This window comes from Enterobacter sp. Ap-867 (assembly GCF_011752855.1).
In the GTDB taxonomy this organism is placed as follows: Bacteria; Pseudomonadota; Gammaproteobacteria; order Enterobacterales; family Enterobacteriaceae; genus Cedecea.
The window spans coordinates 1-57310 of record NZ_VWWS01000011.1 but is presented as its reverse complement, the minus strand read 5'-3'; the positions used below and the strand labels follow the sequence as shown (position 1 = coordinate 57310).

Genomic DNA, 57310 nt, shown 5'->3' with positions numbered 1-57310 from the left:
GTGCCCTGACGCCACTTCCTGCTGGTAAAAATGGTCAAAATCTTCGACATAGTCACTAAAGTTGACGACGTGGCCACGGTGGGTGTCCGACAGCATGCGTCCTGAACGCCCCTGCCCGCGGTGGTCGATGATCAATACATCAAACCCGCTGTGGAACAGGTCATACGCCAGCTCAGCATATTTCACGTAGCTTTCTATTCTACCAGGGCAGACCACAATCACGCGATCGTGCTGCGGTGAACAGAAGCGAACGTAGCGAACCGGCACGTCGTCCACGCCGGTAAATTCGCGCTCTTCCCGCTTGCGCCAGAAGTCCGTCAGTGGGCCCGTGGCAAAAGCAGCAAATGCGCCTTCGCGTTCTAACCATCCATTTTTATGCTGAGACATAGGGGTCGGCATCAGGTATCTGTGGTTTTTTTTTGGCCCGTGGCACGCTTATCAACAATAGCGTATTGTGGCATAAAAGCGCGCGTTCAGGGAGTTTCGCATGACCTTCGAGTGGTGGTTTACCTATCTGCTAACCACAATAATTCTTAGCCTTTCCCCCGGCTCCGGTGCCATCAATACCATGACTACCGCTATCAGCCACGGCTATCGCGGTGCGGCAGCGTCAATTACCGGACTGCAAACCGGGCTGGCGCTGCATATTGTGCTGGTCGGCGTTGGGCTTGGGGCCCTGTTTTCACGCTCGCTGCTGGCCTTTGAAGTGCTGAAGTGGGCGGGCGTTGCCTATCTTATCTGGCTGGGCATCCAGCAATGGAGAGCCGCTGGTGCACTGGACTTAAACACGCTGGCCACCACGCAACCGCGCAGCAAACTGTTCAAGCGAGCGGTGTTTGTTAACCTGACCAACCCGAAGAGCATCGTGTTTCTGGCCGCTCTGTTCCCGCAGTTTATCGTCCCGCATCAGCCCCAGGCGATGCAGTACGTTGTGCTCGGTGTTACCACAGTCGTCGTCGATATTATTGTGATGATTGGCTATGCGACCCTGGCCAAACGGATTGCCGCCTGGATTAAAGGGCCGCGCCAGATGAAAGCCCTGAACCGGGTCTTTGGCTCGCTGTTTATGCTGGTTGGCGCACTGCTTGCGGGAGCGCGCCAGGCCTGATTATCGGGAGATGATCAGGTGAATACCAAACCCGGTGAACAGAGCGCCAGCCATACCGTCTATCCATTTGGCGAGGCGCTGATAGCCGCGACGCATTTTTGGTAAGGCGAACAGGCTCGCCACGATAGTGAACCAGGCGAAGGTTTCAATCGCGATCAGCACAAACAGGCCCCAGCGCTCGGCGCTGCCCACGTTGTCGCCAACAAAAAGCGAGAACACGCTGCCGAAGTAGATAATCGCTTTCGGGTTAGCCAGGTTCGTCAGCAGCCCTTTCACAAAGCTCTTCCCACCGCTCGCCAGCTCGACTTTTGGCGCCTCTTCGCTTTTAACTTCTTTCTTGAATGCGCCGCGCAGCATCTGATAGCCCATCCAGCAAAGATACAGCCCGCCGCCGACCATGATGATGTTATGCAGCCAGGCCATTTTTTCGAGGATAAGATGCAGGCCTAGCAGCGCCACGCCTGCCCAAACCATGACGCCAGCGGTGATCCCCAGCACACCCATCATCGCCTCTTTGCGAGAGCGGCTTACGGCAGTCTGGGAAACAAAGAAAAAGTCAGGCCCCGGGCTCATCAGGGCAACGATGTGCACCAGCGCCACGGTCAGAAATAGCATTAACATAGGGAATAGCTCGCGTGCAGATAATTCGAAGAGTCATTATCCTGCCACTTTTCTTCGCGGCAGGCTACTCTTCATCCACGCCGTCAACGTGGTCGCGGATAAGCGTCATAAACGGGCGGCCAAAGCGCTCAAGTTTGCGCGTCCCCACCCCGTTAATGCCCAGCATCTCGCCGGGCGACAGCGGCATCTGTTCCGCCATTTCAATCAGCGTCGCATCGTTGAATACCACATAAGGCGGGATGTTTTCTTCATCCGCGATGGATTTGCGCAGTTTTCTGAGTTTGGCGAACAGCTTGCGATCGTAATTACCGCCAAAGACTTTCTGACTGGCGCGCGGCTTGATGGCGACAACACGGGGCACCGCCAGCATCAGCGGCTCTTCACCACGCAGGTAAGGACGTGCCGCTTCCGTGAGCTGCAGCGCTGAGTGCGCGGCGATATTTTGCGTCACCACGCCGAGGTGAATGAGCTGGCGGATCACGCTGACCCAGTGCTCCGTCGTGTGCTCGCGGCCCTCGCCGTAAATTTTCAGTTTGTCGTGGCCGAGATCGCGAATTCGCTGGTTGTTGGCCCCCCGTAGAACCTCAACCACGTAGCCCATCCCAAAGCGCTGGCCGACGCGGTAAATGCAGGACAGCGCTTTTTGCGCGTCCATCAGACCGTCATAGCGACGAGGCGGGTCGAGGCAGATATCACAGTTGCCGCAGGACTGCTGGCGGCCTTCGCCGAAGTAGTTCAGCAGCACGAGACGGCGGCAGGTTTGCGCTTCGGCAAACGCACCCATGGCGTTGAGCTTATGGCGCTCGATATCCTGCAGCTGTCCCGGTGCTTTTTCTTCAAGGCATTTACGCAGCCAGGCCATATCCGCCGGATCGTAAAACAGCATCGCTTCCGCAGGCAGGCCATCGCGCCCGGCGCGGCCCGTTTCCTGATAGTAAGATTCAATGTTGCGGGGGATATCGAAGTGGGCGACAAAACGCACGTTCGGCTTGTTGATGCCCATGCCAAAAGCGACGGTCGCGACCACGATTTGCAGATCGTCACGCTGGAATTTCTCCTGCACGTCACCGCGCACCTGATGCTCCAGGCCCGCGTGATAAGCGCCGGCGCTGATGCCTTTGCTTTGCAGTCGGGCGGCAATGTCTTCCACTTTCGCCCGGCTGTTGCAGTAAATAATCCCGGACTTACCGCGCTGTTCCTGAATATAGCGGGTGAGCTGATCGAGCGGCTTAAACTTCTCCATCAGCATGTAGCGAATGTTCGGCCGGTCGAAGCTGCTGATTTGGATAAACGGATCGTGGAGTCCCAACAGGCGCACGATATCGAGCCTGGTGGTGTCGTCCGCCGTGGCCGTTAATGCAACAAAGGGGACGGCAGGCAATCTTTCGCGAAGCTGACCAAGGGCGGCATATTCCGGGCGGAAGTCGTGTCCCCACTGCGAAATACAGTGGGCTTCGTCCACCGCCACCATCGAAAGCTGCCAGTTGCTGAGATGGTCAATAAAATTGTCCATCATCAGGCGTTCAGGGGCGATATACAGCAGACGAATTTGCCCGGTACGGCAGCCGGTCATCACCTCCAGCTGCTGTTCACGGGTTTGGGTCGAGTTAAGACAGGCCGCCGCCACGCCGTTCGCCAGCAGCTGATCGACCTGGTCTTTCATCAGGGAAATCAGCGGGGAAACCACCACGGTCAGACCGCCAAATACCAGGGCAGGAATCTGATAGCACAGGGATTTACCACCGCCGGTTGGCATCACTACCAGGCAGTCACGCCCCTCCAGCACCGTGTCGATGATGGTTTCCTGACCCGGACGGAACTGTTGGTACCCAAAGGTATCCTGCAGAACCTGTCTCGCCAGCGACGCCTGATTGATTACTTCCGCCTGTGCCACGCTATCCCCACTACCTAAAATTCAGGCGCCATTTTCAGCGCCTGGAAGAGAAACTGCAATGCTTTAGAAAAGATCGTTTAGCATAACGCCTACGCCAACCCGTGTCTGGTTAAAGTTGTAATCGATGAGCGATTCACCGTAGCCGCTATAGACCTGGGTATAGAAGCGAACGTTTTTCGAGATCGGGTAACTCACGCCAAATTCTGCCCCGCCGTAGCCACTATTCCAGTTGTATTGCCCCTTCACGCTGAAAATCGCATCGCCCAGCGCATAGCCCACCTTAAGCTGGTAGTAACCCATGTATTTGGTGATGTCCGGGTTGTCCTCTACGCTCCCCACTACGTACCAGGGTTTGACTTCCACCTGCCAGTCGCCGTGTTGTGCCATCAGGCGGGTGTACAGGCGGTTCCAGCCGCGCGAGGTTGGGTCAGAACGACCGTTTGAATCGTGGTTATAGCCAAACTCGACGTCCCGCAATGTCCAGCCTGCAAACGTTGCCTCCGTTGCGAAACCGAGGAATAGCTGAGGCTCATAGTTGGTTTCACGAAACGGGGAGGATTCATTGCGGTTGGAAAGCTGCCACCAGGATTTCTGGGTATAGGAGGCGGCCAGCACTGAATTATCCCCCAGAATTCCGCGCCAAAGCGGGAAGGCCAGGCTGAGCTGGAACTTCACCTCGTCTTTGCGCGCATTGCTGGCCCAGTCATAAGAGCTAATTGCCTCTTTGTTCATATCGCTGGTCCAGGTGTACAGCAGGTAATTCGTGTCGTACGGGTACAACGTGAAAGGGTTGTCGTGTTCCTGCAGCAGATTGGCAATGATGCTACCTCGCACCGCGGGCTTGTCGTGAATCTTATCGATGGTGGTTTCTTGTGCGAAGGCGGTCAAGGGCAGCATCGCGGCTACTCCCCACCCCAAAGGTTTCAGCATTAGTCCCGTTCTCCATAACAAAAAGTGTCTAAATATTTATTGCCAAACATTTTACCGCAGGATGGGCCAAAGCACGTCTCTACGGTTCTGAAAGTGGAAAGCAACAATTGAGAAGCATAAACTACACACTTTGTTAACTTATTCGTTATTTGTTCGAGGAATGAACGATGTCTTCCCCCGTATTGACCACAGAAGCCGCCCTCAAGCTGGTGGGCGAAATCTTCGTGTATCACATGCCGTTTAACCGCGCGCTTGGCCTGGAGCTGGAGCGCTACGAAAAAGCGTTCGCCCAGTTGAGCTTTAATAATCAGCCGATGATGGTGGGCAACTGGGCACAAAGCATCTTGCACGGCGGCGTTATTGCCTCCGCGCTGGACGTGGCGGCTGGCCTGGTCTGCGTAGGCAGTACGCTGACTCGCCACGACACCATCACCGAAGACGAGCTTCGTCAACGTCTGTCCAAAATGGGCACCATCGATTTGCGCGTGGATTATCTGCGTCCGGGCCGCGGAGAGCGCTTCACGGCCAGCAGCAGCCTGTTGCGCGCCGGTAACAAAGTTGCGGTAGCGCGAGTAGAGCTGCATAACCAGGACCAACTGCACATTGCCAGCGCAACGGCTACCTACATGGTAGGGTAAGGATGTAAACCCTGTTATTATTTGCTCACTATTTTTTTGCTGAGTTTTCTTCATGGATCCGAAACAGACACGTCAGGGGATCTTGCTTGCCCTGACGGCCTACTTTATCTGGGGCATCGCGCCGGTATATTTCAAACTGATTCACTACGTACCGGCGACAGAAATTTTGACCCACCGCGTTATCTGGTCATTCTTCTTTATGCTGGCGCTGATCACTGTCTGCCGCCAGTGGCCGCAGGTGAAACGCTCCTGCCAGAACCGTAAAAAGATCCTCGCGCTGGCGTTAAGCGCCGTGTTGATTGGCGGTAACTGGCTGCTTTATATCTGGGCAGTGAATAATCAGCACATGCTGGAAGCCAGCCTGGGTTACTTTATTAATCCACTGGTGAACGTGCTGCTGGGGATGCTCTTTTTGGGTGAACGCTTCCGGCGGATGCAGTGGGTCGCTGTCTTGCTGGCCTTCTGTGGCGTGCTGGTTCAGCTCTGGACTTTCGGTTCGCTGCCGATCATCGGCCTGGGTCTGGCCTTCAGCTTCGCTTTCTATGGCCTGATCCGCAAAAAGATTGCCGTAGATGCACAAACCGGGATGCTGTTTGAAACGCTGTGGCTGCTGCCGATCGCGGGCATTTACCTGTTTGGCATCGCCGACAGTGCCACCAGCCATATGGGGATGAACCCGTGGACGCTGAATCTGATGCTTATTGCCGCCGGGGTGATCACCACGGTGCCGCTGCTTTGCTTTACTGCCGCCGCGACCCGCTTACGCCTTTCCACGCTGGGCTTCTTCCAGTATCTGGGGCCGACGCTGATGTTCCTGCTGGCAGTGACGTTCTACGGCGAAGTGGTAACTGAAGATAAGCTGATTACTTTTGGCTTTATCTGGGCGGCGCTGGCGCTGTTTATTGCCGATGCGATTTATACCCAGCGGCGTCTGCGTAAGGTATAAAATACGCTAACCGTTATAGGTTCAATTTTTTAGTAATGTGCCTGTGAAGCAGCAGGCACAAATCAATATACGGAGTAGTGACGTAGAAGCATTCATGTTAATGTAAAAAATCAATGGATTAATAATATTTAAGGACAATGGATGTTTTCATCATCGAGTGATTTTTATATATTCCTTGCAGTTATAGCAATTATCTATACAACTCCTTTTATTTATACACCAATCACTATTTACGGCGCATTTAAGAAAAAAGAACAAATTACATTCATCAAAATAATATTATCTGCCAATGTTTTAATAATAGTTAACATACTCTATTATTTTTTCTCACCAAATAGTTTGCCCTATAGCTCCCATACGATTTTTTTTATCACCATGAGTCTGATAACTTTCCTTCCAGCCTCTTTGTCATTGTTAATTAACCTACCCAAAAAAGTTGACATTTATACGTACATAATACTGTTCAGCTTATCACTTTGTGTATATAATTTTTATTGCTTTTCAGAAAAATTAAAGCAAGATCACCGCGCAATGATTTTTTCTGCGTTGGAACAAGGGAATATAAAAAAACTTCAGCAAGTATTTAATGATGAATGCTCAAATAATAGTATCACTTTTGATTATCTATACGAAATGGCTGAGGTTGAAACTTATCCTGCAAAATCGTTTACCTTTATGCTGGACTGTATGGCTGGAAGCACCGAGACGAAACATGTCCCATTTCAGTTTATAATCTTTTACAAAAACGCATTACTTCGTGAAAATACAAACACAGCACTATTAAACCTACTCTACGCTGATTATTATCATAAACTCAATGAAAGTGATAAAAATAATCTTGTAGAAGAAATCACTTCCGAAATAAACAACCGCTATTCAGCTAAAAATACATGGTTCGTAGAGCGCTTTAACTTCCTTATCAAAAAACATCCAGAATTAACTAACTACATAAAAATAGATGAGCAAGATATCATAAACGCAATAGATTACGGCAATATAACCTTTATTAATTACGCCCTCCCATATCATTCTACTAAAAATGAAAATCTGCTTTTGGCAACAAGTGTCTTAAGCCATGCAGATGAAAAAATCATGAAAAAGATTGAGGAAAATAAAAACTTTCTAAATATCGAGCTGTTGAGCTCAGATCATCACGTTTGGAGGAACAGTAAAATAGATCTATTAAGCTATATATTCAGATATGGCTCAGAAAATTTAATCATTTGGTTACTCGCCCGAGGGATGGACGACACGGCCACATTTGATTATCAGGAGAGTTATGTCAACTCTACTAATGATCAAAAGGAATACTCCTGTAGAAATTACCTGATGGATCACATTCGTGACAATCCCGAAATAAGTCATGAAAATAAATGGTCAATTCGCACAGTACTAGAGCTGAGAAGCAACTGCCCCTCAAGATAATCGCAGAGACAAGATAATAAATGCTATCGACAGATGCGGCCTTCAGGACGAAAGCCGCAACCGGTTTAAAGCCAGTTCTTACGCTTAAAATAGAGATAGGGCGCTAAGCCCGCGAGCATCATAAAGATGATCGCGCCGGGGTAACCAAAGCTCCACTTCAGCTCAGGCATAAACTCGAAGTTCATCCCGTAGCTGGACGCCACCAGCGTTGGCGGCAGGAAAACAACCGAAACCACAGAGAAGATTTTGATGATGCGGTTCTGCTCGATGTTGATGAAGCCCATCGCCGCCTGCATCAGGAAGTTAACCTTCTGGAACAGGGATTCGTTATGCGGCAGCAGGGATTCGATATCTCGCAGGATTTCGCGAGCCTGCTCCAGCTGGCTGCCCGGCAAACGTGCCTTACGCACCAGGAAATTCAGCGCGCGCTGGGTATCCATCAGGCACAAACGAACCTTCCAGCCGATATCTTCCAGCTCCGCCAGCGTCGAAAGCGCGGCGTCGTATTCATCGCCCTGATGCCCTTCCATGATCACACGGCTAAGCTGCTCCAGGTCGCTATAAATGTTTTCGATTTCATCCGCCAGCTGTTCGATTTTGGTTTCAAACAGATCCAACAGCAGCTCCCACGCATTGCCGTCCACCATGGACTGATTGCGGGCGCGCATGCGGTACAGGCGAAACGCAGGTAGCTCACGTTCACGCAGCGTGTACAAGCGGCCTTCACGAATGGTAAAAGCGACCGTGCTGTTACCGGCGTGGTCATCGGCATCTTCAAAGAAGAAAAAGGAGTGGATGTGAAGGCCGTCTTCGTCCTCAAAAAAACGCGCGGACGCTTCGATGTCTTCCAGCTCTGGTCGGGTTGCCAGGCTTTGACCAAGTTCCGTTTGCACTCGCTCTCGCTCGCTCTCTTCCGGCTCGACGAGATCGACCCATACCGAATTGGCAAGGGTATCCGTCTCGTCCAGCTCAATGCGGGCAAGGCGATTATTTTCCAGTTGAAATGCGCTCAGCATGACCGGGACTCCCAATGCAAAAAAAGATCAGGGACAATTCGGTTGACACACAGACAGAAACAATAGAGGTTTCAGACCATTAAACAGTCTGACTCAAGGGGCGACGGAATGAAAATACACGAGGTCGCTGACAACCACGAAGGCTATCAGCATCAGAGGATAGCCTTAGAAGTTGTACCTGGATGACAGGTTATTGAGCCAGCATCTACTGGGTGTGTCCAAGGCGAGTGTCCTCTTAGCGTATTCGTGCGCGCATGTTACGCCACCACTAATATGGCGTCAACACGCAACGGGACACGGCTGAACAAGTTCATGCCAGTGACATATTAAGGGTAGCCCACGCACTAAAAATTGTAATTAGTTTCTGTAGGTTACACGGTTTCCAGGCGCGCATAAGCGGCAACTAACCACTTGATTCCCTGCCCCTGGAATGCCACCTGCAGGCGGCTGTGCTCCCCGCTGCCTTCCAGGTTCACAATGGTCCCTTCGCCAAACTTAGGATGACGCACGCGCTGTCCCAGGCTAAAGCCAGAATCGTTCTGGGCGAGAGGAGTCCCCATCCGCTGATGGCTGACCGGACGGCTGATACTTGCGCGCAGGCGAACTTCTTCCACGCAGTTTTCGGGCAGCTCGCCGATAAAGCGAGACGGACGATGGTAGGCTTCTTTCCCATACAGGCGACGCGTTTCCGCATAGGTCAGCGTCAGCTTTTGCATTGCGCGGGTTACGCCCACGTAGGCCAGACGGCGCTCTTCTTCCAGGCGCCCACCCTCGTCGAGGGACATCTGGCTCGGGAACATGCCTTCCTCCATCCCCACGATAAACACCTGTGGGAACTCCAGTCCTTTGGCCGAGTGCAGCGTCATGAGTTGCACGGCATCCTGCCAGGTATCTGCCTGGCCTTCCCCCGCTTCCAGCGCGGCATGGGAGAGAAACGCCTGCAGCGGCATCAGATCTTCGTCTTCGTCGTTGTAGCTGAACTGGCGCGTGGCCGTCACCAGCTCTTCTAAGTTCTCAATTCGGGTCTGGCCTTTCTCGCCTTTCTCCTGCTCATACATGATGAACAGGCCTGAATCTTTAATTACCCGGTCGGTCTGGACGTGCAACGGCATATCCGCAGTTTCATGGGCGAGCGCGTCAATCAGCTCCATAAAGCGCTGCAGCGCGGAGGCCGCACGACCAGCCAGCGCTTTTTCCTGCAGCAGCATGCGGCAAGATTGCCACAGCGTTAGCTGCTGGTCGCGCGCGGTCTGGCGCACGACGTCGAGCGTGCGGTCGCCGATCCCTCGGGTTGGCGTATTCACCACGCGTTCAAAGGCCGCATCGTCGTTGCGGTTGGCCATCAGACGTAGATAGGAGAGCGCGTCTTTGATTTCCTGCCGTTCGAAGAAGCGCATCCCGCCGTAAATACGGTACGGCATACTGCCCTGCAGCAGCGCCTCTTCCAGCACGCGCGACTGGGCGTTGCTGCGGTACAGAATGGCACATTGCTCCAGCGCACCGCCGTTTTCCTGCCAGGTTTTAATGCGGTTAACCACGAAACGGGCTTCGTCCAGTTCGTTGAAAGCGCAATAGATTGAGATAGGTTCGCCGTCGCTGCCGTCGGTCCAGAGCTCTTTACCAAGGCGGCCAGAGTTATTGGCAATCAGGGCGTTGGCCGCGTTCAGAATGTTGTTCGTCGAGCGGTAGTTTTGCTCCAGACGAATCGTTTGTGCCCCCGGGAAGTCATTCAGGAAGCGCTGGATATTTTCAACCTGCGCCCCGCGCCAGCCGTAGATCGACTGGTCATCATCGCCGACGATCATCACTTTGCCGGTGTCCCCGGCCAGCAGGCGGATCCACGCATACTGAATGCTGTTGGTGTCCTGGAATTCGTCCACCAGGATATTGGTGAAACGCTCGCGATAGTGGTTCAGGATATGTGGTTTGTTCAGCCACAGTTCGTGGGCGCGCAGCAACAGCTCAGCAAAATCCACCAACCCGGCGCGATCGCAGGCTTCCTGATAGGCCTGGTATACCTTCTGCCAGGTTTGCTCCACCGGGTTACCGTAGCTTTCAACGTGATGCGGACGCAGGCCCTCGTCTTTTTTGCCGTTGATGTACCACATTGCCTGGCGCGGCGGCCACTGCTTCTCGTCCAGGTTCATCGCTTTAATCAGACGCTTCAGCAGGCGAAGCTGATCTTCGCTGTCGAGGATTTGGAAGTCTTGCGGCAGGTTGGCGTCCATATGGTGCGCGCGCAGCAGACGGTGTGCCAGACCGTGGAAGGTACCCACCCACATGCCGCCCTGGCTGGTGCCCATCAGTTGGCCGATACGGTGGCGCATTTCCGCCGCCGCTTTGTTGGTAAAGGTCACCGCCATGATGGAGTACGGCGAGCAGTTTTCGACCGTCATCAACCACGCAATGCGGTGCACAAGCACGCGCGTCTTACCACTGCCCGCCCCGGCCAGCACCAGCATATTGCTGCGCGTGGCGGCAACCGCTTCGCGCTGTTTGTCGTTGAGGCTGTCGAGCAGGTAAGAAACGTCCATTGGCACCGCCGAAAAAGAGAAAGAGTTGGCCCAGCCAACTACTGGAAATTTGTACAGAGTTGCTGCTGATTATATCAGCGCGGTGAGGGATGCCAACCGCGAAATCTCCAGATGCGGCAACAAACGGCTGTCATCTATCCGCATCAGGTCGCCTTCGCGCAGGTTAATCCAGCAGGCCTGCATTCCGCAGCGCACGGCACCGGCCACATCGGTGGTCAGGTCATCGCCGACATGCAGAATTTGCTCGAGCGGCACACCTAAACGTTGCGCAGCAGTGTGATACATATCGCTGAAAGGTTTAGCTCGCCCGTCCGGCCCGGCACGCAGAATGAATTCGAAGTAGTTATCCAGTCCGAACAGGTGTGGCTCTGCGTTACCGTTAGTGATCGCCACCAGCGGCCATTTTTTAGCAAGCTTTGCCAGCGTGTCGTGCGTTTCCTGTGGGATGTCGATGCGGCTACGCCATTTTGCGAAGTTCTCCATGGCGGCACCGGCACCGGTAAAGGCCTCTTCCGCACTAAGTCCGGCATCCAGCATCATTTGCTCGACGGCACGGCGACGCCATTCGGTGACATCATGATAAATGTCCGGCTCTTTCACGCGAAGCGCTTCACGGCTGCGGTGAAAATCCAGGGCGGAAAACGCGCTGAGCTTTGGGTGATAATTCTGCACAAAGGCCAGCGACTCCTGAGTGGTGCGCAGGATCACCGGATGGTTATCATAAAGCGTATCGTCGAGATCGAACGTCAGAGCAGCAATTTGCCCGAGCGGGCGGTAAAAATGCATTACGATTTCCCCCGTTTGGCGCGTGGATGCGCGGCATCATACACCGAGGCTAAATGTTGAAAGTCGAGATGGGTATAGATTTGCGTAGTGGACAGGTTAGCGTGCCCAAGCAGTTCCTGAACGGCGCGCAAATCGCCGCTGGATTCCAGCATGTGGGTGGCAAACGAGTGACGCAGTTTATGGGGATGCACATGGCTGCTTAGCCCCTGCTTGATACCCCATTCGCCAAACCGCTTTTGCACATTGCGGGCGGATATTCGCTTTCCCGTCTTCGCCAGAAATAACGCATCGTCGTCCGGGCCAAAAAGTTCGCGCAAATCCAGCCAGTGTTCAACCCAGGTCACTGCGCTCCGGCCAACGGGTACGCGGCGCTCTTTGCTCCCTTTCCCCATCACCCAGACCTCTCCGGTAGAAAGATCTATATGACTGCAATTCATATTCACCAGTTCGGAAAGACGCAGGCCAGCGCCGTACATCACTTCCAGCATTGCCCGATCGCGTACTGCCAGCGGATCGTTCAGATCGATATCCAGCAGATGATTCACATCATCGACTTCAATGTTTTTAGGCAAACGCCGACCGGCTTTTGGCGTGGTGATGCCTTTGGCCGGGTTCGCCTTTAGCTCTCCCTGGCTGACCATCCAGTCGAAAAAGCTGCGTAGTGCCGAAAGTCTTAATGCGAGGCTGGAGGCCTGTAGGCCAGCCCTGCGGCTACGCACGGCCAATGAACGCACGGCTGCGGCATCGCATTGCTGCCAACTGGTGAGCTTCATCTCTTCTGCAATGTGAATAATCGCCGTGAGCTGGCGCTGGTAGTTCAGGAGAGTGAGCGGGCTGAGCTGACGCTCAACCTTGAGGTATCGCAGAAAACCATCAACGTGAGATGTTAATACGGAAGTGGTCATGCCCGTTCAATCCAACGCTCCAGCAAGTCCGGCAGCATCAGCGCCAGCTCGTGCAGCAGCTGAGTGCCCTGCCCCTGTTGATAATGTTGCGGGTCGCGGCTGCTGAACAGCAGAACACCAAGATCGCCCTCGTTGCCCATCAGCGACAGGGCAACGGAACCAATGGCTTTTGCCTGCGGCAAGACCAACAAAAGTTCCGGGCCATTAAGCGGGCCGAGGTAGTGCTGGCTTTCGCCAAGACGCTGAATACGCAGCGGCTCAAAAGCCGGGCGGTTCAGCGCGAGATGCGTGAAGTCTGACGGAGCGCCGATACGCCAGCGGTCAGCAAAAAGCCGGATGTTCGCCCCGGCAAGACCCATGTCCCGCGCCCAGCGATGCAGCCGGTTCAGCATTTCCTGCAGGCTGGAAGCCGAAGCCAGTCGCCCCTGAAGCTTCAGTAGCCGATAGAACAGACCTTCGTTGGCGCTCGCCTGCTCCATCAGCAGCGTCATGTTCTCTTCGAGGTGATTGATGTGGTTACGGCTGCGGGCCATATGCCACTCCACCAGCGAAACGCTGCCGCGCACCGGGTGAGGAACCTGCATGCTCTCCACCTGGTGGGCATTGCGAATAAAGAAATCAGGGTTGCGCTGTAAGTATTCGGCAACCGCGACATCGTTAAGCTCAAGAAGGGCTTCTTGCTGTTCCTCGGCATTCTTCATAGATGTATAAATCCATCATAGACGTGGGCCGCCGGGCCGGTCATGTAAAGCGGTGACCCTGGCCCTTTCCAGGCGATATCAAGACGGCCGCCAGGTAGCTCAACGCGTACCTGCTCCGCCAGTAATCCTTGTTGAATTCCAACCGCCACTGCGCCACAGGCGCCGCTGCCGCAGGCTTGAGTTTCGCCCGCACCGCGTTCATAAACGCGCAGGCGGATGTGTTCGCGGCTCACCACCTGCATGAAGCCGATGTTGGCTCGCTCAGGGAAGCGTTCATGGCTTTCCATCACTGGGCCCAGGCTTTCAACCGCGGCGGTTTCGATGTCATCGACCTGAATGACGCAATGCGGGTTCCCCATTGAAACGACGCCGCACATAATGGTTTGTTCGGCGGCACGCATAATATAGGTCTTTTCTGCTTTGTTTGCCCGGAACGGCACCTGGGACGGTTCGAAGTTAGGCTCGCCCATATTGACGCGAACCATCTCATCTTCCGTCACGCTCAGTACCATTCTGCCATTGGCGGTACTGACGCGAATTTCACGCTTATTGGTCAGCCCTTTCAGGCGCACAAAGCGGGCAAAACAGCGCGCGCCGTTACCACACTGGGAAACTTCACTGCCATCGGCGTTAAAGATCCGGTAATGAAAGTCGAGATCGGGATCGTAGGGAGGCTCAACGATCAGCAACTGATCGAAGCCGACGCCAAGATGACGATCCGCAAGCCGACGGATCAGCTCCGGAGAGAAATAAACATTCTGCGTCACCGCGTCGACGACCATAAAGTCATTACCAAGGCCATGCATTTTAGAGAACTGCATCTTCTGCTCCATTAGCGCGGTTACAAAGCACGATTTAGCTAGTAAACAACCTGAGTCGGCGCATCATCAATGCCGCGACTGTTGCGGACGGGTGCCGTCTGGACAGGTTGCTCTGGGGTTGCGCTGTGCGTTGTCGGCGTCGCTTTTTTATCAGCCGGAGGGAAATAAAGAGGCCCCTTCAGGCCGCAGCCGGTGAGGCTGACGAGCGTCAGTGCCAAAGCTAGAGGGCAGAAAATCTTCTTCATTATCGGGTAGCCTGTGATTCACTATTCTGCCGTCTATCATCGCAGGTGAACCCTGAAAAGCAATACTCTTCATCACCCAGACCGCTGAAAATCACCTGGCAGTAAATCGGGCAAGAAAATAATCGCTGCTACCTGGCCCCTTCTCATCGCTGACGCAGGTTGTCTTTCAAAAGGTGGCACAGATAAAACGGATGAGTATTACGGCCCTGAATGATCCCTGAGCCGCAGTTTCTAATTACCGGCGATGCTCTTATACTGCCCTGAAATCCCAACAGGAAGCAGACATGAACGACAGCGAATTTCACCTTTTAGCCGATAACCTGTGGCGCACAATTGAAGAGCGCCTGGACGACTGGGACGGCGATAGCGATATTGATTGTGAGATCAACGGTGGCGTGCTGACCATCAGCTTTGAAAACGGCAGCAAAATCATTATCAACCGCCAGGAGCCTTTGCATCAGGTGTGGCTGGCCACCAAAAGCGGCGGCTACCATTTCAACCTGAAAGGTGACGAATGGATATGCGATCGTAGCGGCGCAGAGTTTTGGCAGTTGCTGGAAGAAGCGAGCACGCAGCAGGCAGGTGAAGCGGTTAGCTTCCGCTGATTACGGCTGGTACTGCTGCAGCAGCGGCGCTGAGTTGTCGTCCTGATTAACCGGCGCGGCTGTTGTGAGTGACTGGGTGCGGAACGGAATGACCTGCACCCGCCCATCCGTTTTCACAATCTGATAGAACTGCGGCAGGTTGAAGTTGATGAAGCTTGAGCCGTAGGTAAAACGATCGTGGGACGAGGAGTAGAAGCGGCTCACGTCGCGCACCAGCTCTTCTTTGCTGCCTTCGCAATGATGATAAACTTCCGCCCGGTTGCTTTCATCCAGGATATAGATGTTGAAGCCCTGGTCTTCACTGGCTTCTTCAAAGAAGAACTGAATAATCCCTTCACTGGCAAAGCCATCCACGACCGCCGGCAACTGTACCTGGTTAGTGCCAACCTGCACCGACAGGCCATGCAGCTTGTTGTGCGAGATGGCACCATAAAACTCAACGGCGTTTTCCAGTTTTTGTACCGAGACATTCAAACGCTCGAAGAACAGGCCCCATGTCTGCCCGGAGACGCGCAGCGCTTTAAAGCGGCCCGGCTCCTGGCGCGTGCTGGAAAGGCGGAACTCGATGCATTCAGACACCAACTGCTGTACGCGAGTGCGGATCAGGCCACGCAGGTGCTGGCTGTAGCAGAAGACTTCCACGCTATCCGGCGGTGCGGCGTCCTGGTGCATTTTCCCAAGAATGGTTTTCAATGCCTCGATCATCGCCTGCTCGCCGTTAAAGTGCAGGGTACGCACTTCGTTCCACGAGTTGCGATACAGCAGGTCAACGCTGCCAATCAGGCACTGCTGCTGCTCGCCGAAGCTGAACACATCCAGCTTACGGAAATCGAAATGCACAACCTGATTGCGGAAGGCGGCCGTCGGGTCATATTCAAGGTTGACGATAATCGCCAGATGGCGAATCTCGCACGGGCTATACAACGCTTTTGGCGTCGGTGCCGGGAGCCGCAGCGGGAAGTGATGGGAGACATCCGCCACCATCTCCTGCAGCTTCGGTAAATCACAAATACCGTTGCCCTTAATAAACAGGCGGGTACGCGAGGTCAGCAGGCCGTTAAAGTAGGCCCACGCCACCAGCTTATTAAGATAACGGTTATATTCCAGCGGTTGATGGCTGACGATAGAGTCCATGTTCGGCGCACGGTTGTAGAGATACCAGCCAGAGCGGTTCGCACGGCCAAGCGGCACATGGATAAAGGTCAGGTTCGGTTCAGACAGATCGGGGGAAATCTGCGGGTTTACCAGCGTGACTTTGCCCGGCAGCGCTTCAAACGCAGCGTACAGCTTACGCGTTAACACGCCGATGTCCTGCGGACTGGCGGACACACTCAGATTGTTGCGGCGCGCAAAGCGGATCAGATTGCGGTAACTTTGCATCATCGCGTCGAGCAGTTCGTTGTGCGCCTCGCGGACCTGGTCGATTTTCCAGTTTGCACGGTTGTCCAGCATCGCCAGACGCGCTTCGTCCCAGCCCCAGCTCTTCACCAGTTGACTAAGGACTTCGCGGCGCCAGCCAACACAGGCACGCTCACGTGAAAGTTTTTCGCAAACTTTCAGATAGAAACAGCGGCGAACCAGGTCCAGACGCGCATGATCTTCGATTTGCGTCAGGTACTCGGTGACGCGTTCCAGCATCATGCAGTACGGATCGAGGCCAAAGGAGACAATTTCGCCGTCGTGCAGGCGCTGTTTAATGTCTTTTGCCAGCAGGCGCGTGTTCGGATATTCCCAGGAATACGCCTCCAGCAGCAGCGTTTTCAGCACGGCTTTATACGGCGAGTCGATGCTTTTATAGAGCTGCCACAGGCTGGCGCCAAAGTACTCTTCAGCAGACAGTGAACTTAATCCACCGAGATCTAGCCACTCGTTCGGCGTCAGGACACCCTGCGCATAGAGGCTCATCACGTAATCGTCGTAATGCTCTTCTTCATCGCCCGGCACCATGTTCCACAGAATGCGCTTCCCGGCCAGACGTACCGCAGTACGGTAAAATTCGTCCAGCAGCAAGATATGCTGGGTAGAACCGCAGTCTTCGCCGCCCAGGCTGCCGCTTTCGTTGTGGCGGAAGCGGTTTTCATCAATCAGGAAGAAACTGACCTCAACGCCAAGGGAGGCCGCCCAGCTTTCCAGCAGGCTACATTTGCGCTGCAGCAGTTGGCGCTCGTCGTTATCGAGCCAGGCCTGGTGGCAAACCCAGATATCAAGGTCAGAAGAGCAGCTCTGCCCCACGGAGGAGGTGCTGCCCATAGAATAGAGGCCGGTGATCGGCAGTTCGCCCGCTGGCGTCTCCTGAGGCGGCATACCGCGCTGCAGTTCGAGTTCGTCCAGGTAGTGGCGTTGGGTTTCATCAGGCGTGTAGAGGCAAATGCCGCGGGGAACGTTACCGTCGAGGTAACCCGGCATCAGCGGGTGATGATAATGTAATAACGTTGGCAGTAGACTGTAGACCTGTTGGAAGGCAGGCCCCATAGCAGCAAGCGCACGATCTACGCGCAGTTGGTTGATGGCATCCAGTCTCTGTTTAAGTGTCTCAATATAGAGGTACAAGACGTATCGCCTGATGGTTTCAGTATTACGAAAAAACCCGTTTCCTGGTTGTTGTCCCCATTATTATAAACGATCGGGACAGCAATTGCTGGAAACGTGATCAATTTAACACCTTGCCTGTTGACCGTAAAGAAAGATGCGCTACCAAAGTGGTAGATGCCCTGGCCACAGGCTGTTTCTTCCATAATACGAATCACGTCCCTCTGTTGCCGGAAAAACCGCCGAACCTGACAGCCTTCCGCTAAGAGTGGTAGGATGGTCAGTGGACGATAATTACGGTAACAAGCATGTTAGACAATATACTCAGAATTGCCACTCGCCAAAGTCCCCTTGCACTCTGGCAAGCACATTATGTTAAGCAACGTCTTGAAGCTTTTCACCCGCAACTCACCGTTGAACTGGTGCCAATGGTCACCCGTGGCGACGTCCTGCTGGATACACCGCTTGCCAAAGTCGGCGGCAAAGGGCTGTTCGTTAAAGAGCTTGAGCTGGCAATGCTGGACGGGCGCGCGGACATCGCCGTCCATTCCCTGAAAGATGTGCCGGTGGCATTCCCTGAAGGTCTGGGGCTGGTCACCATCTGCGAGCGCGACGATCCCCGCGACGCTTTTGTTTCCAATCATTATCAAACGCTGGATGAGTTGCCTGCCGGCAGCATTGTGGGCACCTCAAGCCTGCGCCGTCAGTGTCAGATAGCCGAGCAGCGTCCAGATCTAGTGATTCGTTCCCTGCGCGGCAATCTTGGCACCCGCCTTGGTAAACTGGATAAAGGCGAATACGATGCCATTATTCTTGCCGTTGCCGGGCTAAACCGCCTTGAGATGCAGGATCGCATTCGCTACGCCTTACCGCCGGAAGTGTCTTTACCCGCGGTCGGCCAGGGCGCCGTCGGCATCGAATGTCGCCTGGACGATGAACGCACCAAAGCACTGCTCGCACCGTTGAATCATCATGAAACCGCCGTTCGCGTGAGCGCCGAACGTGCGATGAATATGCGCCTTGAAGGTGGCTGTCAGGTGCCGATCGGCAGCTATGCAGAGCTGAAAGATAACGAGCTTTGGCTGCGCGCATTAGTTGGCGCGCCGGACGGTTCCATTATGGTTCGTGGTGAACGTCGAGGTAAGCCAGAAGATGCCGTGGCCATGGGTGTTTCACTGGCTGAAGAGCTGTTGAATAACGGCGCAAGGGAAATCCTCGCCGACGTTTATGATGGAGACGCTCCCGCATGACGATCCTCGTCACCCGCCCCTCCCCAGCCGGGGAAGAGTTAGTGAGCCGACTGCGCACACTCGGGCAGGTGGCTTACAGCTTCCCGCTTATCGAGTTCTCGCCCGGCCGGCAACTATCGCTGCTTCCGGCCCAGCTTGCGGCGCTCGCACCAGGCGATCTGGTCTTTGTCCTCTCACAGCACGTCATTGACTATGCCGCCCCACTTTTGCGCCGTAACGGCATCCCGTGGCCGGGCAATCTCAGTTGGTTCGCCATCGGCAGAACGACAGCGCTGGCTTTCCATACCGTCAGCCATATTCCTATTCGTTACCCACAAGATCGGGAAACCAGCGAAATCTTGCTACAATTACCGGAATTACAAAATGTTGCTGGTAAGCGCGCATTGATTTTACGTGGTAATGGCGGGCGTGAACTGTTGGGCGAAACGCTGGAAGCGCGAGGTGCAGAAGTTAGCTTCTGCGAATGCTATCAGCGAAGCGCTATTATTTACGATGGAACAGAAGAAGCCCACCGTTGGCACGCCCGGGGGATCTCAACGCTGGTCGTGACCAGCGGCGAAATGCTACAGCAGCTTTATACGCTTACGCCTGACTGGTATCGCGAGAACTGGTTACTTCGCTGTGAGTTACTTGTTGTCAGCGAGCGTTTGGCAAGCCTTGCCAGGACATTGGGTTGGCAGAATATTCGGGTCGCCGCGAATGCGGACAATGACGCGCTGCTTCGCGCGTTACAACACACCTAACAATAACAGGACGCCACAATGACGGAACAAAATACTTCCTCCGCCATAGTTGAGGAAACCACACCCGCGGCGGAGACGCCATCACACGCCGAGCCCGTGACGAAGAAAAATCGTTCCGGCATTGCCGGTATTGCGCTGGGGGCCATCGCGATTGCCATTGCCCTGGCATTAGGTGGCGGACTTTATAGCTATGGTAAGCATCAGGCGTCCACTCAGACGGCCACCAGCGATGCGCTGGCAAATCAGCTGATTGCCCTGCAAAAACAGCAAGAAGAACAAAAAAGTGAATTTGAAGCGGCGCTAAAACAGCAGACGACCGCACTTAGCGACGCCAACAAACAGCAGGCAGCGCTGACACGTCATCTGGACGAAGTGCAGCAAAAAGTCGCGACTATTTCCGGTAGCGATTCCAAAACCTGGCTGCTGGCACAGGCCGATTTCCTTGTGAAACTGGCCGGCCGCAAGCTGTGGAGCGATCAGGATGTCACCACGGCCGCTGCGCTATTGAAAAGCGCTGACGCCAGCCTGGCAGATATGAACGATCCAAGTTTGATCACCGCTCGCCGCGCACTGACCGACGATATCTCTACGCTGTCTACGGTAACACAGGTCGACTACGACGGAATTATCCTCAAGCTCAATCAGCTCTCTAACGGCCTGGATAATTTGCGTCTGGCCGACAACGACAGCGATGATTCCCCGATGGATTCTGACAGCAGCGAGCTGTCAGGTACGATTACCGAATGGCGCCAAAATCTGGTGAAAAGCTGGCACAGCTTTATGGATAGCTTTATTACTATCCGCCGCCGCGATGAAACCGCGGTTCCGCTCCTGGCGCCGAATCAGGATATCTACCTGCGCGAAAACATCCGCTCCCGCCTGCTAGTCGCCGCGCAGGCGGTGCCACGCCATCAGGAAGACACTTACAAGCAGGCGCTGGATAACGTTTCAACGTGGGTTCGCGCCTACTACGACACCAATGATTCCGCCACCAAAGCGTTCCTTGAAGAGCTTGATGGCCTGAGCCAGCAAAGTATTCATATGGATATTCCGCAAACGCTGCAAAGCCAGGCCCTGCTTGAAAAGCTGATGCAGACTCGGGTTCGCAATTTGCTTGCTCAGCCGGCAAGTCCTGCGGCCAATAATGCGCAGCCAGAAGCGGCCCCCGCTCAGCCGGCACCTGCCGTAAGTCAGGGGGAATAAGTATGATTAAAGTCTTATTGCTCTTCCTGCTGCTGATTGCGGGCATCGTGCTGGGCCCAATGCTGGCAGGCCATCAGGGCTATGTTTTAATCCAGACCGATAACTACAACATTGAAACCAGCGTGACCGGATTAGTCATTATTCTGATCCTGACCATGCTGGTGTTGTTCGCCATCGAATGGGTATTGCGCCGCATTTTCCGTACCGGTGCCCGTACCCGTGGGTGGTTCCTGGGCCGCAAACGCAGCCGCGCCCGCAAACAGACCAAAGCCGCATTGTTGAAACTGGCCGAAGGCGATTATCAGCAGGTTGAGAAGCTGATGAGTAAGAATGCCGATCACGCCGAACAGCCGGTGGTTAACTACTTGCTGGCTGCCGAAGCCGCCCAGCAACGCGGGGATGAAATTCGTGCGAACCAGCATTTAGAGCGCGCCGCCGAACTGGCGGATAGCGATCAGCTCCCGGTCGAAATCACTCGCGTTCGCCTGCAGCTTGCCCGCAATGAAAACCACGCCGCACGCCACGGCATTGATAAGCTTCTGGAAATTGCGCCGCGCCATCCTGAAGTGCTTCGCCTGGCCGAGCAAGCTTACCTGCGAACCGGCGCGTGGAGTTCCCTGCTGGATATTCTGCCGACCATGGAAAAAGTGCAGATTGGGGATGAAGCCCACCGCGATGCGCTGCAACAGCAGGCTTGGATCGGCCTTATGGATCAGGCGATGGCCGGACAGGGTAACGAAGGCCTCAAAACCTGGTGGCGTAATCAAAGCCGTAAAACGCGCCACCAGACCACGCTGCAGGTCGCCATGGCAGAGCATCTTATTGAGTGCGATGATCACGACGCCGCCCAGGAGATCATCCTTGACGGGCTGAAGCGCCAGTATGACGATCGTCTGGTATTGCTGATGCCGCGTCTGAAGTCAGGTAACCCAGAGCAGTTAGAGAAAGCATTGCGCCAGCAGATCAAAACGCAAGGCGATCGCCCTTTACTGCAGAGTACGCTTGGCCAGTTGCTGATGAAACACGGTGAATGGCAGCAGGCATGTGATGCATTCCGTGAGGCCATTAAACAGCGCCCGGATGCCTACGATTACGCCTGGCTGGCAGACTCTCTCGACAAATTACATAAGCCTGAAGAAGCCGCCCTCATGCGTCGTGACGGTCTGTTGCTCACGCTGCAAACTCCCTCTAACAGCTGATCATCAGGGCGGAGCTCTACCGCCCTTTTCTTTTTCCCACGCAAAAAAAAACACCTGCCAAAAGGCAGGTGTTAAAACAGGTCTGTTTGACAACTAAGTGGTGCTTCACTCAACGTTATGTCCAGGGTGTTCGATGAGACCCCATGGGGGCGACATCTGTCGGTGGACGATAAGCACCGTAATCGGCTCTGCGTCATTCCTTGGTTTATGAAGCCGAAGCAAACATAAGAAGTGGAATGAGCATCTACGCAGGTATTATTGCACAATACATGCCAGGTTTGCATGCAGAAACGGACTCAACTACCAAAATTAGTATTTTCATAGTATTAGCACCGCAAAGCTTTCTCCCCCAGGCTTTCCCGCCGGCCTGCACCGGCAGAAATAAATTGTCTCCTCCAGGAGACAAGCCGTGGCTTAAATAAAAAAACCAAATAAAAACATGAGATTAAATGTCTCCATTTGAAGACACAAAATCACCCGATTGTCGCACCCAGGCGACAATTTCAGCGGCAGAATGACAAGGCTGGGTTTGCGACCGCGGGAATTTGCGAGGGGAGACATCCCCTGCGGGCCGCTGCTGAAGCAACGTTGCCTCGCTACGCTCGGCTCAAACCTCCTTCGAAGGTTCTCATCCTCTGTAAGCTTCAGATGCAAAAAGGCCAGCTCGAAAGCTGGCCTTTTCTAAAGTGGTCGGCGAGAGAGGATTATTCCCCTAAGGGCCGTTGCTGAAGCAACGTTGTCTCGCTGCGCTCGGCTCAAACCTCCTTCGAAGGTTCTCATCCTCTGTAAGTTTCAGATGCAAAAAGGCCAGCTCGAAAGCTGGCCTTTTCTAAAGTGGTCGGCGAGAGAGGATTATTCCCCTAAGGGCCGTTGCTGAAGCAACGTTGTCTCGCTGCGCTCGGCTCAAACCTCCTTCGAAGGTTCTCATCCTCTGTAAGTTTCAGATGCAAAAAGGCCAGCTCGAAAGCTGGCCTTTTCTAAAGTGGTCGGCGAGAGAGGATTCGAACCTCCGACCCACTGGTCCCAAACCAGTTGCGCTACCAAGCTGCGCTACTCGCCGAAATACTGCTTTTACTGCTGCTTTCAACACATCAAAAGCTTATTAGGGCTCCGGGCTGAAAGCAAAAACCCTTCTTTAGAAGGGCTTTTAAAATTTGGTCGGCGAGAGAGGATTCGAACCTCCGACCCACTGGTCCCAAACCAGTTGCGCTACCAAGCTGCGCTACTCGCCGAAATACTGCTTATACTGCTGATTAATTTAGGTGTGGTGCGAAGAGAGGGACTTGAACCCTCACGTCCGTAAGAACACTAACACCTGAAGCTAGCGCGTCTACCAATTCCGCCACCTTCGCATACATCTAAATTAATGGGGTGGCTAATGGGACTCGAACCCACGACAACTGGAATCACAATCCAGGGCTCTACCAACTGAGCTATAGCCACCACTGTAAAACTTTCACGCGGTACATGATACCACCGCAGCTCTAGCGCCATTATGATAAATGGTGCGCCCGACAGGATTCGAACCTGAGACCTCTGCCTCCGGAGGGCAGCGCTCTATCCAGCTGAGCTACGGGCGCGTAGCGCCGTTGCGGGGTCGGATAATACGGGCTTCGTGCTCAGCTGTCTAGTGCTTATTTCAATAAAATACTCGCAAAACTGCGCGTTTGGTTATGCTTTGTGCATCCTGATGCTTATCCGTTCAGTTTTTCACTAACGGCATGCTTATTCAGGCCAAACACCTTATAAACCAACGTCACCGCAGCCAGGAAAACAACGCCGACCGTCAGCGACATTCGCGTATCTTCATTCAAGCCCATCCCCACAAGCACACACGCCAGGAACGCCATGGTCAGGTAGTTAGCCCACGGGAATAAAATAGATCGGAACGGGTGGCTGGCAATGGCTTCCCGGTGCGCCTTACGGAAGCGAATCTGGCTAATCAGGATCACAAACCACGGCACCATGCCCGGTAATACGCTGGCGCTGTAGACATAAACGAAAACGCGCTGCGGATTTGGAATGATGTAATTCAGACAAGAACCGAGCAGCAGAATACCGATAGAAACAGCTACCCCAACGACAGGCACGCCGCTACGGGAAACTTTCGCCATTTTGGCCGGGAGCTGGCGGTTTTTCGCCAGGGCATACAGCATACGCCCACAGCTGTACATACCGCTGTTACAGCCAGACAATGCCGCCGTCAAAACAACAAAGTTAATAATCCCTGCCGCCGCGGTGATGCCTATTTTCGCGAAGGTCAGTACAAACGGGCTACCTGTAGTGCCGATTTGGTTCCATGGGAAAATAGTGACGATAACGAAAATCGCGCCCACATAGAAAATCAGAATACGCCACAGCACTTTCCCTACGGCACTGCGTAAGGTGACCTGCGGGTTCTTAGCTTCGCCGGCGGTAATACCAATTAACTCCACGCCCTGATAGGAAGCCACAACAATACACAACGCGGTCAGGAATCCTTTCCAGCCGCCAGCAAAGAAGCCGCCGTGCTCTGTAAGGTTGCTAAAGCCAGTCGCCTGACCATGATTTCCAAAACCGAAAAAGATAACGCCCAGGCCAACGACAATCATCACGATGATGGTTGTCACTTTAATCATTGCAAACCAGAACTCGATTTCCCCGTAAAGGCGCACTGCCGCAAGGTTTGCCAGCGCCACAAGCCCTACGGCAAAAATGGCGGGCAGCCACTGAGGAAGATCCGGGAACCAGTATTGGACGTAGACGCCAATCGCTGTAATTTCGGAGATGCCAACCGCCATCCACATAAACCAGTAAGACCAGGCCGTCAGATAGCCGAAAAAGGGGCTCATATAGCGGTGCGCATAGACGGCAAACGACCCGGCTACGGGTTCAAGGAACAACATTTCTCCCATTGAACGCATAATAAAGAACACGAACAGGCCCGCAATAATGTACGCCAGCAGTACCGACGGTCCGGCCCATTTGAGGGTACTGGCGGCGCCCATAAACAGGCCAACACCAATGGTCCCTCCCAGGGCGATAAGTTCGATGTGTCGAGCTTCCAGCCCGCGCTGCAGCTCTGCTTTTTTCTCTGCCATAAATCCTCTGTATTGTGTTTGCTTTACTCCGGTTTTTACCGGTTATTGTGTTTGGTTGTTGCCAGGGTCAATAACAGGCCATGCAGCGTCGGCAAGAGATTTGCTGGCGCAACATCACTACGGCACTGCATCGAGTTGGCGCAATGGTTCCGTATTTTTTACAAAATTACAAATAACTGCGTAACAAACTGGAATAAGTCTGGTTGAAAATCGTGCAGAGAAAGCAAAACGCGCCCGGATGAGCGCGTTGAAAGGTTTAAAGCTTACCGGTCAGATGCCAGCGCTGATAGCGCAGCAGTCTGAGTTGTCTTTTGATTCTGGTTGGCTGGGATAACAGCCGGTATAACCACTCCAGCCCGAATTTTTGCCAAACCTTAGGCGCCCGCTTTACTCGCCCGGTAAATACGTCATATGTACCACCGACGCCCATATAAAGCGCATGGGGATGGACCTTCCGACACGCCTGCATCAGGATCTCCTGACGTGGCGAGCCCATCGCGACGGTAACAAGCTCAGCCCCACTGTCACGAATGCGCTCAAACAAGGCTGGCCGCTGCGCATCGGTAAAATAACCGTCCTGGCTGCCGACAATATTGACCTGCCAAAGCTGCCGTAGCTTAGCTTCGGTCTGCGCAAGAACGTCGGGCTGGCCGCCCACCAAAAATACCGGGGTCCCTTCCTGACCCGCCCGTACCATCAAGGCTTCCCACAGATCGGCCCCCGCTACGCGATTAACCACAGCTTCAGGGTATTTTTTCCGGATGGAGCGAACGACGCTGATGCCGTCGGCGTATTTGTATTCCGCTGCCGCAATCAGACCGCGAGTTTGCTCATCGTCTTCTGCCGTCAGCACTTTTTCTGCATTAATCGCCACTAACGTCCCCTGGCGCAATCGCCCCCCCGCATAGAGATAATCCAGCGCATGCTGCATATCTCGCCATCCCAACAGGTCAAGACCACGAAGAGTATAAAAAGGGGCTTCAGTAGAGTTGTTCATGAATATCCTTGTCATGCATTTTGCGCGTCGACTGCGGACACGCGGCGCAAGCGCTGATGAATAAGCCCCGCGCTTTCAAATAGCCAATAAAGTAATTTTGCCACAACAAGGCAGGCGCCAAAAATGACCAGGAAGAACACCACGCGTGAAACAAAAGAGTCCAGCCCCTCACGAGCCAGAACGATCATATTGAAAATCGCTCCGAAGCAGAACGCATAGATTATTGCCGCTTTATAGCGATTACTTTCTCTGTTCGCCAGCTCATACAGCCAGTCAAACCATTTGATAATCAAGCCGACGACAACTGCCCCGAGTGGGATAAACCACACGCCGCCCATCACCACCAGCGAGCCGATCAGCGTTGGGGAAATGGCCAGTCCCGAATGGTTGTTCAGTACCTGCCAGGTGAAATAGTTCGCGGTATTCAGCACCGTGCCAGGACGATCTGGCCAGACCCAACTGGGGATAAATACGTAGAAATCCCGAATAATAGGTGCGAGCCCCTGGAATTCAATCTTGTCGTAATTTTGCAGCAAGAGACCCAGATTCTCCCACGGAGAGAACGTATCTCGGGTCAAATAAAGGAAGGTATAAAACGCTTCGTCACCGCTGACGTTCAGGCCGTAGCGCTTAAGCGCCAGCCAGAACATCCCGACGATCCCTAGCACACCCGCCGCCGCCAGCATCCAGAGAGAGATCCACCCGCGAATAATGCCGATAAACAAGAAGATGGCGAAGGCGATGATGATGTTGGCACGCGTCCCGCCGACAATCATGTACGTTAACAGGCCGAAACCCACAGTACTGACCAGGAAGAAGATCCAGGCCCAGCTGTCCTGACGCAGAAAGTAAACCACCAGCATGGCTGGTATAAAGAAATAGAAGAAGCGCTTAAGCGCTACGCCTGACACTTCACTGGAGAAAATTTGGCTGTAAGAATGCAGCTTAAACAACAGGAAGCCGTTATGGGCAAAGAAGATGCCGACGCTGACCAGAGCCACTAACACCAGCATCAGCCACGTCAGGTTCGTCTCAACGCGATTCATGGTAAATAGTGGACGCCGCTCCATGTGCCCTGCCTTCGCCCTAAGCCGCGTTTTATAGGTCACATAGTAAATGCCATAGAAACAGGCCGCTGCGAGCTGAGCTTGCAACAGCACGTCCGCGGGCACCACCGATACCCCAAAACGAAACACCAGGGTACAGGTAAACGGAAAGCCGAAGAAAAAGGTCAACAGGTAAAGCAGTGAAAAGAAGACGTTGAAGTTAAAGCGCACGCGGCGAAACTCTTGATACGTCAACAATCCGATAAACCCGACCGACAGGAACCAGACAACAAATAACCCGCCAAATTGCGTCAGACTCATTTTTGCTCTCCAGCCGCGGTGCTAAGCGCGCGATGCCACCCATCGATATAGTTAGGGTTAAAGAAAGCGATGCTTTGTTTATCCAGTAAGCGTAGCTGGCGCTGAGCTTCCCGCACCGTCGCCTCATCCAGGATATCCTCGGTAAAGAGCACCGGAATATGCTGCTCAACCATGTCTTGCCAGAAAGGATTTTTCCGGTTCAGCACGCAGGGGATCCCGGCCTGAATCAGTAAGCAAAGCGTGCCGATGCCCTGCTGGCGTGCAAAGATAAAATAGCCGAGATCGCACTGACGCAGCAGAGTGAGATAATCATTGAATTCGATTTTTTCCGTCAGCACGTCAAAATTTTCCGGGCTAAATAAACCGCTGCCAGCCTGCTTTACTTCTGCAATATAAGCTTCGTTATTTGTCGGGTATCCCATCGGCACAACAATGCGCACCGTGTCGCCAAATTGCTGATGAATAGCCTTCAGTGCATCAACATGCTGGTTGCTGCGGTCACCAGAGTTGCCCACGAGTAACGTCAGCTTCCCGCTGTGTTGCCGATCAACAGCCATTGTATTGAGGCCAGGATCCATACGCGTTGGGAAATACAACAGCTCGCCAGGCACCTGTGGGTGCCGCCGGTGAAAATAGCTTAAATCCCCACGCGTGGCGTAAACGCGCCCAACTCGCCCTTGGGCAAAACGGCGTAACTGGTAAAAAAGCCGAAATTTGATGCTGCGTGATACCTCATAAAGATCGGCTCCCCAGATATGCCAGTTCACCTGCTCCGGCTTTAGTCCCCCGGTTAGCAAGGCAATCCAAAGACTGCCGTTAAACTGCCCGTGAAAAAAGAAACGCTGCTGTCGGTTAGCTCGAGCTTTTGCCACAATTTCTGCGGCAATAGCCTGCTTTGAAGGGCATAGAGAGATCGACAGCGCCGGAAAAGCGGACAACAAAGAGCGATCCTCTGAAACCACGATAAACTCTCGTGCATGAGGCGTCGTGGCGGACAGAACGTCGTTAAAAAAACGTAATACCGTCTGATTATGATGCGGGATATCAGATCCCAATACGTGAATCAGTGTTGTCATGCTCGTCTACGATAAATAAGAAATACGCCACAGCAGAGCGCAAAATAAACAATATAGGTCGCCATATAAGCCTGAGCCGCGCCCAGCGCACCATGAGCAGGTATTAACCAACGCGAAAAGCCGGTTAACAGCATAAACTGACTGATTTCAGTCAAAATATAAAAGCGCAGTGACGCCTTCGCGATAACCAAATAGCCAAACACATAGGCGCCTACCTTCAGCACATCCCCCACCAGCTGCCAGGCAAACAAATCACGCATGGCGATAAATTTTGGCGAAAACAGTAGCCAGATGGCGAAATCACGCAGCAGCCAGACTGTCAGGCTTGCGGCTGCCACGGCGGGCAGAACAAACTTTAGCGAGCGCACAATTTCACGCGTGATGGCGCTTTTTTCTTTCAGACGAGCAAGCGTTGGCAACAGGTAAACGCTAAAAGATGCCGTAATAAACTGCAGATAAGCATCTGAAATACTGCTTACCCCTTGCCAGATACCGACTTCGTCCCAACTGTAATGTTCCGCCAGCAGGTTTCGCATCATCACATAGGCCACGGGGAGCGTGACTGAGGTGATCAGCGCCATGAGCGTAAACTTGCCAAGATGGCTGGCCAGCAGCTTATCCCAGCTCGGTCTCAAATAGCCCAGCGGAACATGTTCACGCCTGACCAGCATAAGCACCGCAGGAACGACGACCAGAGCGGGGACCAACGCGAGACCTAACAGCGCCCCCTGGTAACCGCCGAAGCGATAGCAAGCATAATAAGCCAGCACGCCAACAACGCTGCCTGCAATTAACGCAAGTGCGTTACCCGCCGCATCACGAAACCCCTTCATAATGGCCAGCGACAGGTTTGCCCAGGCAATGCCCATCTGAACCAGTGCCACCAGACGCACCAGGTTCTGGTAGTCCGCATGACCAAACAATCCAAGGCTTATCGGTCCCGCGGCCAGAACGAAAATCACGGCCAGCAGCGACGAAAAACCCAACACCATCGCCGAGGAGGTGCCAAGTACCCGCTTTAACTGCTCCGGATTGTCATGATGTTCAGCAACGTATTTGGTGACACCGTTAAAAATACCCGCACCAGCAAGCACGCCGAGCACGGTCACCATCTGACGAAAATTACCGGCCAACCCCACCCCAGAAGGGCCAAAGGCAACGGCCAGCATTTTGACCACCAGCAAACCGGCACCAATTTTTACCAGCGTGGACCCGGCGGTCCACAGTGATGCTTTAGCTAACGACATCTCAGGCGAAGTAGCTTTGCAGCGTATTGATGACGGTGCGTTGGTTCACTGGCGGCAAGTTATAGAAAAGCGGCAGGCGAAGCAAACGCTCACTTTCACGAGTGGTGAAGCGATCTTCCCCGTGGAATCGACCAAATTTCTCACCGGCCGGGCAAGTATGCAGCGGAATGTAGTGGAACACCGCCAGGATCTCCGCTTCTTTCAGGTAGGAAATCAGCGCGCTGCGGTCTTCAATATCGCGCAGCTTGATGTAGAACATATGGGCATTCTGCACGCAATTTTGAGGAATAGTCGGAAGTTCGATACGCCCGGCTTTTGCTAACGGCAAAAGAGCGTCGTGATAGGTTTGCCACAGCTTCAGACGCTGCTGGTTAATCTGTTCTGCCGCTTCAAGCTGCGCCCAAAGATAAGCCGCCTGCAGATCGGCCATTAGGTAGCTTGAGCCAATATCACGCCAGGTGTATTTATCCACCTGACCGCGGAAGAACTGACTGCGGTTGGTGCCTTTCTCACGAATGATTTCTGCCCGCTCGATTAAAGCAGGGTCGTTAATGAGCGTCGCGCCACCTTCCCCGCCCGCGGTGTAGTTTTTCGTCTCATGAAAACTGAAACACCCGATGTGGCCAATTGCACCCAGCGCGCGGCCTTTATAAGTCGACATCACGCCCTGAGCGGCATCTTCCACCACAAACAGGTTATGTTTTTTGGCGATGGCCATGATGGTATCCATTTCACAGGCCACTCCTGCGTAATGGACCGGCACGATAGCTCGCGTTTTTTCAGTAATTGCCGCTTCAATTTTTGTTTCGTCGATGTTCATGGTATCAGGGCGCACGTCCACAAAGACGATGACGGCCCCTCGAAGCACAAAGGCATTAGCCGTCGAAACAAAGGTGTAGCTCGGCATGATCACTTCATCGCCAGGCTTGATATCCAGCAGGATAGCGGCCATCTCCAGCGAAGCTGTACAAGACGGCGTCAGCAGCACTTTCTTGCTGCCAAAACGTTGCTCCATCCATTGCTGGCAGCGGCGAGTAAATCCCCCGTCTCCGCACAGTTTGCCGCTGCCCATAGCAGCCTGCATGTATTCAAGTTCAGTACCAACGACCGGCGGAGCGTTAAATGGGATCATTTTTTCACCTGTATAACCAGAAGGCGGTGCTTTCTATGGTGGCACCGCTTTTAATGTAGCGACGCAGCGCGGCGGTATTACTCACCTGAGTTGCCACCCGCAGGGTTTGCAAACCACGCTGACGACACCAGTCTTGCGCAGCAGCCATCAGTTCCTCGCCCAATCCTCGTCCAGCAAGCAGGCCAATTCTGGCCTCGACATCATTTAACTGCCGTAACGTCACAAAGCCCTGGGGCTCATCGCCGTTCTGCCGCAACAGGCACTGGTGATCGAACGTGCCAAGGACGGCGTTTTCAATCCATTGCGCATAGAAACGGCCGCTGTCCCCGGCCTTATACCAGGGCGTACGAAAGCGGCTTTGCGTGAATACCTGAGAAGCCGCCTGGCGAAGCGAAGGGATATCATTCGGCTGGGCGATATCGACGGGAATATTTGCATTTTGCGTGCCAACAGAAAGGGCCAAATCCACTTCACCTTCGACAAGCTGGAAGCCAAGCTGCTGCAGACCATCCAGCCAGTCGGTACGATGAGAGGGAATTTTTGCCTGGACGCGCGACCAGGTATTTAACTGATCTTCCTGCAGCGCGGGGGCTTCCTCAGAGAAGCGAACCGCGCAGCTGTTTACGTCAAAGAAACGATTTTCCCAGTCCAGAGGAGTCAGGGTGCCGTGAATTGGGCTCATAGTCAGTTATCGCCAAACACCTTTGGTGTCGACAATCCACGGCTGATGCACCTTATCAGCAGGAACAGCTTTAAATTCTTTATGATCAACCAGCATCACCAGCACGTCAGCCTGTGCAAGCGCGACGTCTGCCGAAGTTAATTCACAGTGGCCGACAAGCTTCCCTGGTAACTCGTGGATATTGGGTTCCACCACCAGCGTTTTACCGCTGTGCCATTCGGCCAGTATCTCGGCAATTTCCATTGCCGGACTTTCACGTAAATCGTCGATGTTGGGTTTGAAAGCAAGACCGAAGCAGGCGATGGTTAATTCGCTGGCGCGGCGGCCTGTTTCAGCCAGGCAATCGGCTATCGCAGCTTTAACCTGATTAATGACCCAGAACGGCTTGCCGTCGTTCACTTCACGTGCGGTGCGGATAAGACGAGCCTGCTCCGGATTTTGCGAAACGATAAACCATGGATCGACCGCAATACAGTGCCCGCCAACGCCGGGCCCAGGCTGCAGTACATTCACGCGAGGATGGCGATTGGCCAGGCGGATAAGTTCCCAGACGTTAATCCCCTGATCGGCACAAATCAGCGAGAGTTCGTTAGCAAAAGCAATATTAACATCGCGGAAGCTGTTTTCCGTCAGTTTACACATTTCGGCTGTGCGAGAGTTGGTGATAATACATTCGCCTTTAAGGAAAATGTTATACAACTCGCTTGCGCGGGCAGAACATACCGGCGTCATACCGCCAACGACGCGATCGTTTTTGATAAGCTCAACCATCACCTGCCCCGGTAAAACGCGTTCCGGGCAATAGGCGATATTGATATCCGCAAGCTCCCCTACCTGTTGAGGGAAGCTCAAATCCGGACGCAGGGCAGCCAGCCATTCCGCCATTTGCTCCGTCGCGCCGACGGGAGAGGTTGATTCCAGCACGACAAGCCCCCCTTTCTTAAGTACGGGCGCAATGGATTCTGCAGCCGATTTCACATAAACCATGTCGGGTTCATGATCGCCCTTAAAAGGGGTCGGCACAGCAATCAGATAAGCATCGGCCTCGACGGGCTGCACGGTAGCGCTCAGGTATCCGCCCTCAACGGCAGATTTCACCACTTTGTCTAAATCAGGCTCAACGATGTGAATTTCACCTCGATTAATGGTGTCGACCGCCCGCTGGTTAATGTCCACGCCGATGACTTTTCGCTTGCTGGAGGCAAACGCGGCAGCGGTAGGCAGGCCTATGTAACCAAGGCCAATAACGGAGATGGTGGCAAAACTCATGATCTCACCTGATGTTGTTTTAAGGCATTCAAAATACGGCGGCAGGCTTCTCCATCCCCGTAAGGGTTATGGGCACGGCTCATCGCCTGGTATTCTTGCTCATCGCTGAGCAGTCGAGTGACCTCTGCCACAATTCGCTCTTCATCAGTCCCCACCAGCCGTACAGTGCCGGCGGCAACAGCTTCAGGACGCTCAGTGGTGTCACGCATGACTAACACTGGCTTCCCAAGAGAGGGGGCCTCTTCCTGAATCCCGCCGGAATCGGTCAAAATAAGCCAGGCGCGATCCATGAGATAAACAAACGGCAGATACTCCTGAGGCTCAATCAAAACAACGTTATCAACGTGCCCCAAAATTCGTCTTACCGGCTCACTGACGTTTGGATTCATATGAACCGGATATACGATTTGCACATCGCTGTTTTGTGCGGCAATTTTTGCCAACGCGTGGCAGATACGCTCAAACCCTTCGCCGAAACTTTCCCGACGGTGTCCGGTGACCAGAATCATTTTTTTTCCGGCATCGAGGAAGGGATGTTTCGCCTCTATTTCCTGGCGTACAGATTCCTGAGTCAGGACGCGATCTCGCACTGAGAGCAAGGCATCAATAACGCTATTGCCAGTCACGAAGATTTTTTGTTCGCTGATATTTTCTTTCAGCAGGTTCTGACGCGAGTTTTCCGTCGGTGCAAAATGCCAGGAAGCAAGATGTCCAGTTAATGTACGGTTTGCTTCCTCCGGCCACGGGGAGTAAAGGTCGCCGGTACGTAACCCCGCCTCAACGTGTCCAACAGGGATCCGCTGGTAGAAGGCAGCAAGGCTTGCAGCAACGGTCGTGGTTGTATCGCCATGAACCAAAACAACGTCCGGCTTAAAGGATTCCAAAATAGGCTTCAGCCCTTCCAGAATTCGGCAGGTAATTTCCGTCAAGCCCTGCCCCGGTTTCATAATGTTTAAGTCATAGTCTGGCGTAATGGAAAAGAGATGTAATACCTGATCCAACATCTCACGATGCTGTGCCGTTACACATACTTTCGCGTCAAAAAACGCGTCTTTTGCCAACGCATCCACCAACGGCGCCATTTTAATAGCTTCCGGGCGCGTGCCAAAAACGGTTAATACTTTCACGGTGATTCTCTTATGTTGAATAAAGTGGAGGCATTCCATCGCTCCTCCACAAGATAAAGGGCCTACGCGGTCTTTGGACGGCGAGCTAAAGCTACTCCAGCACCAACCAGTGCCCCAACCGCACCCCACATAATCAGCAGGAATGCACGACGAGGGCTGTCACGCTTAACTGGCTCTTCTGGCGTGCGTAAATAGCGATAGTTTTGGAAACGAGTATCGACGGTTGGTCCGACATTCAGCGTGTTCAGCATCGCCCGGTTTTGATCGTAATCGATATCAAAATCAGGGCCCACGGCCTGAAGGCTTTCCAGGCGTGCCTGCAACATAGGGCGGCCCAGCATGAACATTTCTGAATCCGGAAGTTCTTCTGCGGGAACATTCGTTTCGCTGCGGGTGATATTTTGCTGTTGAGCGATTTTCAACGCCTGCTCAATGCTTTTTACTTTGCGATCGTAGATAGAGTGCGCGACAGCCTCCTGCCGTTTAACCTGCGCTTTCATCTGAACGGTACGGGCCGCCCAGGCCCCGGTCAACTCTTCGTTCAGGTGGCTAGCCGCGCGCTGGCTTGCAAAAGCAACGTATTGCCGTAAAAGATTGTTGGCATCTGCAGCGGTTTCAGCCACCAGTTTGACGCTGTCGTTAATATTGCGCGCGCTGTCACCAGGGGTGTACTGGATATTGTCGACAATCTCATCCAATAGCGCGGCATCCGCTTTACTGTTACCGACCTGACGCTGCTTGTAGTAATCCGTCTGTAGCCAGAAATCCCTACGGGTATCATATGCAGAAAGCTGCACAACGAATTCTTTATAGGCTTCGTCCATAACCGAAGGCTGATCCGCCGTCGCCATATTCGCTTTCACATCGAGGTTGCGCAGAAACTGTTGCTGAGAATAGTAGCCCCCCAGCATATTGACCGTTGGACGATCAGTGATAGCCGTTGCACTCCACTCTTGTTTCGCTAAAAAGGTGTAAATCAGCGCAATAAGGGCAAACACAAAGGCAATTCCGATAATCCAGAATTTGCCCTGCCACAGCGTACGGAACAGGCCGCGGATATCCAGCTCGTTCTCTACCACCGGGTAATTACCTGGCATATGCTCTTTCATCGCTTCCCCAATTCAAGTCAGACTAAATGTTTACGTTGTTTCTTCGAGTGCGACGTTTATGGCGCCTGATAAAACGAGCGACTTTCCAGGCTCGTTTAATACAAAAATCGTATAGCACAAATGCTAGCAAGAACAATGCCAACATCAGCCATTCTGGAACAAAGTGCACATATTCACCGGCAACGCCGATACCAGCAAGCAGCGCTGCGGCCAGGGTAATCAGCACAAAAGCCTGCCTTGAGGTAAATCCCGCCCGCATGATCAAATGATGAATATGCTGCCGATCCGCGGAGAACGGGCTCATACCTTTGCGCAACCGTCGATACATAATCGCAATCATGTCCATCAGCGGAATCGCGATAATCCATAACGCGGTGACCGGGCTGATAGGATGTGTTTTACCTTGGGTGGTTTCCAGCAAGATCCAGATAATCGTAAAACCGAGCAGCGTACTGCCGGCATCGCCCATAAAAACTTTATAGCGCCGCCCCAACAGGCCAAGGTTCAAAATGATATAAGGCAAAATGGCAACGATCATCGCGAAACACCACATCGCCAGGCTGTGCTGCCCATCCAGCAGAAGGATGATGCCCATGGCCGCAAAAGAAACCGAAGAGAGTCCCCCCAACAACCCATCAATGCCATCCACCATGTTGAAAGCGTTGATTGCCGCCCAAACCGCAAACAGCGTCAGGAAGTAACCAAAAGGCCCCAGCACCAATTCCCAGGGGCCTAAAATATAGCCGAGGCTACCTAGGTAAAGATTGCCGATGACCATCATGACAATCGCAATAATTGCCTGCACCGCAGCACGAATTTTCACGCTAATGTCGTAACGATCGTCCAGGGCACCTACCAGTACCAGCGTGCCGGCACATAACAGGTATAGCCAAAGATGCGGGATATAATAATTGCCGATCAAAAAAGTAAAGCAAACGCCGGCAAATACGGAAATACCGCCCACCAGCGGGACCGTCCCCTGATGGCGTTTACGGAAATTGGGTTTATCAACCAGGCCAACGCGGCGGGCAGCTTTGCGCGCACAAAAAAGGAATGCAGTAGTGAATAAAAAAATGAGGATCAGGTCAGTTCCAGCGGTGAGTAGATTCACAGTGCAGGCTCTCGGAAAAATGGAAGACCAGACGCAACAACATATTTAAATCTCCCTGCAAGACAGGTATTAGTCACAAATTCCTCCCTGAAGCTGCAGCAAATAATACAGGCAAACAAAATAATCAAAGATGATGACGCAGTATCCGCTGCCATCATAAAGCTGGCTATAGGAATTAGCCGCGTACATATCGTATAGAGCAGAAACGAAAAACGCCACGACTAAGCGTGGCGTTCCCCGAGTTTTTGTTGCTTACGAGCGCTTCATCATGTCGAAGAAGTCATCGTTTGTTTTGGTCATCGCCAGCTTATTGATGAGGAATTCCATGGCATCAATTTCACCCATTGGATGAATGATTTTGCGGAGAATCCACATTTTCTGCAGCTCTTCCTGCGTGGTAAGCAGCTCTTCTTTACGCGTACCGGAACGGTTGTAATCGATGGCCGGGAAGACGCGTTTTTCAGCGATCTTACGGGACAGATGCAGTTCCATGTTACCGGTGCCTTTAAACTCTTCGTAGATGACTTCATCCATTTTAGAGCCGGTATCGATAAGCGCGGTGGCGATAATAGTCAGGCTACCGCCCTCTTCCACATTACGTGCAGCACCGAAGAAGCGTTTTGGACGATGCAGGGCGTTCGCATCCACACCACCAGTCAGGACTTTGCCCGATGCCGGAACAACGGTGTTGTAGGCACGAGCCAGACGCGTGATGGAATCGAGCAAAATGATAACGTCTTTCTTATGTTCAACCAGACGTTTCGCCTTCTCGATAACCATTTCGGCAACCTGAACGTGGCGAGAAGCCGGCTCATCAAAGGTAGAAGCAACAACTTCACCTTTAACCAGACGCTGCATCTCGGTGACTTCTTCTGGACGTTCGTCGATCAGCAGCACCATCAGTACACAGTCTGGGTGGTTATAGGCAATGCTCTGCGCGATGTTCTGCAGCAGCATGGTTTTACCGGCTTTTGGCGGTGCCACGATCAGACCACGCTGGCCACGACCAATTGGCGAAGCCAGATCCAGTACACGTGCGGTTAAGTCTTCGGTAGAACCGTTACCACGCTCCATACGCAGACGAGAGTTTGCATGCAGAGGCGTTAAGTTTTCGAACAGAATCTTGCTACGGGCGTTTTCCGGCTTATCGTAGTTAACTTCGTTAACCTTCAGCAGCGCAAAGTAGCGTTCGCCTTCTTTTGGCGGACGAATCTTACCGGAGATGGTATCCCCTGTGCGGAGGTTGAAACGGCGGATTTGGCTGGGAGAAACGTAGATGTCGTCGGGACCGGCGAGGTAGGAGCTGTCTGCGGAACGGAGGAAACCAAATCCATCCTGCAGTATCTCCAGCACACCGTCACCAAAGATATCTTCGCCACTCTTAGCGTGTTGCTTCAGGATGGAGAAAATGATGTCCTGCTTGCGCATGCGGGCTTGGTTTTCCAGCCCCATATTTTCGCCGAGAGTAATCAGCTCAGAAACCGGCGTATTCTTTAATTCGGTAAGATTCATAATGGTGGGTTCTTAAACTCGGGGTAAATCTCGAACTTAGTTTCGTGAATGGTATGGCAGGGTCATCCATGCCTGTTTAATGGCTACCACACATGTCTGATCGCTGCCTGGTCATAGGAAAAACGCAGAACTGAAACGACGAGACGGAATGGGTGATAAGCCCGAATTCGGTTATGCGTCCGTTGTGATTGCTGTAAAAGAGAGTTGATTTGACAGCGAACGGGAAGCATTAAGGTAATACAAAGATTCAAACTTAAGGGCAAGTTTAAAGCGAAGTCATAGGTAACTTAGCATGTGTGACGCCGGGCGTCCAGCAGCTCGCAAAAAAATGCAAGTGCGGCACGCACCGGCTGAGATTCCATTATGCCAGATTGGCGTCGAGGAACTCTTTTAACTGGCCTTTAGACAGCGCACCCACTTTGGTCGCAGCGACTTCGCCATTTTTGAACAGCAACAGGGTTGGGATACCGCGGATGCCGTACTTCGGTGCCGTGCCCGGGTTCTGGTCGATGTTCAGCTTAGCTACGGTGATTTTGCCCTGATATTCATCAGCGATCTCGTCGAGAATCGGGGCGATCATTTTGCATGGACCACACCACTCTGCCCAGAAATCAACCAGAATCAACCCTTCAGCTTGAAGCACGTCCGTGTCGAAACTGCCGTCAGTCAGGTGAATAATTTTATCGCTCATGTTCAACTCCACAGGATTATGTCTACCTTGTTGGTGTAGCATTAACCAACTTGGGGTGACTTTATTTCACCCGGTTTATTTCAACGGATGTGCTTTCGTAAAGCAATAGTAAACTGATATTCTACCACACTATGAGCAAAACACATTTGACCGAAAAGAAGTTTTCCGACTTCGCCCTGCACCCTAAGGTGATTGAAGCCCTTGAAAATAAAGGGTTCCATAACTGCACCCCAATTCAGGCACTGGCACTTCCGCTGACTCTGGCGAATCGTGACGTTGCAGGGCAGGCGCAAACCGGTACAGGCAAAACGATGGCGTTTCTGACGTCCACGTTCCACTATTTACTTTCTCACCCGGTTCCAGAGAACCGTCAGGTGAATCAACCGCGCGCCTTGATTATGGCGCCAACCCGCGAGTTAGCGGTACAGATTCACTCTGATGCGGAACCGTTAGCTCAGGCGACTGGCCTGAAGCTTGGCCTTGCCTATGGCGGCGACGGCTATGACAAACAGCTGAAAGTGCTGGAAAGCGGCGTCGATATTTTGATCGGCACCACCGGCCGACTGATTGACTACGCTAAACAAAATCACATTAACCTGGGCGCGATTCAGGTTGTCGTCCTGGATGAAGCGGATCGCATGTACGATCTCGGCTTTATTAAAGATATTCGTTGGCTGTTCCGCCGCATGCCGCCGGTCACCCAGCGCCTGAATATGCTGTTCTCAGCCACACTTTCCTACCGCGTACGTGAACTGGCTTTCGAGCAGATGAACAACGCGGAATATGTGGAAGTTGAGCCCGAGCAGAGAACCGGCCACCGCATTAAAGAAGAGCTTTTCTATCCTTCTAACGAAGAGAAAATGCGTCTGCTGCAAACGCTACTCGAAGAAGAATGGCCGGACCGTGCCATCATCTTCGCTAACACTAAACATCGCTGTGAAGATATCTGGGGCCATCTGGCTGCCGATGGTCACCGAGTTGGTTTGCTAACCGGCGATGTCGCGCAGAAAAAACGCCTGCGTATTCTGGAAGAGTTTACTCGTGGCGATCTGGATATTCTGGTCGCAACAGACGTGGCAGCTCGCGGTCTGCACATCCCAGCTGTGACGCACGTATTTAACTACGATCTGCCGGACGACTGTGAAGATTACGTTCACCGCATCGGCCGTACCGGTCGTGCCGGGGCAAGCGGTCATTCCATCAGCCTGGCATGTGAAGACTACGCGCTGAACCTGTCGGCGATTGAAACCTATATTGGCCACGCCATTCCGGTAAGCAAATATAACGCTGAAGCACTGTTAAATGAGTTCCCACCGCCAAAACGTCTGACCCGTAGCCGCCCTGGCAACGGTCCACGCCGCGGTGGCGCTCCTCGTGGTAATCGTCGTCGCGCAGGTTAAAAATCTATGCTAAGTACCGCCTCACTCTATGCAGCAATTGATCTGGGTTCTAACAGTTTTCATATGTTGGTTGTGCGTGAGGTGGCAGGAAGCATACAAACCCTGACCCGCATTAAGCGAAAAGTTCGCCTCGCTGCTGGCCTCAACAGCGAGTGCGTTCTCTCCCCGGAGGCCATGGAGCGTGGCTGGCAATGCCTGCGCTTATTTGCCGAACGACTCCAGGATATCCCTCAGAATCAAATTCGCGTCGTGGCTACGGCCACGCTGCGTCTCGCCGTTAATGCCGATGTTTTTTTGCAAAAGGCGCAGGAAATCCTGGGTTGCCCGGTGCAGGTTATTCGCGGTGAAGAAGAAGCCCGCCTGATTTATCAGGGCGTTGCCCACACTACAGGCGGCGACGATCGCCGCCTGGTCGTTGACATCGGTGGTGCAAGTACCGAGCTGGTAACGGGCACCGGGGCGCAAACAACCTCGTTATTCAGCCTCTCAATGGGCTGTGTCACATGGCTGGAGCGTTTCTTTAGCGACAGAAACCTCGCTCAGGAAAACTTCGCCGCGGCAGAAACGGCGGCTGCAGAAGTGCTCAGCCCGGTCATTGCCGAGCTTAAAAGCCACGGCTGGAAGATTTGTGTTGGCGCGTCTGGAACCGTGCAGGCGCTGCAAGAAATCATGATGGCGCAGGGGATGGATGAACGCATTACCCTGGCAAAACTTCAACAGCTAAAACAGCGAGCGATTCAGTGCGGCCGGCTGGAAGAGTTGGAAATTGAAGGCCTTACGCTTGAGCGCGCGCTGGTTTTCCCAAGCGGCCTGGCCATTCTCATCGCCATCTTCCAACAGCTTGATATTGAATGCATGACGCTTGCAGGCGGCGCGCTGCGTGAAGGTTTGGTCTATGGAATGCTGCATCTTGCGGTGGACCAGGAGATTCGCCAGAGAACGCTACGTAACGTTCAGCGCCGTTTTATGGTAGATACCAGCCAGGCGGCTCGCGTGGAGCAGCTTGCGCAGAATTTTGCTTCACAAATCGCAGAGCCGTGGGGGCTGGATCCCCTCAGTCAGCAGATGCTGGCGAGCAGCGCCCTGTTGCATGAAATTGGCTTAAGCATCGATTTTAAACATGCCCCGCAGCATGCGGCCTATCTGGTGAGAAATCTGGATTTGCCGGGCTACACGCCCGCGCAGAAAAAATTGCTGGCAACGCTGCTGCTTAACCAGACCAATCCCGTCGATCTCTCTTCGCTCCACCAGCAAAACGCAGTCCCGCCGCGCGTGGCGGAAAGACTCTGCCGTCTTTTACGTCTGGCGATTATTTTCGCAAACCGCCGCAGAGACGATATCCTGCCCGAGATTAAACTGCAGGCCGACGGCGAAACCCTGCATCTGGCATTGCCCGACACCTGGCTTGCCTGTCACCCTCTCGGTGCCGAACTGCTGGAACAGGAAAAACTCTGGCAGAGCTACGTTCACTGGCCGCTCAGCGTCAATTAATCTAGCTTTTACGCGCTTTGGCCAGCATCTCGCGGATGTTGGCCACATTACTCTGCCCTTTTTGCATCCGCTCTTCGGCAGAAACCACTTTCCGCTCAGTTTCCCAGCTTAAATCGTCCTGTGGCAGCTCCATCAGGAACCGGCTTGGTTCAGGCCGTATCAGCTCGCCATACTGCCGGCGCTCCCGGCAAAGCGTAAACGTCAGCTCTTTTTGCGCCCGGGTGATCCCCACGTAAGCCAGACGACGCTCTTCATCCACGTTATCTTCGTCGATGCTGCTTTGGTGCGGCAAAATCCCTTCTTCCATGCCCACAAGGTAGACGTAGGGAAATTCCAGCCCCTTAGAAGCATGAAGAGTCATCAACTGAACCTGATCGGCCTCTTCTTCGCTTTCACCACGCTCCATCATGTCACGCAGGGTAAAACGCGTCACCACCTGGATTAACGTCATCGGCTCATTCAGGTCGTTGCCTTCAAGCATCTCGGTCATCCAGCTGAAAAGCTGGTTAACGTTTTTCATCCGCATTTCGGCAGCTTTTGGGCTGGGCGAGGTTTCATACAGCCAGCTTTCGTAGTCGATGCCGTGGATCAGGTCTCGCACGGCGGCCACCGGTTCGCGCTCGGCAAGCGTTGCCACGTCCCGCAGCCAGTGGGTAAAACGCTGCAACGCATCAAGGCCGCGCCCGCTGAGCGTCTGGCTTAACCCCATATCGAAGCTGGCAGTAAACAGGCCTTTATTGCGCTGCATCGCCCACTCGCCAAGCTTTTGCAGCGTTGCCGGGCCAATTTCGCGCTTGGGTGTATTTACAATACGCAGAAATGCGCTGTCATCATCCGGGTTCGTCAACACGCGCAAATAGGCGAGCAGATCTTTAATTTCCGGACGAGAGAAAAATGAAGTACCGCCGGAGATACGATACGGGATGCGGTTTTGCATCAGCATCTTTTCGAACACCCGCGACTGGTGGTTGCCGCGGTACAGAATCGCGTAATCTTTATAGTTGGTTTTATTAATAAAGTGGTGGGCGATAAGCTCGCCGGTGACGCGTTCGGCCTCATGCTCTTCATGATTAGCCGTCACGACTTTCAATTCTGCGCCGTGTTCAAGTTCAGAGAAAAGCCGCTTCTCAAAAACGTGCGGATTGTTGGCGATCAAAATATTGGCCGCATTCAAAATCCGGCGGGATGAGCGGTAGTTCTGCTCAAGCTTGATGACTTGCAGCGCCGGAAAATCTTTGCTCAGCAGAACCAGGTTTTGCGGGTTCGCCCCTCGCCAGGAATAGATAGACTGGTCATCGTCGCCTACAACGGTAAAGCGCGCCCGCGCGCCAACCAACAGTTTCACCAGCTCGTACTGGCTGGTGTTGGTATCCTGATATTCATCTACCAGCAGATAGCGAATACGGTTTTGCCAGCGCTCCCGGACTTCTGCATCGCGCTGCAGCAGCAGCGTTGGCAGCAAAATCAGGTCGTCAAAATCCAGCACGTTGCAGGACTTCAGGTGCGTGTCGTAAAGGCCGTAGCAATGGGCAAAAATACGATCCCTTTCGCCCTTCGCCTGCGCGGCGGCCTGCGCCGGAGACAACAACCCGTTCTTCCAGTTGGAGATGGTTGAAATCAGCTGTTGAAGCAGCACCTTATCGTTTTCTAACAGGCCTTCAGTTAGCTCTTTTAGCAGCGCGGTCTGATCGGTATCGTCAAACAGCGAGAAGTTAGATTTCATACCAAGCGCCGCGTACTCGCGCTTGATAATCTCCAGCCCAAGCGTGTGGAAAGTCGAGATCATCAACCCCCGTGCCTCTTTGCGCCCCAGCGTCTGCGAAACGCGCTCTTTCATTTCGCGGGCGGCCTTATTGGTAAAGGTCACCGCCGCGATTTGGCGCGCCTGATAGCCACTTTCGCGAATCAGATGCGCAATTTTATTGGTGATAACGCGCGTTTTACCCGAGCCCGCCCCGGCCAAAACCAGGCAGGGTCCGGTGACAAATTCGACGGCTTGTTGTTGGCCAGGGTTTAAACGCATACGGTCACTCAATGAAAGTCAGGAGGGGACAAAAACAGCGTGGTAGTATAGCGAGCGTAATCAACATGACTCAAGGCACTATCATGGCAAAAACCGCAGCAGCACTGCATATCCTTGTAAAGGAAGAAAAACTGGCTCTGGACCTTCTGGAGCAGCTTAAAAACGGTGGCGACTTCGAAAAACTGGCGAAGAAGCACTCTACCTGCCCATCCGGCAAAAAAGGCGGCCATTTAGGTGAATTCCGTCAGGGGCAGATGGTTCCTGCGTTCGATAAAGTGGTCTTTTCCTGCCCTCTGCTGGAGCCTTACGGCCCGCTGCACACTCAGTTCGGCTACCACATCATCAAGGTGTTGTACCGTAACTAAGCCAAAGGCCGGGATATCCGGCCTTTTCTTTACTTTGTCGACTGCAGCGTCTGCTGGGCTTCATGCTTCAGCAAGTGCGTGCCGACCGCCATCTGGAACACTTTAAAAATAATGCCGTTCACGAAAGTGGTCAGCGTGAGGGTAATAAATGCCGTCATAATCCAGTCGATCACCGGCATCCCGCTGTGCAGCAAATAGGGACGGTAAATCAGCATTCCGGCAAACACGACCCAGTGGCTAAGGCAGTAGAAACATTGAAAGAGATGGCCCAGCATCGCATGCTTTTTCGCCGTCCAGCCGCGTAACCCTGCAAACAGTTCAGTTTGCGTTATCGTCATCGAAATACTGGCGGCGGCCAGGGCGATCATCAGACAAACTGGCAGATCCGTGGTTAAGGTTGAAATCATTCCTCATGCCCCTTTTCATTGAAATAGCTAATAAATTCGCTCCCGATATCTTGTAATGTCAGGCTTTTAAACCGCGCCAGTACCAGCTCTTCAGCCGCGGTAAACGTCTCGGACATCACTCGATTTACCCCCTGCTCCACCAGGCATTGCGGGTTTTCATTACGGTTACCTAGCGCAAACAGACCCGGCGATCCCAGCGCCAGATAAATATCCAGCAGCGTCACTTCGCTAGCCGGGCGGCAGAGTCTCCAGCCGCCGTGGTGACCTTTGGTTGAGCAGACGATGTTGTTCTCGCGCAGACCGGCGAGCACTTTACGAATAAACGCCGGATTGCCGTCGATAAAGGCGGCCATTTGTTCCGATGTGAGCGGTTTGTCCATCTGCTCCAGGTGAAGCAGGATGTGCAATGTTGCTGAGAAGGAGTTATTTATTTTCATGTAACTTACAATATTACATAAAAAGAGAGGCGGCAAGATAACAGGCACAAAAAAAGGCGCCGAAGCGCCTTTTTCATTTCAAAAACACATTAGCCAGCAACAGCGATGCGTTTCATATCGGTCATGTAGCCACGCAGTTTTTGACCCACTTTTTCGATTTCGTGGCTGCGAATGGCTTCATTGACGTCACGAAGTTGAGCGTTGTCTACCGCAGCGGCTGGGATCTCTTTACCCAGATCGCCCGGCTGCAGCGTGGTCATGAACTCTTTCAGCAGCGGTACGGCCGCGTAGGAGAACAGGTAGTTACCGTACTCAGCGGTATCAGAAATAACCACGTTCATTTCGTACAGGCGCTTACGAGCAATGGTGTTAGCAATCAGCGGCAGCTCGTGCAGGGACTCATAGTATGCCGACTCCTCGATGATGCCAGCGTCAACCATGGTTTCGAAGGCCAACTCAACGCCTGCTTTCACCATGGCAATCATTACCACGCCTTTGTCGAAGTATTCCTGCTCGGAAATCTTACCTTCAAACTGCGGTGCAGTTTCGAAAGCGGTCTGGCCGGTCTCTTCACGCCAGGTATGCAGTTTCTTATCGTCGTTAGCCCAGTCAGCCATCATGCCGGAGGAGAACTCACCGGAGATGATGTCATCCATGTGTTTCTGGAACAGCGGAGCCATAATGGTTTTCAGCTGCTCGGACAGCGCGTTGGCGCGGATTTTTGCCGGGTTGGACAGACGGTCCATCATCAGCGTGATCCCGCCCTGCTTCAGCGCTTCGGTGATGGTTTCCCAGCCGAACTGAATCAGTTTTTCTGCATATGCAGCATCAGTACCTTCAGCCACCAGCTTGTCGAAGCACAGCAGAGAACCGGCCTGCAGCATACCGCACAGGATAGTTTGCTCGCCCATCAGGTCAGATTTCACTTCCGCAACGAAGGAAGACTCCAGCACGCCCGCACGGTGGCCACCGGTGGCCGCAGCCCAGGCTTTGGCAATCGCCATACCTTCGCCTTTCGGATCGTTTTCAGGGTGAACTGCGATCAGCGTTGGCACACCAAAACCACGTTTGTATTCTTCGCGCACTTCGGTGCCCGGGCACTTAGGTGCTACCATCACCACGGTGATGTCTTTACGAATGGTTTCGCCGACTTCAACCACGTTGAAACCGTGGGAGTAGCCCAGCGCCGCGCCGTCTTTCATCATCGGCTGTACGGCCTGAACAACGGAAGAGTGCTGTTTGTCTGGCGTCAGGTTAACAACCAGATCCGCCTGTGGGATCAGCTCTTCATAAGTACCCACTTTGAAGCCATTTTCGGTCGCTTTACGCCAGGATGCACGTTTCTCGGCGATAGCTTCCGCACGCAGGGCATAGGAAACATCCAGCCCGGAGTCGCGCATGTTCAGACCCTGGTTAAGACCCTGAGCACCGCAGCCGACGATGACGACTTTTTTACCTTTGAGGTAGCTTGCTTCATCGGCGAATTCATCGCGCCCCATGAAGCGACATTTACCCAACTGCGCTAACTGCTGACGCAGGTTCAAAGTGTTGAAATAATTAGCCATCGTAGAACTCCGTATGTGTCGTGTTGTGCTTATTGTAAGGGCTCTGCAGCCGTGTCGTGCTGCCTAGAATGAACCCACTATATGACAGGAAATGCGTTGCTTAAATTGATATATTAACAACATCGCGTTGCAATTATTGCAATGCAAAAACGAGGCTTGATGACCATGGATTTACGCGATCTGAAAACCTTTCTGCACCTGGCTGAAAGCCGCCATTTTGGGCGTAGCGCGCGCGCCATGCACGTCAGTCCCTCCACGCTTTCGCGCCAGATCCAGCGTCTGGAGGACGACCTCGGGCAACCTCTGTTTTTGCGTGATAACCGCACCGTGACGCTGACTGAAGCCGGCGAGCAATTACGGCTGTTTGCCCAGCACACGCTGCTGCAATATCAGCAGATGCGCCACACGCTTGGCCAGCAAGGTCCTTCCCTGAGCGGAGAGCTGCATCTGTTTTGCTCGGTGACCGCCGCATACAGCCATTTGCCGCCCATTCTGGACCGCTTCCGGGCTGAACATCCTTCCGTTGAAATTAAGCTGACCACCGGCGACGCCGCGGATGCGGTAGAAAAAGTCGACTCCAACGAAGCCGATCTCGCCATTGCCGGAAAACCAGAGTCCCTTCCGCCTGGCGTGGCTTTCTCAATGCTGGAAAATTTATCCGTGGCCTTGATCGCCCCCGCTTTGCCTTGCCCTGTCAGAGCGCAGGTAAGCCAACCGGAGCCAGACTGGGCCAAAATTCCGTTTATCATGCCCGAGCAAGGGCCCGTTCGGCGCCGTATAGAACTGTGGTTCCGCCGCCAGAAAATCAGTAACCCGGTAATCTACGCTACCGTCGCCGGCCACGAAGCCATGGTGTCAATGGTGGCGCTGGGATGTGGCGTCGCGCTGATCCCGGAAATCGTGCTGGAAAACAGCCCGGAACCGGTGCGCAACCGCGTGCTGGTTCTGGAACGTAACGATGAGAAAGCGCCGTTTGAACTGGGCGTTTGCGTACAAAAAAAGCGGCTCAATGAACCGCTTATCAGCGCGTTCTGGAAGCTTTTACCCGGCAGCCATTAACCGGCCAGGAAGAAGCGGAACGCCGGGTTCTGGGTTTCGTCGTGACATTCGTAACCCAGTTCATTGAGCCGGGTTTCGAAGTCCGGCTCATTTTCGCCCAACTCAAACGCCGCGAGAACTCGCCCGTAGTCGGTGCCGTGGCTGCGGTAGTGGAACAGAGAAATGTTCCAGTGCGTTCCCAGCGTGCTCAGGAACTTCAGCAGCGCCCCCGGCGATTCCGGGAATTCAAAGCTGTACAACCGTTCGCGCAGCGGCTTCGAAGGTCGGCCGCCCACCATGTAGCGAACATGCAGCTTCGCCATTTCGTCGTCAGAGAGATCGACCACACCGTAGCCGCCTTCGCTGAGCTGAGCGATGATCTCTTTACGCTCTTCCAGTCCGCGAGTCAGTCGCACCCCAACAAAAATGCAGGCATCGTCAGAGCTGGCGTAACGGTAGTTGAACTCAGTGACCGAGCGACCGCCCAGCAGCTGGCAAAACTTCAGGAAACTGCCTTTTTGCTCTGGAATGGTGACCGCCAGCAACGCCTCCCGCTGCTCGCCCAGTTCACAGCGCTCCGAGACATAGCGTAGCCCGTGAAAATTCACGTTTGCGCCAGACAGCACATGTGCCAGGCGTTCGCCACGAATGTTGTGCTGCTGGATGTACTTTTTCATCCCCGCCAGCGCCAGCGCGCCGGAAGGCTCGGCGACAGCACGCACATCCTCGAACAAATCCTTCATCGCCGCGCAGATGGCATCGCTGTCCACGGTGATGATGTCGTCCAGGTATTCCTGGCACACGCGGAAGGTTTCGTCGCCGATGCGCTTAACAGCAACACCTTCGGCAAACAGCCCTACGCGCGGCAGCTCAACCGGGTGCCCGGCATCCAGCGCCGCCTTGAGACAGGCAGAATCTTCGGCTTCAACCGCAATCACTTTGATCTGCGGCATCAGTTGCTTGATCAAAACCGCTACGCCAGCCGCCAGGCCACCGCCGCCAACCGGCACGAATACGCGATCGATGTGCGCATCCTGCTGCAGCAATTCCAGCGCAACCGTACCCTGCCCGGCGATGACTGCCGGGTGATCAAACGGAGGCACGTAGGTGAAACCTTGCTGCTGAGAAAGTTCGATGGCTTTGGCTTTTGCCTCATCGAAATTCGCGCCATGCAGCAACACTTCGCCTCCGAAGGCCCGCACAGCATCGACTTTGATATCCGCAGTAGCCACAGGCATAACGATCAGCGACTTAATACCCAATCGCGTGGACGAAAGCGCGACGCCCTGAGCGTGATTTCCCGCAGAAGCGGTGATCACGCCACTGGCTTTTTGCTCGCTGTTCAGGCCAGCAATCATCGAATAAGCCCCGCGCAGCTTGAAGCTATGCACAGGCTGGCGGTCTTCACGCTTAACCAGAATGACGTTATCAAGGCGCGAAGAAAGCTTTTCCATTTTTTGCAGCGGCGTTACCTGCACAACTTCGTAAACCGGCGCGCGCAATACCGCGCGCAGATACTCTGCTCCGCCGGGGGCATCGGGTAGCGGTTGTGACTCAGCCATAATTAGCCTCCAAGCTTGCTTTTATCACGCACGGCGCCTTTATCCGCACTGGTGGCGAGGCTGGCGTAGGCGCGCAGGGCGAAGGAAACCTGGCGCTCACGATTGCGAGGCGTCCATGCCGCTTCACCGCGAGCTTCCTGCGCTTCACGACGTGCAGCCATTTCCTGATCGGTGAGCTGCAGCTGAATACCACGATTAGGGATATCAATGGCAATCATGTCGCCGTCTTCAATCAGGGCGATATTGCCGCCGCTCGCGGCTTCAGGAGAAACGTGGCCGATCGACAGACCCGAGGTCCCGCCGGAGAAACGGCCGTCGGTGACCAGCGCGCAGGCTTTACCCAGTCCCATAGATTTCAGGAAGGTGGTTGGGTAGAGCATTTCCTGCATGCCTGGCCCGCCCTTTGGTCCTTCGTAGCGAATAACAACCACGTCACCTGCAACGACTTTACCGCCGAGGATGGCTTCTACCGCATCGTCCTGGCTTTCATAAACTTTGGCCGGGCCGCGGAATACCAGGCTACCTTCATCCACGCCAGCGGTTTTAACAATACAGCCGTTTTCCGCGAAGTTGCCGTACAGAACGGCCAGGCCGCCATCTTTGCTGTAGGCATTTTCCAGTGAGCGAATGCAACCGTTAGCGCGATCGTCATCCAGCGTGTCCCAGCGGCAGTTCTGCGAGAAAGCCTGGGTAGTACGAATGCCCGCCGGACCCGCGCGGAACATCGTTTTCACCGCCTCGTCTTTGGTCAGCATGACATCGTATTGTTCCAGCGTCTGCGGCAGGGAAAGGCCAAGCACGTTTTTCACTTCGCGGTTCAACAATCCGGCGCGATCCAGCTCGCCGAGGATCCCGAGTACGCCACCCGCACGGTGCACGTCTTCCATATGGTATTTCTGGGTGCTTGGCGCGACTTTACACAGCTGTGGAACCTTGCGGGACAGCTGGTCAATGTCGGTCATGGTGAAGTCGATTTCAGCTTCTTGCGCGGCGGCCAGCAGGTGCAGAACGGTGTTAGTGGAGCCGCCCATGGCGATATCCAGCGTCATGGCGTTTTCGAACGCCTCTTTGCTGGCGATGCTGCGCGGGAGCGCGGTGGCATCATCCTGCTCGTAATAGCGCTTGGTCAGTTCAACAATGCGTTTACCCGCGTTCAGGAACAACTCTTTGCGGTCAGCATGCGTCGCCAGCAGTGAACCGTTACCCGGCTGAGACAGACCTAGCGCCTCGGTCAGGCAGTTCATGGAGTTGGCAGTGAACATACCTGAACAAGAGCCGCACGTTGGACACGCGGAGCGTTCAACCTGCTCGCTTTGCTCGTCAGAAACTTTCGGGTCCGCACCCTGAATCATCGCATCGACCAGATCCAGCTTGATGATCTGGTCGGAAAGTTTAGTTTTCCCGGCTTCCATCGGGCCGCCGGAGACGAAGATCACCGGAATGTTCAGGCGCAGCGAGGCCATCAGCATCCCTGGGGTGATTTTGTCGCAGTTGGAGATACAAACCATGGCATCGGCGCAGTGGGCGTTCACCATGTACTCAACCGAGTCGGCAATCAGCTCGCGGGACGGCAGGGAATAGAGCATACCGCCGTGCCCCATCGCGATACCGTCATCCACCGCAATGGTGTTGAACTCTTTCGCTACGCCGCCGGAGGCTTCGATTTGCTCGGCAACCAGTTTACCCAGGTCGCGCAGGTGAACGTGGCCCGGTACGAATTGGGTAAAGGAGTTGACGACCGCAATGATCGGTTTGCCAAAATCGGCGTCGGTCATCCCCGTTGCGCGCCACAGCGCGCGGGCACCCGCCATATTGCGGCCGTGGGTTGTAGTGGCGGAACGATACTTAGGCATGCTTTATTTACTCCAGTCTGTCGGGTAGCAGGCGGTCAGTTGCCGCCCGCCTGATTATATTTTTGTTTAAGGCTTACGGGTTTACCTGATCTAACCAGCCCCACTTGTCTTCGGTTTCGCCGGTGAACAGGCCAAAGAATGCCTGTTGAATACGTTTGGTGACCGGGCCACAGCGGCCTTCGCCCACCTGAATGCGGTCTACGCTGCGTACCGGGGTGATTTCAGCGGCGGTACCGGACATAAAGACTTCGTCGGCCAGGTACAGAGATTCGCGCGACAGCACCTGCTCACGGACTTCAATGCCCAGGTCTTTTGCCAGCTTGATGATTGCATCGCGGGTAATCCCCGGCAGCGCTGAAGAGGTAAATGGCGGGGTGTAGATCACGCCGTCTTTTACTTCGAACAGGTTTTCACCCGCGCCCTCAGACAGGAAGCCGTTCACATCGAGCGCAATCCCTTCCTGATAGCCGTGGCGGCGTGCTTCGCTGCCGACCAGCAGAGAAGAAAGGTAGTTACCGCCCGCTTTGGCCGCGGTAGGAATGGTGTTTGGTGCCGCACGATTCCAGGAAGAGACCATTGCATCAATCCCCTGATCCAGCGCTTCAGCGCCCAGATAAGCGCCCCACGGGAAAGCCGCAATGATCACGTCGGTGGTATACCCTTCCGGCGGATTAACGCCCATACCTACGTCGCCAACAAAGACCAGAGGGCGAATGTAAGCGCTGGTGAGATTATTTTTACGGATAACCGCACGACAGGCTTCCATCAGCTCATCCACGCTTTGCGATACCGGGAAGCGATAGATTTTTGCTGAGTCACGCAAGCGCTGCATGTGTTCACGATGACGGAACACCACTGGCCCTTTGTGCGAGTCGTAGCAACGGATGCCTTCGAAGACCGAAGTACCGTAGTGCAGCGCGTGGGACATTACGTGAACTTTCGCTTCTCCCCACGGAGTCATCTCGCCATTGAACCAGATGTAATCAGCTTTCTTGGTCGTCATTGTTCTCTTCCTTTTACGCTCAGGCGCGGATTTGTTGTGATGTTTGTGGCTGGATTTCAACGCAGGCAACGTCAACCAGCTTGCTTAATTGAGTAAACAGTAATTCGACTGGCCGCAGGCTAGCAACGGTCAATTCAATATTAATATTGTCGGTATTCCCCGCCGCGGCCATATTCATCGCGCAGATCTGGAATCCACGATGGCGCACTACGCGTAAAACACGTTCTAACGTTTCCGGGCGGAAGCGAGCCTGCACTGCGAGCTGATGTTGCATCATGATAATTTCTCCAGCATTTGCGAGTTACTGGCACCGGGCGGTACCAACGGCCAGACGTTTTCGTACTCATCGATCGAGACGTGAAGCATGTACGGGCCGTCGCTGTTCAGCAGGGCGTCTAACGCGGCTTCTACCTGGTCTTTACGGGTGATGTGCTGACCTGGAATGCCAAAGGCGCTGGCCAGCGTGAGGAAATCAGGGTTGTCGGTCAGGGTGGTTTCACTGTAGCGCTCTTCAAAAAACAGCTGCTGCCACTGTCTCACCATGCCCAGCCGTTGGTTATCGAGCAGCAGGATTTTGACCGGCAACTGTTTGCGCTTGATGGTGCCTAACTCCTGAACGTTCATCATGAAAGAGCCATCGCCGGAGACACAAATAACCGTATCTTCCGGCCTTGCAACCTGAGCACCAACGGCGGCGGGTAAACCAAAGCCCATCGTGCCAAGCCCGCTGGAAGTGATGAAGTTCTCAGGGCGGGTGAAGGTCATGTGCTGTGCGGTCCACATCTGATGCTGGCCTACGTCGGTGGTCACAACGGCTTCTGCTGATTTGCGCTCGGAGAGCTGCTTCAGCAGCAAGGGGGCATAGATAGCCTGACCCGGATGATCGTAGCGCCACTGGTGTTCTTCGTTCAGGGCGGCGACATGCTGCTGCCAGGAGGCAATGTGCAACGGCTGTTGCAAGGCCGGTAAAAGCTGATTCAGCGGCCCCTGCAACGCGACATGCGCCTGGCGCAGCTTGCTCAGCTCCGCAGGATCGATATCCATGTGGATAACTTTGGCGTGCGGAGCAAAGGTATTCAGCTTCCCGGTGACGCGGTCATCGAAACGGGCTCCAACGGCCAACAGCAGATCGCATTCCTGAACGGCGAGGTTCGCCGCCTTGGTGCCGTGCATTCCCAACATACCGGTATAAAACGCATGGTCGCCCGGGACTGCACCCAGCCCTTTCAGAGTGACTGTGGAAGGCATACCCGTGACGGAAATAAACTCACGGAGCGCTGGAACCGCCTGCGCCATCCCAACGCCGCCGCCAACGTAAAGCATCGGCTTTTTGGCCTGAGCGAGCATTTCACGGGCCTGCTGCAATTCAGCCAACGGTAGGTGAGCATCATCTTCAACGGCAGATAACCAGGCCTCAGGCTCACCAATAGCCAACTGAATATCTTTTGGAATATCGACCAGAACGGGGCCTGGACGGCCAGAATTAGCAATCTCAAAGGCCTCGGCAAGGACACGCGGCAATTCATCAAGGGATTCGACGAGGAAACTGTGTTTGGTGCAGGCAAGCGACAGGCCGAGGACGTCAACTTCCTGGAAAGCGTCAGTCCCGATCAAAGGTGCAGCCACCTGACCGGTGATGGCAACCACAGGAACAGAATCTAAAAGTGCGTCAGCAAGGCCAGTTAACAGATTTGTCGCACCGGGGCCAGAAGTGGCAATACACACACCGGTTTTGCCCGTTGAGCGGGCATAACCAATAGCTGCCATGGCTGCACCTTGCTCATGGCGACACAGTAGATGTTCCACACCACCGTCGTACAACGCATCGTACACCGGCATAATCGCGCCGCCAGGATAACCGAAAACTGTTTCAACACCCTGCGCTCGCAACGCATGTACTACCCACTGTGCACCATTCATAGTTAGTTCCCCGTCTCATTACCGGAGAAACAGCATTTTATTCTGCAACACATACTCTGTTCCTCGCTTCACATTCTTCAGTCAACAAAAAACCCCCGGACCTTTCGGTGCGGGGGTTCTTTTCGATTCAGGCTTGATTTTTAAGCCTTTCTTTCTCCAAGTGCAGCCCCGCACGGTGGGATAATAATCACCACCACGCTAATCACGACCAGGCTAATCACTCGTAGAAGGGCTGTCATTTTCTGTATGTTCTAACGTCTAGTTCGAAGTAATGCCTACAGAGTTATCACAGAGTTGACGTAAAGCACAATATTTTTTTATGACGAAAAGATCGCCGTTGAAATTAATTAGCATAAAAACTATTTAATTTCAGTGCATAACGAGAAAGTGAAAATAATTCATAAAACTGGTCTGCTGAGGATATTTTCTGCGTAATACCAGTAAAAAGTTATTGTTCTGCGATCGGCTTCGCAGCCAGAGCTGTAAAAAAGAAAGCGGATAAAAAAGTCAGGGAGGTACTTCCCGGTGCATAAAACGAACAATATTTAATCTTTTATTGGCGCGGCAGAATGAAGTTTTTCACGGAGGAAAAATGTCACTGTCGGTTGTCTATACCAGAGCAGCACTCGGCGTTCACGCCCCACAGGTTACGGTTGAAGTGCATATCAGTGCTGGTTTACCAGGGCTTACGCTTGTCGGCCTGCCTGAAACTACCGTGAGAGAAGCCCGGGATCGAGTCAGAAGCGCATTGATCAATAGCGGCTACACATTTCCAGCGCGTAAAATCACTATTAACCTTGCTCCGGCAGATCTTCCTAAAGAAGGTGGCAGATACGATTTGCCGATTGCTCTGGCGCTGCTGGTTGCCTCTGAGCAGCTAAATACGCCCAAGCTGGCCAAGCTTGAGTTTATCGGCGAGCTTGCGCTGACCGGGGAGCTACGTGGGGTTTCTGGGGCCATATCATCCGCTATGGAGGCTTTGAATGCGGGGCGAGAAGTCGTGGTTGCCGCAGAAAATGAAGAAGAAGTAGCCCTGATCGCTAAACCGGGCTGCTTTGTGGCCACGCATCTGACCGAGGTATGCGCCTGGCTGGAAGGAAAACACGACCTCCGCACCCCGGTTAGCCCTGCGCTGTGGCAAGCTGATAGCCTGGAAGACATGAACGAGATTATTGGGCAAAGTCAGGGAAAACGAGCGCTGGAAATTGCGGCGGCTGGCGGGCATAACCTCTTACTGATAGGCCCACCAGGAACGGGTAAAACCATGCTGGCGAGCCGGCTCAATACGCTCCTTCCTCCTTTGAACGATGTTGAAGCATTACAGAGCGCTGCCATTCTGAGCCTGGTACAATCTTCGCATCTTCATCGCCATTGGCGTCAGCGTCCGTTCAGGGCTCCCCATCACAGTGCCTCGTTAACTTCCATCGTGGGCGGCGGGGCTATCCCGCAGCCAGGAGAAATTTCGTTAGCGCACAACGGCGTGTTATTTCTGGATGAATTACCTGAGTTTGAGCGCCGCGTACTGGACTCGCTTAGGGAACCTATTGAATCAGGTGAGATTCATATCTCTCGCACCCGGGCAAAAATCACCTACCCCGCGGATTTTCAGCTTATCGCGGCGATGAATCCCAGCCCTACAGGGCACTATGAAGGCAAACATAACCGTGCCACGCCCCAGCAGACTTTACGCTATATGAATCGACTCTCGGGCCCTTTTCTCGACCGCTTTGACCTCTCAGTGGATATCCCGCTTCTCCCGGCAGGAATGCTGAGTAAAACGAACCATCAGGAAGAAAAAAGCGAGAGAATAAGGGAAAGGGTAATAGAGACACGCGACAGGCAACTCTCCCGGCAGAACAAGCTAAATGCCCGACTCAGCAATCATGAGATACGCGAACACTGTGAGCTTGTGCCGAATGATGCAGTTTGGCTGGAGGAAACATTACTCAAACTGGGCCTGTCGGTCAGGGCATGGCAACGTCTTCTGAAAGTCTCTCGTACCATCGCGGATATCGAGCATTGCGAGAGTATTACTCGGGCACACCTCCAGGAAGCACTGAGCTATCGAACTATTGATCGGCTGCTCCTGCATTTGCACAGACTGACAGAATAAAAAACGGGGCTTTCGCCCCATTTTTTAATCATCACTATCGCTGTAGTCTTCAACCGTATCCATCTGCGGTTTACCGCCAGACAGGGTATGAAAACGTTTTGGACGCTTAATACGCGACATGTACTTGCTCCAGACACGTTCCGCTTCAGTAGCAGGCTCGCGCACACCACGGCATACGGCAACAAACTGCACTTCTTCTTCAGTGCCTGGTTCGCGCTTACCGAGATCCAGCTCATTGAACGCAAAGCCATGACGTTCTAACAGCTGTGCCTCTTTGATGGTGAAATCACCATGACGAGCAAACCCACGTGGATAATGTTTATTGTCGAAAAACCGATTAGTCGTCGTAAAGCTTTCCGCCATCCTACACGCTCCTGATTTTCTTGGCCGAGCTATTTATGGCGCGGAGTATTAGTTACGCTTGACAGAGTGTAAAACAAAACATTTAAATCATAACGACAAATTATTTTTTGGAGTAAGCCGTGGACACCGAATTACTTAAAACCTTCCTGGAAGTTAGCAGAACACGGCACTTTGGTCGCGCTGCAGAAGCACTTTATTTGACGCAGTCTGCGGTAAGCTTTCGCATCCGACAGCTCGAAAATCAGCTTGGTGTAAACCTTTTTACCCGCCACCGCAATAACATACGGCTGACAACTGCCGGGGAGCGCCTGCTGCCCTACGCAGAAAACCTGATGAATACGTGGTTAGCAGCGAAAAAAGAGGTATCACATACTTCTCAACATAATCAGCTCACGCTTGGTGCCAGCGCATCGCTTTGGGAATGTATGCTTTCTGAATGGCTCATTGCGCTTTATCAACAGCATAATGGCCTGCAGTTCGAAGCACGAATTGCACAACGTCAGTCACTCGTTAAACAGCTTCATGAGCGCCAGCTGGATTTATTGCTCACAACTGAAGCGCCAAAAATGGACGAATTTGCCAGCCAGTTGCTAGGTTACTTCAGCATGGGGCTTTATGGTCCTGCCGCGGAAAGCCGTAAAGCTTCACTCAACTATTTACGCATCGAGTGGGGTGCGGATTTTCACCAACATGAGGCCGAGCTCATTGGAAGTGATGATATTCCGGTATTAACTACCAGTTCAGCAAAAATAGCCTGCAAGCTGATCTCTGAACTTAACGGTTGCACCTTCCTGCCGATTGAGTGGGCAAAAGAACAGCCCGGGATCTGGCCTGTCCCCGAAAGCACAACGCTTTCCAGACCATTGTATGCTGTCTGGTTACAAAACACGGACAAACAGAGTGTTATCAAAGAATTATTGAAGACACCATTAAAGGCGCAGTAATGCGCTTTTAATAGCTAAGAATATAAAAGAGAGGAATTTTGGACAAAAAAAATCCTTTGCCTAAGCAAAGGATTATATATGGCAGGGGCGGAGAGACTCGAACTCGCGACACCCGGTTTTGGAGACCGGTGCTCTACCAACTGAGCTACGCCCCTAAATTTTCCTACTATTAAGCCTGCTTAAAGAGCAGGCTTAATTTTAATAAGTGGCGGAACGGACGGGACTCGAACCCGCGACCCCCTGCGTGACAGGCAGGTATTCTAACCGACTGAACTACCGCTCCACCGAATTTTTCTACAACCACCGGTTTGTTGCTCCGGTTTACTG

General features: G+C 53.5%; 52 protein-coding genes, 7 tRNA genes and 3 other RNA genes (1 of these 62 cut by a window edge). 15 read left to right on the top strand and 47 right to left on the bottom strand.

All coding sequences use genetic code 11. The features are described 5' to 3' along the window. Positions 1-387: the 5' end (the start) of a lysophospholipase L2 gene (gene pldB / locus F3J26_RS21450; RefSeq protein ID WP_166995885.1), read on the bottom strand. 606 nt of this gene lie to the left of the window's left edge; 387 of the gene's 993 nt are visible here — the first part of the coding sequence; it begins with the start codon at positions 385-387; its stop codon lies off the left edge, out of view. Positions 388-487: 100 nt separating this feature from the next. Here pldB and rhtB point away from each other — a divergent pair, with 100 nt between their 5' ends. Next, a complete protein-coding gene (gene rhtB / locus F3J26_RS21445; RefSeq protein WP_008455495.1) occupies positions 488-1108 on the top strand; it encodes a homoserine/homoserine lactone efflux protein in 621 nt (206 codons plus the stop codon). Here rhtB and rhtC read toward each other — a convergent pair whose 3' ends face one another. The 3 genes from rhtC to pldA all read right to left on the bottom strand — a co-directional run bounded on the left by rhtC (position 1109) and on the right by pldA (position 4553). Next, complete coding sequence (gene rhtC, locus F3J26_RS21440; protein ID WP_166879511.1) at positions 1109-1729, bottom strand: threonine export protein RhtC; 621 nt, start codon at positions 1727-1729, stop codon at positions 1109-1111. Positions 1730-1793: 64 nt separating this feature from the next. Further along, the gene (gene recQ, locus F3J26_RS21435; protein ID WP_166995883.1) at positions 1794-3623 is read right to left on the bottom strand and encodes an ATP-dependent DNA helicase RecQ; all 1830 of its coding nucleotides are present in this window, start codon (positions 3621-3623) and stop codon (positions 1794-1796) included. Positions 3624-3686: 63 nt separating this feature from the next. Beyond that, positions 3687-4553: a phospholipase A gene (pldA, locus tag F3J26_RS21430; RefSeq protein WP_034807964.1), complete on the bottom strand. Its 867-nt coding sequence runs from the start codon at positions 4551-4553 to the stop codon at positions 3687-3689. Positions 4554-4720: 167 nt separating this feature from the next. Between pldA and yigI the strand changes: the two genes are divergently transcribed. The 3 genes from yigI to F3J26_RS21415 all read left to right on the top strand — a co-directional run bounded on the left by yigI (position 4721) and on the right by F3J26_RS21415 (position 7562). Then, entirely contained in the window at positions 4721-5191 is a 471-nt protein-coding gene (gene yigI, locus F3J26_RS21425) for an acyl-CoA thioesterase YigI (RefSeq protein WP_008455502.1), read from the top strand. Between the two features lie 52 nt (positions 5192-5243). Then, positions 5244-6137 carry an EamA family transporter RarD gene (gene rarD, locus F3J26_RS21420; protein ID WP_008455504.1) on the top strand — a complete coding sequence of 298 codons (894 nt, stop codon included), beginning with the start codon at positions 5244-5246 and terminating at the stop codon, positions 6135-6137. Between the two features lie 141 nt (positions 6138-6278). Continuing rightward, a complete protein-coding gene (locus F3J26_RS21415; RefSeq protein ID WP_166995880.1) occupies positions 6279-7562 on the top strand; it encodes a hypothetical protein in 1284 nt (427 codons plus the stop codon). Between the two features lie 65 nt (positions 7563-7627). Here the strand turns inward: F3J26_RS21415 and corA are convergent, their stop codons facing one another. The 8 genes from corA to lptM all read right to left on the bottom strand — a co-directional run bounded on the left by corA (position 7628) and on the right by lptM (position 14570). After that, the gene (gene corA, locus F3J26_RS21410; RefSeq protein WP_166995878.1) at positions 7628-8578 is read right to left on the bottom strand and encodes a magnesium/cobalt transporter CorA; all 951 of its coding nucleotides are present in this window, start codon (positions 8576-8578) and stop codon (positions 7628-7630) included. A 165-nt stretch (positions 8579-8743) separates the two neighbouring features. Next, positions 8744-8800 carry a YsgD/CorL family protein gene (gene ysgD, locus F3J26_RS22795; RefSeq protein WP_353591484.1) on the bottom strand — a complete coding sequence of 19 codons (57 nt, stop codon included), beginning with the start codon at positions 8798-8800 and terminating at the stop codon, positions 8744-8746. A 149-nt stretch (positions 8801-8949) separates the two neighbouring features. After that, positions 8950-11112 (bottom strand): DNA helicase II, encoded by a 2163-nt coding sequence (gene uvrD / locus F3J26_RS21405; RefSeq protein WP_166995876.1) that lies wholly within the window; start codon positions 11110-11112, stop codon positions 8950-8952. Positions 11113-11181: 69 nt separating this feature from the next. Next, positions 11182-11898 (bottom strand): 5-amino-6-(5-phospho-D-ribitylamino)uracil phosphatase YigB, encoded by a 717-nt coding sequence (yigB, locus tag F3J26_RS21400; RefSeq protein ID WP_166995874.1) that lies wholly within the window; start codon positions 11896-11898, stop codon positions 11182-11184. Further along, positions 11898-12803 carry a tyrosine recombinase XerC gene (gene xerC, locus F3J26_RS21395; protein WP_166995872.1) on the bottom strand — a complete coding sequence of 302 codons (906 nt, stop codon included), beginning with the start codon at positions 12801-12803 and terminating at the stop codon, positions 11898-11900. Before xerC ends, yigB begins: the two co-directional genes overlap by 1 nt. Beyond that, positions 12800-13504 carry a DUF484 family protein gene (locus tag F3J26_RS21390; protein WP_166995870.1) on the bottom strand — a complete coding sequence of 235 codons (705 nt, stop codon included), beginning with the start codon at positions 13502-13504 and terminating at the stop codon, positions 12800-12802. The genes xerC and F3J26_RS21390 overlap by 4 nt, the downstream gene beginning before the upstream one ends. Next, positions 13501-14325, bottom strand: a complete 825-nt coding sequence (dapF, locus tag F3J26_RS21385; protein WP_061277805.1) for a diaminopimelate epimerase — start codon at positions 14323-14325, stop codon at positions 13501-13503. Before dapF ends, F3J26_RS21390 begins: the two co-directional genes overlap by 4 nt. Positions 14326-14363: 38 nt before the next feature. Continuing rightward, positions 14364-14570, bottom strand: coding sequence for an LPS translocon maturation chaperone LptM (gene lptM / locus F3J26_RS21380; protein ID WP_008455520.1), 207 nt, complete (start codon positions 14568-14570; stop codon positions 14364-14366). A gap of 284 nt (positions 14571-14854) precedes the next feature. On the opposite strand from lptM, the gene cyaY reads away from it, so the two are divergent. Beyond that, positions 14855-15175, top strand: a complete 321-nt coding sequence (gene cyaY, locus F3J26_RS21375; protein WP_008455522.1) for an iron donor protein CyaY — start codon at positions 14855-14857, stop codon at positions 15173-15175. Here cyaY and cyaA read toward each other — a convergent pair whose 3' ends face one another. Further along, complete coding sequence (gene cyaA, locus F3J26_RS21370; protein WP_008455525.1) at positions 15176-17725, bottom strand: class I adenylate cyclase; 2550 nt, start codon at positions 17723-17725, stop codon at positions 15176-15178. Positions 17726-18012: 287 nt separating this feature from the next. Here cyaA and hemC point away from each other — a divergent pair, with 287 nt between their 5' ends. The 4 genes from hemC to hemY are packed head-to-tail and all read left to right on the top strand — an operon-like array spanning position 18013 to position 22099. Further along, a complete protein-coding gene (gene hemC / locus F3J26_RS21365) occupies positions 18013-18954 on the top strand; it encodes a hydroxymethylbilane synthase (protein WP_008455526.1) in 942 nt (313 codons plus the stop codon). Beyond that, complete coding sequence (gene hemD, locus F3J26_RS21360) at positions 18951-19697, top strand: uroporphyrinogen-III synthase (protein WP_166995868.1); 747 nt, start codon at positions 18951-18953, stop codon at positions 19695-19697. The genes hemC and hemD overlap by 4 nt, the downstream gene beginning before the upstream one ends. Before the next feature lie 18 nt (positions 19698-19715). Next, positions 19716-20900 (top strand): uroporphyrinogen-III C-methyltransferase, encoded by a 1185-nt coding sequence (gene hemX / locus F3J26_RS21355; protein ID WP_166995865.1) that lies wholly within the window; start codon positions 19716-19718, stop codon positions 20898-20900. A 2-nt stretch (positions 20901-20902) separates the two neighbouring features. Further along, entirely contained in the window at positions 20903-22099 is a 1197-nt protein-coding gene (hemY, locus tag F3J26_RS21350) for a protoheme IX biogenesis protein HemY (RefSeq protein WP_166995863.1), read from the top strand. A gap of 525 nt (positions 22100-22624) precedes the next feature. Here hemY and F3J26_RS21345 read toward each other — a convergent pair. The 21 genes from F3J26_RS21345 to trxA form a co-directional block, all read right to left on the bottom strand. Next, positions 22625-22752, bottom strand: a non-coding RNA gene (locus F3J26_RS21345) — RtT sRNA. A 34-nt stretch (positions 22753-22786) separates the two neighbouring features. Further along, positions 22787-22900, bottom strand: a non-coding RNA gene (locus tag F3J26_RS21340) — RtT sRNA. A 34-nt stretch (positions 22901-22934) separates the two neighbouring features. Beyond that, positions 22935-23048: non-coding RNA, RtT sRNA (locus tag F3J26_RS21335), on the bottom strand. Positions 23049-23082: 34 nt separating this feature from the next. Beyond that, positions 23083-23159, bottom strand: a tRNA-Pro gene (locus tag F3J26_RS21330). Between the two features lie 95 nt (positions 23160-23254). Next, positions 23255-23331 (bottom strand) — tRNA-Pro (locus F3J26_RS21325). 33 nt (positions 23332-23364) lie between these two features. Further along, positions 23365-23451: transfer RNA gene (locus tag F3J26_RS21320), tRNA-Leu, on the bottom strand. A 15-nt stretch (positions 23452-23466) separates the two neighbouring features. Beyond that, a tRNA-His gene (locus F3J26_RS21315) sits at positions 23467-23542 on the bottom strand. Positions 23543-23602: 60 nt separating this feature from the next. Further along, positions 23603-23679: transfer RNA gene (locus F3J26_RS21310), tRNA-Arg, on the bottom strand. Positions 23680-23793: 114 nt separating this feature from the next. Continuing rightward, complete coding sequence (gene thrP / locus F3J26_RS21305) at positions 23794-25179, bottom strand: bifunctional threonine/serine APC transporter ThrP (RefSeq protein WP_008455535.1); 1386 nt, start codon at positions 25177-25179, stop codon at positions 23794-23796. 256 nt (positions 25180-25435) lie between these two features. Next, positions 25436-26176, bottom strand: a complete 741-nt coding sequence (gene wecG / locus F3J26_RS21300) for a lipopolysaccharide N-acetylmannosaminouronosyltransferase (RefSeq protein ID WP_166995861.1) — start codon at positions 26174-26176, stop codon at positions 25436-25438. Positions 26177-26187: 11 nt separating this feature from the next. Further along, positions 26188-27543 carry an ECA oligosaccharide polymerase gene (wzyE, locus tag F3J26_RS21295; RefSeq protein WP_166995859.1) on the bottom strand — a complete coding sequence of 452 codons (1356 nt, stop codon included), beginning with the start codon at positions 27541-27543 and terminating at the stop codon, positions 26188-26190. Next, the gene (locus F3J26_RS21290) at positions 27540-28619 is read right to left on the bottom strand and encodes a TDP-N-acetylfucosamine:lipid II N-acetylfucosaminyltransferase (protein ID WP_166995857.1); all 1080 of its coding nucleotides are present in this window, start codon (positions 28617-28619) and stop codon (positions 27540-27542) included. The genes wzyE and F3J26_RS21290 overlap by 4 nt, the downstream gene beginning before the upstream one ends. Beyond that, complete coding sequence (gene wzxE, locus F3J26_RS21285) at positions 28616-29866, bottom strand: lipid III flippase WzxE (RefSeq protein ID WP_166995855.1); 1251 nt, start codon at positions 29864-29866, stop codon at positions 28616-28618. The genes F3J26_RS21290 and wzxE overlap by 4 nt, the downstream gene beginning before the upstream one ends. Before the next feature lies 1 nt (position 29867). Further along, positions 29868-30998: a dTDP-4-amino-4,6-dideoxygalactose transaminase gene (rffA, locus tag F3J26_RS21280; protein WP_008455546.1), complete on the bottom strand. Its 1131-nt coding sequence runs from the start codon at positions 30996-30998 to the stop codon at positions 29868-29870. Between the two features lie 4 nt (positions 30999-31002). Next, positions 31003-31680, bottom strand: coding sequence for a dTDP-4-amino-4,6-dideoxy-D-galactose acyltransferase (gene rffC, locus F3J26_RS21275; protein WP_166995853.1), 678 nt, complete (start codon positions 31678-31680; stop codon positions 31003-31005). 6 nt (positions 31681-31686) lie between these two features. Next, on the bottom strand, positions 31687-32949 hold the full coding sequence (gene wecC / locus F3J26_RS21270) for a UDP-N-acetyl-D-mannosamine dehydrogenase (RefSeq protein WP_166995851.1): 1263 nt from the start codon (positions 32947-32949) through the stop codon (positions 31687-31689). Beyond that, positions 32946-34076, bottom strand: coding sequence for a non-hydrolyzing UDP-N-acetylglucosamine 2-epimerase (gene wecB / locus F3J26_RS21265; RefSeq protein ID WP_336709244.1), 1131 nt, complete (start codon positions 34074-34076; stop codon positions 32946-32948). The genes wecC and wecB overlap by 4 nt, the downstream gene beginning before the upstream one ends. A gap of 62 nt (positions 34077-34138) precedes the next feature. Next, positions 34139-35185 (bottom strand): ECA polysaccharide chain length modulation protein, encoded by a 1047-nt coding sequence (wzzE, locus tag F3J26_RS21260; RefSeq protein WP_008455554.1) that lies wholly within the window; start codon positions 35183-35185, stop codon positions 34139-34141. A 22-nt stretch (positions 35186-35207) separates the two neighbouring features. Beyond that, on the bottom strand, positions 35208-36296 hold the full coding sequence (wecA, locus tag F3J26_RS21255) for a UDP-N-acetylglucosamine--undecaprenyl-phosphate N-acetylglucosaminephosphotransferase (RefSeq protein ID WP_166995847.1): 1089 nt from the start codon (positions 36294-36296) through the stop codon (positions 35208-35210). Positions 36297-36548: 252 nt separating this feature from the next. Further along, on the bottom strand, positions 36549-37808 hold the full coding sequence (gene rho / locus F3J26_RS21250; protein WP_008455558.1) for a transcription termination factor Rho: 1260 nt from the start codon (positions 37806-37808) through the stop codon (positions 36549-36551). A gap of 361 nt (positions 37809-38169) precedes the next feature. Further along, positions 38170-38499 carry a thioredoxin TrxA gene (gene trxA / locus F3J26_RS21245; protein ID WP_008455560.1) on the bottom strand — a complete coding sequence of 110 codons (330 nt, stop codon included), beginning with the start codon at positions 38497-38499 and terminating at the stop codon, positions 38170-38172. 131 nt (positions 38500-38630) lie between these two features. Here trxA and rhlB point away from each other — a divergent pair, with 131 nt between their 5' ends. Next, positions 38631-39899 carry an ATP-dependent RNA helicase RhlB gene (gene rhlB / locus F3J26_RS21240; RefSeq protein WP_008455563.1) on the top strand — a complete coding sequence of 423 codons (1269 nt, stop codon included), beginning with the start codon at positions 38631-38633 and terminating at the stop codon, positions 39897-39899. Between the two features lie 6 nt (positions 39900-39905). Then, positions 39906-41390, top strand: coding sequence for a guanosine-5'-triphosphate,3'-diphosphate diphosphatase (gene gppA, locus F3J26_RS21235; RefSeq protein WP_166995845.1), 1485 nt, complete (start codon positions 39906-39908; stop codon positions 41388-41390). Between the two features lies 1 nt (position 41391). Here the strand turns inward: gppA and rep are convergent, their stop codons facing one another. Then, a complete protein-coding gene (rep, locus tag F3J26_RS21230; RefSeq protein ID WP_166995843.1) occupies positions 41392-43413 on the bottom strand; it encodes a DNA helicase Rep in 2022 nt (673 codons plus the stop codon). An 83-nt stretch (positions 43414-43496) separates the two neighbouring features. On the opposite strand from rep, the gene ppiC reads away from it, so the two are divergent. Next, positions 43497-43778, top strand: a complete 282-nt coding sequence (gene ppiC, locus F3J26_RS21225) for a peptidylprolyl isomerase PpiC (protein ID WP_008455569.1) — start codon at positions 43497-43499, stop codon at positions 43776-43778. Between the two features lie 29 nt (positions 43779-43807). Here the strand turns inward: ppiC and F3J26_RS21220 are convergent, their stop codons facing one another. From F3J26_RS21220 to ilvC, 3 genes are all read right to left on the bottom strand, one after another. Continuing rightward, positions 43808-44185, bottom strand: a complete 378-nt coding sequence (locus tag F3J26_RS21220) for a hypothetical protein (RefSeq protein ID WP_008455572.1) — start codon at positions 44183-44185, stop codon at positions 43808-43810. Next, complete coding sequence (locus tag F3J26_RS21215) at positions 44182-44622, bottom strand: Rrf2 family transcriptional regulator (protein WP_034807977.1); 441 nt, start codon at positions 44620-44622, stop codon at positions 44182-44184. Before F3J26_RS21215 ends, F3J26_RS21220 begins: the two co-directional genes overlap by 4 nt. 89 nt (positions 44623-44711) lie before the next feature. Next, positions 44712-46187, bottom strand: a complete 1476-nt coding sequence (gene ilvC / locus F3J26_RS21210) for a ketol-acid reductoisomerase (protein WP_008455576.1) — start codon at positions 46185-46187, stop codon at positions 44712-44714. 165 nt (positions 46188-46352) lie between these two features. Between ilvC and ilvY the strand changes: the two genes are divergently transcribed. Then, positions 46353-47246, top strand: coding sequence for an HTH-type transcriptional activator IlvY (ilvY, locus tag F3J26_RS21205; protein WP_008455578.1), 894 nt, complete (start codon positions 46353-46355; stop codon positions 47244-47246). On the opposite strand, the gene ilvA is transcribed toward ilvY, so the two are convergent. The 6 genes from ilvA to ilvL all read right to left on the bottom strand — a co-directional run bounded on the left by ilvA (position 47243) and on the right by ilvL (position 53802). Beyond that, positions 47243-48787 (bottom strand): threonine ammonia-lyase, biosynthetic, encoded by a 1545-nt coding sequence (gene ilvA / locus F3J26_RS21200; RefSeq protein WP_008455579.1) that lies wholly within the window; start codon positions 48785-48787, stop codon positions 47243-47245. The two genes, ilvY and ilvA, sit on opposite strands and share 4 nt — an antisense overlap. Positions 48788-48789: 2 nt before the next feature. After that, positions 48790-50640, bottom strand: a complete 1851-nt coding sequence (gene ilvD / locus F3J26_RS21195; protein ID WP_008455582.1) for a dihydroxy-acid dehydratase — start codon at positions 50638-50640, stop codon at positions 48790-48792. 73 nt (positions 50641-50713) lie between these two features. Next, positions 50714-51643, bottom strand: a complete 930-nt coding sequence (locus tag F3J26_RS21190) for a branched-chain amino acid transaminase (protein ID WP_039289201.1) — start codon at positions 51641-51643, stop codon at positions 50714-50716. A gap of 19 nt (positions 51644-51662) precedes the next feature. Continuing rightward, positions 51663-51920, bottom strand: a complete 258-nt coding sequence (gene ilvM / locus F3J26_RS21185; protein WP_008455586.1) for an acetolactate synthase 2 small subunit — start codon at positions 51918-51920, stop codon at positions 51663-51665. Beyond that, entirely contained in the window at positions 51917-53563 is a 1647-nt protein-coding gene (gene ilvG / locus F3J26_RS21180; RefSeq protein WP_166995841.1) for an acetolactate synthase 2 catalytic subunit, read from the bottom strand. The genes ilvM and ilvG overlap by 4 nt, the downstream gene beginning before the upstream one ends. A 140-nt stretch (positions 53564-53703) precedes the next feature. After that, complete coding sequence (ilvL, locus tag F3J26_RS21175; RefSeq protein ID WP_071530467.1) at positions 53704-53802, bottom strand: ilv operon leader peptide; 99 nt, start codon at positions 53800-53802, stop codon at positions 53704-53706. Positions 53803-54155: 353 nt separating this feature from the next. On the opposite strand from ilvL, the gene F3J26_RS21170 reads away from it, so the two are divergent. Then, the gene (locus tag F3J26_RS21170; protein ID WP_166995839.1) at positions 54156-55676 is read left to right on the top strand and encodes a YifB family Mg chelatase-like AAA ATPase; all 1521 of its coding nucleotides are present in this window, start codon (positions 54156-54158) and stop codon (positions 55674-55676) included. 24 nt (positions 55677-55700) lie between these two features. On the opposite strand, the gene F3J26_RS21165 is transcribed toward F3J26_RS21170, so the two are convergent. Further along, positions 55701-56039 carry a MaoP family protein gene (locus F3J26_RS21165; protein WP_008455591.1) on the bottom strand — a complete coding sequence of 113 codons (339 nt, stop codon included), beginning with the start codon at positions 56037-56039 and terminating at the stop codon, positions 55701-55703. Positions 56040-56158: 119 nt separating this feature from the next. Between F3J26_RS21165 and hdfR the strand changes: the two genes are divergently transcribed. Further along, on the top strand, positions 56159-56983 hold the full coding sequence (gene hdfR, locus F3J26_RS21160) for an HTH-type transcriptional regulator HdfR (protein WP_008455597.1): 825 nt from the start codon (positions 56159-56161) through the stop codon (positions 56981-56983). 79 nt (positions 56984-57062) lie between these two features. Here hdfR and F3J26_RS21155 read toward each other — a convergent pair. Together F3J26_RS21155 and F3J26_RS21150 are read right to left on the bottom strand one after the other, a co-directional pair. Further along, positions 57063-57138 (bottom strand) — tRNA-Trp (locus tag F3J26_RS21155). A gap of 51 nt (positions 57139-57189) precedes the next feature. Then, positions 57190-57266 (bottom strand) — tRNA-Asp (locus tag F3J26_RS21150). Positions 57267-57310: the final 44 nt, after the last annotated feature.

What these genes read in the sequence shown, in the direction of transcription:
- wecG (WP_166995861.1), bottom strand. Translation starts at nt 26,176, where the DNA reads ATGAACAACTCTACTGAAGCCCCTTTTTATACTCTTCGTGGTCTTGAC.
- trxA (WP_008455560.1), bottom strand. Translation starts at nt 38,499, where the DNA reads ATGAGCGATAAAATTATTCACCTGACTGACGGCAGTTTCGACACGGAC.
- lptM (WP_008455520.1), bottom strand. Translation starts at nt 14,570, where the DNA reads ATGAAGAAGATTTTCTGCCCTCTAGCTTTGGCACTGACGCTCGTCAGC.
- ilvL (WP_071530467.1), bottom strand. Translation starts at nt 53,802, where the DNA reads ATGACAGCCCTTCTACGAGTGATTAGCCTGGTCGTGATTAGCGTGGTG.
- hemY (WP_166995863.1), top strand. Translation starts at nt 20,903, where the DNA reads ATGATTAAAGTCTTATTGCTCTTCCTGCTGCTGATTGCGGGCATCGTG.
- F3J26_RS21220 (WP_008455572.1), bottom strand. Translation starts at nt 44,185, where the DNA reads ATGATTTCAACCTTAACCACGGATCTGCCAGTTTGTCTGATGATCGCC.
- ilvA (WP_008455579.1), bottom strand. Translation starts at nt 48,787, where the DNA reads ATGGCTGAGTCACAACCGCTACCCGATGCCCCCGGCGGAGCAGAGTAT.
- ilvD (WP_008455582.1), bottom strand. Translation starts at nt 50,640, where the DNA reads ATGCCTAAGTATCGTTCCGCCACTACAACCCACGGCCGCAATATGGCG.
- pldA (WP_034807964.1), bottom strand. Translation starts at nt 4,553, where the DNA reads ATGCTGAAACCTTTGGGGTGGGGAGTAGCCGCGATGCTGCCCTTGACC.
- F3J26_RS21215 (WP_034807977.1), bottom strand. Translation starts at nt 44,622, where the DNA reads ATGAAAATAAATAACTCCTTCTCAGCAACATTGCACATCCTGCTTCAC.
- ilvG (WP_166995841.1), bottom strand. Translation starts at nt 53,563, where the DNA reads ATGAATGGTGCACAGTGGGTAGTACATGCGTTGCGAGCGCAGGGTGTT.
- ilvY (WP_008455578.1), top strand. Translation starts at nt 46,353, where the DNA reads ATGGATTTACGCGATCTGAAAACCTTTCTGCACCTGGCTGAAAGCCGC.
- wecC (WP_166995851.1), bottom strand. Translation starts at nt 32,949, where the DNA reads ATGAGTTTTGCCACCATCTCCGTTATTGGCCTTGGTTACATAGGCCTG.
- F3J26_RS21415 (WP_166995880.1), top strand. Translation starts at nt 6,279, where the DNA reads ATGTTTTCATCATCGAGTGATTTTTATATATTCCTTGCAGTTATAGCA.
- ppiC (WP_008455569.1), top strand. Translation starts at nt 43,497, where the DNA reads ATGGCAAAAACCGCAGCAGCACTGCATATCCTTGTAAAGGAAGAAAAA.
- F3J26_RS21290 (WP_166995857.1), bottom strand. Translation starts at nt 28,619, where the DNA reads ATGACAACACTGATTCACGTATTGGGATCTGATATCCCGCATCATAAT.
- gppA (WP_166995845.1), top strand. Translation starts at nt 39,906, where the DNA reads ATGCTAAGTACCGCCTCACTCTATGCAGCAATTGATCTGGGTTCTAAC.
- wzxE (WP_166995855.1), bottom strand. Translation starts at nt 29,866, where the DNA reads ATGTCGTTAGCTAAAGCATCACTGTGGACCGCCGGGTCCACGCTGGTA.
- corA (WP_166995878.1), bottom strand. Translation starts at nt 8,578, where the DNA reads ATGCTGAGCGCATTTCAACTGGAAAATAATCGCCTTGCCCGCATTGAG.
- wzzE (WP_008455554.1), bottom strand. Translation starts at nt 35,185, where the DNA reads ATGAAAGAGCATATGCCAGGTAATTACCCGGTGGTAGAGAACGAGCTG.
- F3J26_RS21165 (WP_008455591.1), bottom strand. Translation starts at nt 56,039, where the DNA reads ATGGCGGAAAGCTTTACGACGACTAATCGGTTTTTCGACAATAAACAT.
- rffA (WP_008455546.1), bottom strand. Translation starts at nt 30,998, where the DNA reads ATGATCCCATTTAACGCTCCGCCGGTCGTTGGTACTGAACTTGAATAC.
- F3J26_RS21170 (WP_166995839.1), top strand. Translation starts at nt 54,156, where the DNA reads ATGTCACTGTCGGTTGTCTATACCAGAGCAGCACTCGGCGTTCACGCC.
- rffC (WP_166995853.1), bottom strand. Translation starts at nt 31,680, where the DNA reads ATGAGCCCAATTCACGGCACCCTGACTCCTCTGGACTGGGAAAATCGT.
- hemD (WP_166995868.1), top strand. Translation starts at nt 18,951, where the DNA reads ATGACGATCCTCGTCACCCGCCCCTCCCCAGCCGGGGAAGAGTTAGTG.
- ilvC (WP_008455576.1), bottom strand. Translation starts at nt 46,187, where the DNA reads ATGGCTAATTATTTCAACACTTTGAACCTGCGTCAGCAGTTAGCGCAG.
- rho (WP_008455558.1), bottom strand. Translation starts at nt 37,808, where the DNA reads ATGAATCTTACCGAATTAAAGAATACGCCGGTTTCTGAGCTGATTACT.
- F3J26_RS21190 (WP_039289201.1), bottom strand. Translation starts at nt 51,643, where the DNA reads ATGACGACCAAGAAAGCTGATTACATCTGGTTCAATGGCGAGATGACT.
- hemX (WP_166995865.1), top strand. Translation starts at nt 19,716, where the DNA reads ATGACGGAACAAAATACTTCCTCCGCCATAGTTGAGGAAACCACACCC.
- rep (WP_166995843.1), bottom strand. Translation starts at nt 43,413, where the DNA reads ATGCGTTTAAACCCTGGCCAACAACAAGCCGTCGAATTTGTCACCGGA.
- yigB (WP_166995874.1), bottom strand. Translation starts at nt 11,898, where the DNA reads ATGCATTTTTACCGCCCGCTCGGGCAAATTGCTGCTCTGACGTTCGAT.
- rarD (WP_008455504.1), top strand. Translation starts at nt 5,244, where the DNA reads ATGGATCCGAAACAGACACGTCAGGGGATCTTGCTTGCCCTGACGGCC.
- cyaY (WP_008455522.1), top strand. Translation starts at nt 14,855, where the DNA reads ATGAACGACAGCGAATTTCACCTTTTAGCCGATAACCTGTGGCGCACA.
- xerC (WP_166995872.1), bottom strand. Translation starts at nt 12,803, where the DNA reads ATGACCACTTCCGTATTAACATCTCACGTTGATGGTTTTCTGCGATAC.
- rhlB (WP_008455563.1), top strand. Translation starts at nt 38,631, where the DNA reads ATGAGCAAAACACATTTGACCGAAAAGAAGTTTTCCGACTTCGCCCTG.
- rhtC (WP_166879511.1), bottom strand. Translation starts at nt 1,729, where the DNA reads ATGTTAATGCTATTTCTGACCGTGGCGCTGGTGCACATCGTTGCCCTG.
- ilvM (WP_008455586.1), bottom strand. Translation starts at nt 51,920, where the DNA reads ATGATGCAACATCAGCTCGCAGTGCAGGCTCGCTTCCGCCCGGAAACG.
- dapF (WP_061277805.1), bottom strand. Translation starts at nt 14,325, where the DNA reads ATGCAGTTCTCTAAAATGCATGGCCTTGGTAATGACTTTATGGTCGTC.
- F3J26_RS21390 (WP_166995870.1), bottom strand. Translation starts at nt 13,504, where the DNA reads ATGAAGAATGCCGAGGAACAGCAAGAAGCCCTTCTTGAGCTTAACGAT.
- thrP (WP_008455535.1), bottom strand. Translation starts at nt 25,179, where the DNA reads ATGGCAGAGAAAAAAGCAGAGCTGCAGCGCGGGCTGGAAGCTCGACAC.
- rhtB (WP_008455495.1), top strand. Translation starts at nt 488, where the DNA reads ATGACCTTCGAGTGGTGGTTTACCTATCTGCTAACCACAATAATTCTT.
- wzyE (WP_166995859.1), bottom strand. Translation starts at nt 27,543, where the DNA reads ATGAGTCTGACGCAATTTGGCGGGTTATTTGTTGTCTGGTTCCTGTCG.
- yigI (WP_008455502.1), top strand. Translation starts at nt 4,721, where the DNA reads ATGTCTTCCCCCGTATTGACCACAGAAGCCGCCCTCAAGCTGGTGGGC.
- hemC (WP_008455526.1), top strand. Translation starts at nt 18,013, where the DNA reads ATGTTAGACAATATACTCAGAATTGCCACTCGCCAAAGTCCCCTTGCA.
- uvrD (WP_166995876.1), bottom strand. Translation starts at nt 11,112, where the DNA reads ATGGACGTTTCTTACCTGCTCGACAGCCTCAACGACAAACAGCGCGAA.